This is a genomic window from Nostoc sp. UHCC 0302 (assembly GCF_038096175.1).
Taxonomy (GTDB): Bacteria; Cyanobacteriota; Cyanobacteriia; order Cyanobacteriales; family Nostocaceae; genus UHCC-0302.
The window spans coordinates 3000216-3057175 of the sequence record NZ_CP151099.1 but is presented as its reverse complement, the minus strand read 5'-3'; the positions used below and the strand labels follow the sequence as shown (position 1 = coordinate 3057175).

General features: G+C 40.4%; 61 protein-coding genes and 10 pseudogenes (1 of these 71 only partly in view). 32 read left to right on the top strand and 39 right to left on the bottom strand.

Features of this window, described 5'->3' with window-relative positions; translation table 11 throughout:
- From WKK05_RS13095 to WKK05_RS13075, 5 genes are all read left to right on the top strand, one after another.
- On the top strand, positions 1-51 hold the 3' end of the coding sequence (locus tag WKK05_RS13095; RefSeq protein ID WP_341530108.1) for a hypothetical protein. The gene continues 162 nt to the left of window position 1, outside the view; 51 of the gene's 213 nt are visible here — the last part of the coding sequence; its start codon lies off the left edge, out of view; it ends in the stop codon at positions 49-51.
- A gap of 32 nt (positions 52-83) precedes the next feature.
- Positions 84-680, top strand: a complete 597-nt coding sequence (locus WKK05_RS13090) for a hypothetical protein (protein ID WP_341530107.1) — start codon at positions 84-86, stop codon at positions 678-680.
- Between the two features lie 26 nt (positions 681-706).
- Positions 707-898, top strand: coding sequence for a hypothetical protein (locus tag WKK05_RS13085; protein WP_341530106.1), 192 nt, complete (start codon positions 707-709; stop codon positions 896-898).
- A gap of 289 nt (positions 899-1187) precedes the next feature.
- Positions 1188-3281 carry an AAA family ATPase gene (locus WKK05_RS13080; RefSeq protein WP_341530105.1) on the top strand — a complete coding sequence of 698 codons (2094 nt, stop codon included), beginning with the start codon at positions 1188-1190 and terminating at the stop codon, positions 3279-3281.
- Positions 3282-3647: 366 nt separating this feature from the next.
- Complete coding sequence (locus WKK05_RS13075) at positions 3648-6623, top strand: DUF4157 domain-containing protein (protein WP_341530104.1); 2976 nt, start codon at positions 3648-3650, stop codon at positions 6621-6623.
- Positions 6624-6773: 150 nt separating this feature from the next.
- Here the strand turns inward: WKK05_RS13075 and WKK05_RS13070 are convergent, their stop codons facing one another.
- Entirely contained in the window at positions 6774-6962 is a 189-nt protein-coding gene (locus WKK05_RS13070) for a hypothetical protein (protein WP_341530103.1), read from the bottom strand.
- A gap of 302 nt (positions 6963-7264) precedes the next feature.
- Between WKK05_RS13070 and WKK05_RS13065 the strand changes: the two genes are divergently transcribed.
- The 6 genes and pseudogenes from WKK05_RS13065 to WKK05_RS13040 all read left to right on the top strand — a co-directional run.
- Positions 7265-7531, top strand: coding sequence for an HU family DNA-binding protein (locus WKK05_RS13065; protein ID WP_341531080.1), 267 nt, complete (start codon positions 7265-7267; stop codon positions 7529-7531).
- 262 nt (positions 7532-7793) lie between these two features.
- A pseudogene (locus WKK05_RS13060) lies at positions 7794-9449 on the top strand (IS1634 family transposase).
- 1303 nt (positions 9450-10752) lie between these two features.
- Complete coding sequence (locus WKK05_RS13055) at positions 10753-11952, top strand: hypothetical protein (RefSeq protein ID WP_341530102.1); 1200 nt, start codon at positions 10753-10755, stop codon at positions 11950-11952.
- A gap of 29 nt (positions 11953-11981) precedes the next feature.
- The gene (locus tag WKK05_RS13050; RefSeq protein WP_341530101.1) at positions 11982-13103 is read left to right on the top strand and encodes an IS630 family transposase; all 1122 of its coding nucleotides are present in this window, start codon (positions 11982-11984) and stop codon (positions 13101-13103) included.
- Positions 13104-13123: 20 nt separating this feature from the next.
- Positions 13124-13381 carry a choice-of-anchor Q domain-containing protein gene (locus WKK05_RS13045; protein ID WP_341530100.1) on the top strand — a complete coding sequence of 86 codons (258 nt, stop codon included), beginning with the start codon at positions 13124-13126 and terminating at the stop codon, positions 13379-13381.
- A 34-nt stretch (positions 13382-13415) separates the two neighbouring features.
- Positions 13416-13688, top strand: a pseudogene (locus WKK05_RS13040) (helix-turn-helix domain-containing protein); the annotation flags it as partial.
- 236 nt (positions 13689-13924) lie between these two features.
- On the opposite strand, the gene WKK05_RS13035 reads toward WKK05_RS13040, so the two are convergent.
- The 15 genes from WKK05_RS13035 to WKK05_RS12965 form a co-directional block, all read right to left on the bottom strand.
- Positions 13925-14182 carry a hypothetical protein gene (locus WKK05_RS13035; RefSeq protein ID WP_341530099.1) on the bottom strand — a complete coding sequence of 86 codons (258 nt, stop codon included), beginning with the start codon at positions 14180-14182 and terminating at the stop codon, positions 13925-13927.
- A gap of 219 nt (positions 14183-14401) precedes the next feature.
- Positions 14402-14911, bottom strand: a complete 510-nt coding sequence (locus tag WKK05_RS13030) for an SLOG family protein (RefSeq protein WP_341530098.1) — start codon at positions 14909-14911, stop codon at positions 14402-14404.
- Between the two features lie 273 nt (positions 14912-15184).
- Complete coding sequence (locus tag WKK05_RS13025; RefSeq protein ID WP_341530097.1) at positions 15185-16153, bottom strand: replicative DNA helicase; 969 nt, start codon at positions 16151-16153, stop codon at positions 15185-15187.
- Positions 16138-16491 (bottom strand): DnaB-like helicase N-terminal domain-containing protein, encoded by a 354-nt coding sequence (locus tag WKK05_RS13020; protein WP_341530096.1) that lies wholly within the window; start codon positions 16489-16491, stop codon positions 16138-16140. The genes WKK05_RS13025 and WKK05_RS13020 overlap by 16 nt, the downstream gene beginning before the upstream one ends.
- Entirely contained in the window at positions 16488-16958 is a 471-nt protein-coding gene (locus WKK05_RS13015; protein ID WP_341530095.1) for a hypothetical protein, read from the bottom strand. The genes WKK05_RS13020 and WKK05_RS13015 overlap by 4 nt, the downstream gene beginning before the upstream one ends.
- 5 nt (positions 16959-16963) lie before the next feature.
- A complete protein-coding gene (locus WKK05_RS13010; protein ID WP_341530094.1) occupies positions 16964-17782 on the bottom strand; it encodes a hypothetical protein in 819 nt (272 codons plus the stop codon).
- A gap of 110 nt (positions 17783-17892) precedes the next feature.
- On the bottom strand, positions 17893-18744 hold the full coding sequence (locus WKK05_RS13005) for a DUF5131 family protein (protein ID WP_341530093.1): 852 nt from the start codon (positions 18742-18744) through the stop codon (positions 17893-17895).
- Positions 18745-18776: 32 nt separating this feature from the next.
- The gene (locus WKK05_RS13000) at positions 18777-19460 is read right to left on the bottom strand and encodes a hypothetical protein (RefSeq protein ID WP_341530092.1); all 684 of its coding nucleotides are present in this window, start codon (positions 19458-19460) and stop codon (positions 18777-18779) included.
- Positions 19457-19660, bottom strand: a complete 204-nt coding sequence (locus WKK05_RS12995) for a hypothetical protein (RefSeq protein WP_341530091.1) — start codon at positions 19658-19660, stop codon at positions 19457-19459. Before WKK05_RS12995 ends, WKK05_RS13000 begins: the two co-directional genes overlap by 4 nt.
- A gap of 351 nt (positions 19661-20011) precedes the next feature.
- Positions 20012-20674 carry a hypothetical protein gene (locus WKK05_RS12990; protein ID WP_341530089.1) on the bottom strand — a complete coding sequence of 221 codons (663 nt, stop codon included), beginning with the start codon at positions 20672-20674 and terminating at the stop codon, positions 20012-20014.
- A gap of 139 nt (positions 20675-20813) precedes the next feature.
- Positions 20814-20981 carry a hypothetical protein gene (locus WKK05_RS12985; protein ID WP_341530088.1) on the bottom strand — a complete coding sequence of 56 codons (168 nt, stop codon included), beginning with the start codon at positions 20979-20981 and terminating at the stop codon, positions 20814-20816.
- Positions 20982-21168: 187 nt separating this feature from the next.
- Positions 21169-22062 (bottom strand): transposase family protein, encoded by an 894-nt coding sequence (locus WKK05_RS12980; RefSeq protein WP_341525207.1) that lies wholly within the window; start codon positions 22060-22062, stop codon positions 21169-21171.
- Between the two features lie 56 nt (positions 22063-22118).
- Positions 22119-22856 (bottom strand): hypothetical protein, encoded by a 738-nt coding sequence (locus WKK05_RS12975; RefSeq protein WP_341530087.1) that lies wholly within the window; start codon positions 22854-22856, stop codon positions 22119-22121.
- A 31-nt stretch (positions 22857-22887) separates the two neighbouring features.
- The gene (locus WKK05_RS12970) at positions 22888-23718 is read right to left on the bottom strand and encodes a hypothetical protein (RefSeq protein WP_341530086.1); all 831 of its coding nucleotides are present in this window, start codon (positions 23716-23718) and stop codon (positions 22888-22890) included.
- 109 nt (positions 23719-23827) lie between these two features.
- Positions 23828-24091 carry a helix-turn-helix transcriptional regulator gene (locus WKK05_RS12965; protein ID WP_229494924.1) on the bottom strand — a complete coding sequence of 88 codons (264 nt, stop codon included), beginning with the start codon at positions 24089-24091 and terminating at the stop codon, positions 23828-23830.
- 526 nt (positions 24092-24617) lie between these two features.
- Here WKK05_RS12965 and WKK05_RS12960 point away from each other — a divergent pair.
- The 8 genes and pseudogenes from WKK05_RS12960 to WKK05_RS12925 form a co-directional block, all read left to right on the top strand.
- Positions 24618-24971, top strand: a complete 354-nt coding sequence (locus tag WKK05_RS12960; RefSeq protein WP_341530085.1) for a helix-turn-helix transcriptional regulator — start codon at positions 24618-24620, stop codon at positions 24969-24971.
- Between the two features lie 309 nt (positions 24972-25280).
- On the top strand, positions 25281-25982 hold the full coding sequence (locus WKK05_RS12955) for a hypothetical protein (RefSeq protein WP_341530084.1): 702 nt from the start codon (positions 25281-25283) through the stop codon (positions 25980-25982).
- A gap of 627 nt (positions 25983-26609) precedes the next feature.
- Positions 26610-27164 carry a hypothetical protein gene (locus WKK05_RS12950; protein WP_341530083.1) on the top strand — a complete coding sequence of 185 codons (555 nt, stop codon included), beginning with the start codon at positions 26610-26612 and terminating at the stop codon, positions 27162-27164.
- A gap of 223 nt (positions 27165-27387) precedes the next feature.
- Positions 27388-27660 (top strand): hypothetical protein, encoded by a 273-nt coding sequence (locus tag WKK05_RS12945; protein WP_341530082.1) that lies wholly within the window; start codon positions 27388-27390, stop codon positions 27658-27660.
- A 123-nt stretch (positions 27661-27783) separates the two neighbouring features.
- Positions 27784-28080 (top strand): hypothetical protein, encoded by a 297-nt coding sequence (locus WKK05_RS12940; protein WP_341530081.1) that lies wholly within the window; start codon positions 27784-27786, stop codon positions 28078-28080.
- Positions 28081-28168: 88 nt separating this feature from the next.
- Positions 28169-28438 (top strand): hypothetical protein, encoded by a 270-nt coding sequence (locus WKK05_RS12935; RefSeq protein ID WP_341530080.1) that lies wholly within the window; start codon positions 28169-28171, stop codon positions 28436-28438.
- A 3-nt stretch (positions 28439-28441) separates the two neighbouring features.
- Positions 28442-28630 (top strand): hypothetical protein, encoded by a 189-nt coding sequence (locus WKK05_RS12930; RefSeq protein ID WP_341530079.1) that lies wholly within the window; start codon positions 28442-28444, stop codon positions 28628-28630.
- 67 nt (positions 28631-28697) lie between these two features.
- Positions 28698-29619, top strand: a pseudogene (locus WKK05_RS12925) (hypothetical protein); the annotation flags it as partial.
- A 22-nt stretch (positions 29620-29641) separates the two neighbouring features.
- Here the strand turns inward: WKK05_RS12925 and WKK05_RS12920 are convergent.
- Positions 29642-30809: pseudogene (locus tag WKK05_RS12920) on the bottom strand (IS630 family transposase).
- A gap of 198 nt (positions 30810-31007) precedes the next feature.
- Between WKK05_RS12920 and WKK05_RS12915 the strand changes: the two are divergent.
- A complete protein-coding gene (locus WKK05_RS12915; RefSeq protein ID WP_341531079.1) occupies positions 31008-31685 on the top strand; it encodes a DevA family ABC transporter ATP-binding protein in 678 nt (225 codons plus the stop codon).
- 211 nt (positions 31686-31896) lie between these two features.
- Here WKK05_RS12915 and WKK05_RS12910 read toward each other — a convergent pair whose 3' ends face one another.
- The 17 genes and pseudogenes from WKK05_RS12910 to WKK05_RS12830 all read right to left on the bottom strand — a co-directional run bounded on the left by WKK05_RS12910 (position 31897) and on the right by WKK05_RS12830 (position 44487).
- Positions 31897-32457, bottom strand: a complete 561-nt coding sequence (locus WKK05_RS12910; protein ID WP_341530078.1) for a WGR domain-containing protein — start codon at positions 32455-32457, stop codon at positions 31897-31899.
- 531 nt (positions 32458-32988) lie between these two features.
- A pseudogene (locus WKK05_RS12905) lies at positions 32989-33993 on the bottom strand (AAA family ATPase); the annotation flags it as partial.
- Positions 33994-34023: 30 nt separating this feature from the next.
- A pseudogene (locus tag WKK05_RS12900) lies at positions 34024-35174 on the bottom strand (IS630 family transposase).
- 386 nt (positions 35175-35560) lie between these two features.
- Positions 35561-37143: pseudogene (locus WKK05_RS12895) on the bottom strand (reverse transcriptase domain-containing protein).
- Positions 37144-37233: 90 nt separating this feature from the next.
- Positions 37234-37458, bottom strand: coding sequence for a hypothetical protein (locus WKK05_RS12890; RefSeq protein ID WP_341530045.1), 225 nt, complete (start codon positions 37456-37458; stop codon positions 37234-37236).
- Positions 37459-37692: 234 nt separating this feature from the next.
- Entirely contained in the window at positions 37693-37860 is a 168-nt protein-coding gene (locus tag WKK05_RS12885) for a DUF2997 domain-containing protein (protein WP_341530077.1), read from the bottom strand.
- Between the two features lie 3 nt (positions 37861-37863).
- Positions 37864-38313 (bottom strand): annotated as a pseudogene (locus WKK05_RS12880) (DUF1257 domain-containing protein).
- A gap of 141 nt (positions 38314-38454) precedes the next feature.
- On the bottom strand, positions 38455-39306 hold the full coding sequence (locus WKK05_RS12875) for a hypothetical protein (protein ID WP_341530076.1): 852 nt from the start codon (positions 39304-39306) through the stop codon (positions 38455-38457).
- Entirely contained in the window at positions 39307-40428 is a 1122-nt protein-coding gene (locus WKK05_RS12870) for an IS630 family transposase (RefSeq protein WP_341530075.1), read from the bottom strand. It abuts the gene before it with no gap.
- Positions 40429-40483: 55 nt separating this feature from the next.
- Positions 40484-40720, bottom strand: a pseudogene (locus WKK05_RS12865) (hypothetical protein); the annotation flags it as partial.
- A gap of 101 nt (positions 40721-40821) precedes the next feature.
- A complete protein-coding gene (locus WKK05_RS12860) occupies positions 40822-41010 on the bottom strand; it encodes a hypothetical protein (protein WP_341530074.1) in 189 nt (62 codons plus the stop codon).
- Positions 41011-41014: 4 nt separating this feature from the next.
- Complete coding sequence (locus WKK05_RS12855; protein WP_341530073.1) at positions 41015-41284, bottom strand: hypothetical protein; 270 nt, start codon at positions 41282-41284, stop codon at positions 41015-41017.
- A gap of 68 nt (positions 41285-41352) precedes the next feature.
- Positions 41353-41649, bottom strand: a complete 297-nt coding sequence (locus WKK05_RS12850; protein WP_341530072.1) for a hypothetical protein — start codon at positions 41647-41649, stop codon at positions 41353-41355.
- Between the two features lie 113 nt (positions 41650-41762).
- Positions 41763-42161, bottom strand: coding sequence for a hypothetical protein (locus WKK05_RS12845; protein WP_341530071.1), 399 nt, complete (start codon positions 42159-42161; stop codon positions 41763-41765).
- A gap of 44 nt (positions 42162-42205) precedes the next feature.
- Positions 42206-42478, bottom strand: a complete 273-nt coding sequence (locus tag WKK05_RS12840; RefSeq protein WP_341530070.1) for a hypothetical protein — start codon at positions 42476-42478, stop codon at positions 42206-42208.
- Positions 42479-42703: 225 nt separating this feature from the next.
- Entirely contained in the window at positions 42704-43258 is a 555-nt protein-coding gene (locus tag WKK05_RS12835) for a hypothetical protein (RefSeq protein ID WP_341530069.1), read from the bottom strand.
- Positions 43259-43881: 623 nt separating this feature from the next.
- A complete protein-coding gene (locus tag WKK05_RS12830; protein ID WP_341530068.1) occupies positions 43882-44487 on the bottom strand; it encodes a hypothetical protein in 606 nt (201 codons plus the stop codon).
- Between the two features lie 240 nt (positions 44488-44727).
- Here WKK05_RS12830 and WKK05_RS12825 point away from each other — a divergent pair, with 240 nt between their 5' ends.
- The 7 genes from WKK05_RS12825 to WKK05_RS12795 all read left to right on the top strand — a co-directional run bounded on the left by WKK05_RS12825 (position 44728) and on the right by WKK05_RS12795 (position 49330).
- Positions 44728-44937 (top strand): hypothetical protein, encoded by a 210-nt coding sequence (locus tag WKK05_RS12825; RefSeq protein WP_341530067.1) that lies wholly within the window; start codon positions 44728-44730, stop codon positions 44935-44937.
- 157 nt (positions 44938-45094) lie between these two features.
- Positions 45095-45331, top strand: coding sequence for a helix-turn-helix transcriptional regulator (locus WKK05_RS12820; RefSeq protein WP_341530066.1), 237 nt, complete (start codon positions 45095-45097; stop codon positions 45329-45331).
- Between the two features lie 56 nt (positions 45332-45387).
- Positions 45388-45768 carry a hypothetical protein gene (locus WKK05_RS12815; RefSeq protein ID WP_341530065.1) on the top strand — a complete coding sequence of 127 codons (381 nt, stop codon included), beginning with the start codon at positions 45388-45390 and terminating at the stop codon, positions 45766-45768.
- Positions 45769-45844: 76 nt separating this feature from the next.
- The gene (locus WKK05_RS12810; protein ID WP_341531074.1) at positions 45845-47041 is read left to right on the top strand and encodes an IS4 family transposase; all 1197 of its coding nucleotides are present in this window, start codon (positions 45845-45847) and stop codon (positions 47039-47041) included.
- A gap of 54 nt (positions 47042-47095) precedes the next feature.
- On the top strand, positions 47096-47551 hold the full coding sequence (locus WKK05_RS12805) for a hypothetical protein (protein WP_341530064.1): 456 nt from the start codon (positions 47096-47098) through the stop codon (positions 47549-47551).
- 35 nt (positions 47552-47586) lie between these two features.
- Positions 47587-48522 (top strand): hypothetical protein, encoded by a 936-nt coding sequence (locus WKK05_RS12800; RefSeq protein WP_341530063.1) that lies wholly within the window; start codon positions 47587-47589, stop codon positions 48520-48522.
- Positions 48523-48667: 145 nt separating this feature from the next.
- Complete coding sequence (locus tag WKK05_RS12795) at positions 48668-49330, top strand: hypothetical protein (protein ID WP_341530062.1); 663 nt, start codon at positions 48668-48670, stop codon at positions 49328-49330.
- A 162-nt stretch (positions 49331-49492) separates the two neighbouring features.
- Here WKK05_RS12795 and WKK05_RS12790 read toward each other — a convergent pair.
- The 4 genes and pseudogenes from WKK05_RS12790 to WKK05_RS12775 form a co-directional block, all read right to left on the bottom strand.
- Positions 49493-50974 (bottom strand): annotated as a pseudogene (locus WKK05_RS12790) (IS66 family transposase).
- 431 nt (positions 50975-51405) lie between these two features.
- The gene (locus tag WKK05_RS12785) at positions 51406-52269 is read right to left on the bottom strand and encodes an NmrA family NAD(P)-binding protein (protein WP_341530061.1); all 864 of its coding nucleotides are present in this window, start codon (positions 52267-52269) and stop codon (positions 51406-51408) included.
- A gap of 243 nt (positions 52270-52512) precedes the next feature.
- Entirely contained in the window at positions 52513-52767 is a 255-nt protein-coding gene (locus WKK05_RS12780; RefSeq protein WP_341530060.1) for a hypothetical protein, read from the bottom strand.
- 294 nt (positions 52768-53061) lie between these two features.
- A complete protein-coding gene (locus tag WKK05_RS12775; RefSeq protein ID WP_341530059.1) occupies positions 53062-53220 on the bottom strand; it encodes a CopG family transcriptional regulator in 159 nt (52 codons plus the stop codon).
- Positions 53221-53634: 414 nt separating this feature from the next.
- Here WKK05_RS12775 and WKK05_RS12770 point away from each other — a divergent pair, with 414 nt between their 5' ends.
- The gene (locus tag WKK05_RS12770) at positions 53635-53802 is read left to right on the top strand and encodes a hypothetical protein (protein ID WP_341530058.1); all 168 of its coding nucleotides are present in this window, start codon (positions 53635-53637) and stop codon (positions 53800-53802) included.
- A 130-nt stretch (positions 53803-53932) separates the two neighbouring features.
- Here WKK05_RS12770 and WKK05_RS12765 read toward each other — a convergent pair whose 3' ends face one another.
- Complete coding sequence (locus WKK05_RS12765; RefSeq protein ID WP_341530057.1) at positions 53933-54106, bottom strand: hypothetical protein; 174 nt, start codon at positions 54104-54106, stop codon at positions 53933-53935.
- Positions 54107-54515: 409 nt separating this feature from the next.
- Here WKK05_RS12765 and WKK05_RS12760 point away from each other — a divergent pair, with 409 nt between their 5' ends.
- The 4 genes from WKK05_RS12760 (at position 54516) to WKK05_RS12745 (ending at position 56389) form a co-directional block, all read left to right on the top strand.
- Positions 54516-54827 carry a hypothetical protein gene (locus WKK05_RS12760; protein ID WP_341530056.1) on the top strand — a complete coding sequence of 104 codons (312 nt, stop codon included), beginning with the start codon at positions 54516-54518 and terminating at the stop codon, positions 54825-54827.
- 171 nt (positions 54828-54998) lie between these two features.
- Entirely contained in the window at positions 54999-55385 is a 387-nt protein-coding gene (locus tag WKK05_RS12755; RefSeq protein ID WP_341530055.1) for an IS630 transposase-related protein, read from the top strand.
- 100 nt (positions 55386-55485) lie between these two features.
- Complete coding sequence (locus WKK05_RS12750; RefSeq protein WP_341530054.1) at positions 55486-55947, top strand: transposase; 462 nt, start codon at positions 55486-55488, stop codon at positions 55945-55947.
- Positions 55948-55990: 43 nt separating this feature from the next.
- Complete coding sequence (locus WKK05_RS12745) at positions 55991-56389, top strand: hypothetical protein (RefSeq protein ID WP_341530053.1); 399 nt, start codon at positions 55991-55993, stop codon at positions 56387-56389.
- The last annotated feature ends 571 nt before the right edge of the window (positions 56390-56960 follow it).

Genomic DNA, 56960 nt, shown 5'->3' with positions numbered 1-56960 from the left:
AGCCATCGCTATTACCAAAACCTTTATTTTGCATACAGGTATAGAGTTTAAGCCGTTTAGTTTTCCTTTATCCTATTTTTTGGATGTTTTTGGAACGTAAACTTGGACATCCATTTTTGGAAGGTAAAGCTGGACAACGTGTCCAAAATCTTCTTCAAGTCACACGTTCTAACCTGTGTTTATGGGGCGCACCAACAACATATTCTGGTAGGGGACGACCAAGGAAACATGGTGATAAATTTAAACTTAATGAACCTCTCACATGGAGTGAAGTCACTCAAAGCATAGAAGTAACCCATTCCAAGCTCGGACGAGTCAAAGTGAGCTTATGGTCTAATTTACACTTTCGTAAAACTGCTACACGTCCTATGTCTCTCATCAGGGTTGAGCGTCTTGATGACCTTGGCAATTCACGGGTGTCAAAATCTTTGTGGTTGGCTTGGGTAGGAGAGGAAATGCCTCTACTCGAAGAAGTTTGGCAACTCTACTTGCAACGCTTTACTGTTGACCACTGGTATCGCTTTTTGAAGCAACGCCTACACTGGACATTGCCTAAGTTCAGTAGTCCTAAGCAATGTGAGCGCTGGAGTGACCTCATGCCTCTGATGACTTGGGAGTTGTGGTTGGCTCGTGATATTGTTACTGACAATCCTCTACCTTCTCCCAAAGGGAGAGGCTAGCGCCAAGGCAAAAGTCACTCGATAAATTGACCCCCGGACGAGTCGCTCAAGCTATGGGAGGAATTTTCGCGGCGATTGGTACTCCTGCTCAACCACCCAAACCTCGTGGAAAATCTCCTGGCTGGAAAACCGGACAACCACGAACGCGTAGAATTCGCTATCCCATTGTTAAAAAAACTACAACTCGACCTCGCAAGCAACAACCAGAATCTGCTTAAGTCAGTCAATTTTCATGCCTCATATCTGTTTTTCTTCAACTCAGCCCTGCTGGGTCATTTCTTGCTGCCTAGTCTAAACTCCAGATTGTAAAAAACATGGTTATATTTTTCATTTTATAAAAAAGAGAAAATACAATTAACAAAAAATTAAGAATTTGTTAATAACAATTTAATTTTGTCTTAACGGGCTTTAAAAACATTTATTTAGTAATAAATTCATATTTATTACTAAGTACGAAAAATTATTTGACAAATGCTTAATTTTATGAATTAATAATTTCATTTGTATATGTCTACCTACTTATCAATCCCTACAATAAATGACAAATGGTTAGAAGCTAATCAATCTTATTTGATGAAGGCAATTAGGCACGTAGGGGAAGCCCTACAATATCATATTCATCAAGTGGGAGAGACTGTAAACAATGGGAAAACGGAACGATGGAAAGAAAACAGAGGATTCAAAGCTGATTCCGAAAACTTTGGCGGAGATAGCGAAAATTTTTACTCCCCCACAATTGAGGCCAATAAATCATCATCTGCGTTAGAGCAGGTGTGCAATATTTTCGATTTGTCTTTGTTTGAGCGCAATGTATTACTGTTATGTGCAGGTAGAGAATTGGATCGTAATTGGTCGTCACTGTTTGTTAAGGCTCAAGGTGATCGCCAGCAAGACTATCCTACTTTTAGTTTGGCTTTAGAAGCATTAGCAGAACCGCATTGGAGTGCGCTGATGCCTAACGCCTCGTTACGTCGATGGCGATTGATTGAAGTTGGAGTAGGAAATACTCTCACTACCAATCCATTGCGGATTGATGAACGGATATTGCATCATCTTATGGGAGTGCAGCATTTGGATGAGCGCTTGATGGAGATTGAGTTACCAGTACCAGCCACGGCTTATTTAGTATCCTCCCACCAATATGTAGCACAGCAGTTGGCAGATATTTGGTTGCAGGCAACAAATGAGACAGAAATATTACCAGTCTTACAATTATGTGGAACAGAGGTGGCGAGTAAATCAGCGATTGCCTCCACTGCTTGTACCTTTTTAGGATTAAGTTTATACGCTATTTCCGCAGAAGCGATTCCTACAGATACTAACCAACTAAATCTAATCAAGTGTCTGTGTGAGCGGGAATGGATGTTAAGCGATCGCGTTCTGTTGCTAGATTGTGATGAATTAGAAACAATGGAAGCAAGCCGAGAGAGTGCAATCTCCCGTTTCATCGAAACCATTAATTGTCCTTTAATTATTACTAGTAGCGCTCGCCGCCGTCAAAGGCAGCGTCCTTTAATTACTTTTGACGTGTATCAACCCACCTCAGAGGAACAGCAGGTAATTTGGCAAAATGCTTTGGGGAACATTACACCCAGCTTTCAACAACACATAGAAACTTTGGTATCTCATTTCAGCCTCAGCCCTACAAACATTCAGGCTGCTTCTTTGAAAGTCAAAAGTTTAGTTAAAAAAATAGAAGAACAAAAAGACAGAGAAATAGACGAGAGTGTAGCCTCTAGTTCTGTCCATCTGCACCTCTGGGATATCTGCCGCAACCAAGCACGTGTGCGTTTAGATGAGTTAGCTCAACGAATTGAGCCGTCTGTCAACTGGAATGATTTGGTATTACCAGAGAAAGAGCAGCAAATTCTACATGAAATTGCCGCTCATGTAGCACAACGGACAAAAGTGTATAAAAATTGGGGATTTGGCAGCAAAAGTGGGCGGGGACTAGGGATCAGTACCTTATTTTCGGGAGCTAGCGGTACGGGTAAGACAACAGCAGCAGAGTTATTAGCCAAAGAGTTGCGATTAGACCTTTATCGCATCGATCTAAGTTCAATTGTGAATAAGTATATTGGTGAGACAGAGAAGAATCTGCGACGAGTATTTGATGCAGCAGAAACTGGTGGCGTAATTTTATTATTTGATGAAGCAGATGCTTTATTTGGAAAGCGCTCAGAGGTAAAAGATAGTCATGATCGCTATGCAAATATGGAGGTCAGTTACTTGTTACAACGGATAGAATCTTATCGTGGTTTAGCCATTTTAACTACTAACTTAAAAAGTTCAATCGACCAAGCTTTCTTGCGCCGCCTCAGATTTGTTGTGCAATTCCCATTTCCAGATATGAAGCAAAGAGCAGAGATTTGGCAGCGTGTTTTCCCCAGCCAAACGCCGACTGAAGGGCTAGACTTCACCAAGTTGGCCCAACTGAGTATCACAGGGGGTAATATCCGTAATATCGCTTTGAATGCAGCCTTTATTGCCGCAAACTCTGGTGAGTCATTGGGAATGAAACATATTTTACAGGCTACTAAAAATGAATATATCAAACTGGAGCGCTCGCTCACTGACGCCGAGATCAAAAGTTGGGTGTAAATATTTACTTCAATATTTTATATTTAGAAATAGATAAACCCTAATCGGCTGTGAGTGCTCAAAATCTCAAGCAGATGCTTTGTTGGGTAAATCCTCAGAAGTAGAATCAGTCATGAAATCTATACAAATATAGAGCTTAACTACTTGTAGAAGAGGCTAGAGACTTACCAAGGTTTGAGGATTTTTATTACTAAATTGAAAAGCTCAATTTAACTTCCGTTTACCCACTTTTAATATCTAATTAGCGGAAAACTTTGGACTTTAGTAGAATTTTTCTGTGTAAATTTTGAGACAAAACTCTGATATTATTTATCCTAGCCTTCAGGGATATTAAGTTTGGTAGGCAGCACTTAAGGAGACTTTGAAATGAAAGCTTTACAGACAAAGAAGTTTCTTGGAAAAAAATCCACTTCAGATGCTGCCATACCAGTACAGTCTCAAATTAAGTCGCGTCCTTTTGTAGTGAACTCTGCCCCACAGAGTCAGGAGTTGACCCAGAAACCAGAGGAACCAAAACTACAAGGATTCAACCTTGCCCAGATCCCCATATTTCCAGGAATAAGATCGGCAATGCCTGAGATGCTTCAGCCAAAGCAAACTGAGGAGACACTCAAGGATCTTCCTGAAGTAAACTTAGCTCCCAGTAACGGCGGTCAACCCATGCCGAAACTGGTGCAGCAAAAGATGGAAGCTTCCTTTGGTACAGACTTTTCTGATGTCCGCATTCACCAAGGGTCACAAGCAGAGAAGATAGGAGCACAAGCCTATACTCAGGGAAAAAATATCCACTTTCAACCAGGTAAGTATCAACCTACCACTCAGTCAGGTCAAGAATTACTAGGCCACGAATTAGCTCACATAGAACAACAGCAAACCGGACGAGTGACCGCGCCTCAGTCCAAGGGAGTTGTCATCAATGCCGACCCTCAATTAGAAGCTGAAGCTGATATGCTAGGTGCTAGGGCAGCGCGGGGTGAGTCAGCACAAGTAGCTGGGGCTGCGAATTCTGGAGTACAGTGTATGCCTGCTCAAGGTAATGTTGTACAGCGTGTGCCTGAAGAAAAGCAGCGATCAGATCAACCGTCTGGTAAGGAAGAAGATGATTCAGCTTATCTTGTGGATAGAGCTGCAATAGATGCAGTTCTGGAAGAATATTATACTGATATCTTGGATGAAGAGATAGGTAAAACCAATCCAGAAGACTTAGCCAAAATAGCCGAGGAAAAAGATAGTTTTCTCGCTCCCATAGCTGGACAAATGCTAATATCATATCAAACGCAAGACCAGGCAGGGCTATCCACGAAGACCCCAGGCTCGTCTCAAAGATCCAATAGTGAGCAATATAGTCCAGAAGATTCACTTGCTCAAGATCAACAAAAGGGTACTTCTGAGCAAGCAAGCTCTCAAGATGTGCAGCAGCAAGAAGATAATAGGTCTATTGCGGAAATATACGCGAGTATAGAGCAAATAGTAGCAACGCTTGAGACTGAGCTACCTCCACAGTCAGAACTGGAGAATCTGGCAGCTATGTCTGAGCCAGAGCAACCGCAGCGTCCGTCTACTAGAAGAAGATTTCGGCAACAACAGCCACCAATCCCTCCCCTACCTCTGACACCGCAACAGGAAGCACAACGGTTGCTACCAATGAATTATATGGCAAGACAACAGGTAATTACAGACTTGCGGCAGCAGAGGCGACCTGCTTTCGTAAATTTAGTAATTGAGGAGTTAAATGAACTAGACCGACAGCAAGCCGCAATTAGAGGATTAGAAGGAAAAATTCCGCCACAAGGGACACAGCAAGAACAGCAACCAGCAACACGCTGGGATAAAGCAAAAGAAAGAATTAATAGACCCTTTGACAATACCAAAGAGCCGAGGAAGCAAGTTGCTGATGGGATAAAGCAACACGAGACTTATTCAGATCAAACCAAAATTCTGGGACAGGATTCGAGCAAGTCTAATGTTGATCAAGTTTTGGGACAGAATCTTCCCGCCAATGATCAAGACCCAAACTCTTACTTAAACCTTCCCCCTGGCGAAACTGAAAAATTTGGAAATGATGCAGCCGTAATTGGCATGACTAGGGATGATGTTAAAGCTGTTGGTGGTTTGCTCCTATTTTCAGATTCTCTAAAGAAATTTAAGAGTGCATTTAGGGATAAGACGAAGCCAAAAAGGGAAAGGATTGCAAATGCATCTGACGGTTTAGGCAACATGACTTCCGCTATTACATACACTGGATTAGTTGGAACTCAAGCACGAAAAGGTGCTGAACATCATCAGGCTCTGGGTGGTTCAACCTCTGGATCAGGAGCTTTAGCAGCTGTCAAACAAGGGGGTACGATAGGAGGTACGTCAATACCTTTCGATGTCGGTAAGTCAGCAGCTAGCGTTTTGACAACTGTACCAAAGCTGATCACTTATACCGATGCTGGTCTGAAAGCTGCTCAAAAAGAGAATTTTGGTGGTCACAAATCTATGGGTAGGGGTATTAAAAACGTTGCAGACTTGACAAAATCGGCAGCAGGTGCAGTTAAAGATATTTCTAGTTTAGTAAACAATGCTGGTGCAGCAGGAGGGGCGCAAGGAGCGCAAATAATTGCTGGAGGGGCTGTTGCTCCTATGGGAGCAGCGGTAGTGGGTAGTGCAGAGGTTATCCAAGGAGGCTACAAATTTAAGAAGGCTTACAAGAATAAGAAAAATTTAGCCGAAATAGGAGACTCACCGACACTAGATCAACTTGAGACACTAGATCAACTCAAAGAAATACAGAAAAAGAAAATGAAGCGTGCAGCTATAAATACTGTTCTTGGTAATGTGACACTAGCTGCTGGGGTTGTAGGATTCAGTGCTGGGCCAGCAGGATTAGTGGCTGCTACTGCTATGGGTGCAGGTGTTGGAGCTTTTCAAATTGGTCAATGGGGAACAAGAAAGTTTAAGCAGAAAATGCGGGACAAAGAAGTTAAAGGATTCGATCCTAATAAGACCACAACCAAGAAAAATGAGGCTAGAAAGGAACTTGCTGGAAAGACTTTCACACTCCTAGAAGGAGCAAGTAATGAGGAAAAAGAAACTATATTCTCTAGTATAGGTTTAAATGGTAGCAAGAAAGATAGTGCAGTTCAACAAGTTTATAATGCTGTACTAGCTAAATATTTGGGAGCAGAAGAACTACAGCAGCCCACAACCCCAGTTAATCAAATATTAAAGCTGAAAGGGGACAAGAATAATTTGAAACAGGAAGTGAGTTGGAACAAGTTGAGTGGTAATGATTTTCCACCAGACTTTGTAAAACTAGTGAAGGAAGCAGTGATCAACAAAGCTTTAAAGAACCGTTGACTCTGAAGAAACACTTTATGTAAAGCTTATGTAGCAAGGGTAGGAGAGGATGGAGTGTTTTGCTGCTCTGGAGAAATTGGGACAATTTCAAGACCAAAAGCCTGAGCTTTTTGCCGGAAGTGTTTGAGAATCAGTTCCTAGTATTTTTGTTCATAGTAGTCCATACCAAGATTCAGAATATTCTTCAGTAGTTGTCCAAATTGGGTAAAACAAGCGAGTTAATTTGTGTGCAGTGGCAGTGATGGCTTTAGATGCGCCCAAGTGAGAACGTAAGCGACGATAAAATGCACCTCCTCGAATTACTTTTTCCGGCAGTTTGTGCTGCCATGCGGAAAGCATTTGCGGCGCGGTTGACTACATATGTCGCGAGATTTTTACTCCTTTTCCCCCTTTGATTGAAGAGCTAATGATGCTATGTTTCCCATACTTACTTGCAATGCTAAAGTTAATTTATGAACTCATGTGAGCTAGTGGATACTGTAGCAGCCATAACAATTCGCAATTCGCAGTTAAAAACAATTAGAAATTATGGATTACTAAGAACTTGTCAAGAAACAACCTTCCTTCTTTTTTACTAAAAATACTTGATTTAGCAAGGTTTTAGATAGCAAATTGTAAAAGTTGTTTCTTTACAGGCTCTAATTGGGAATTATTTATATGGATTACAATTGCGAATTGCGAATTGGTCAGTCGTGACCGAAGCTATAGCTAATAGGGAGAAAATAACGCTGGTAGGCTTTGGCTCATTTGAGCGGCAAGAACGCTCCGAACGCGAGGGGCGTAATCCCAAAACCCAAGAGACAATGACTATTCCGGCTACTAGAGTGCCTGGGTTTTCTCCTGGGAAGCTGTTTAACCCACATTCCGCACCTACAACTGTCACACCCCAAAGGAACAGATATATTTAGTACATAAGAACTAATAATTAAAAGAATTGACTAGAATCTATTAGAGCTAAATAGAAATTATTATAATTAACTTAGATATACAGTTGAATATTTACGACTAAGTACAAAATTTTAGTTCTTAGGTTATTTTGATGTCAAAAAGGGTTCAAAATCATTGAAAGCTTTATCCTCAATAACTATAAAAAGATAAAAAAACGTTTTGAATCGGCATAATTAGGAGAAAATTTCAACAGATATTTTAGTGGAATTTCTGTCTGTTGTTATGTTTAGTACCAAAGACCTTGAATTGAAGAAGATTGACCATTTAGGGATAGTAGCAGGAATAGTAGATTCAATTGGGATGGTAGAAATAATTAATAAATGACTAGGGGCAGAGCCAGGAGAAAAAGTCAGTGCAGGTCAGGTGGTAAAGGCGATGATTTTAAACGGATTAAGTATGATGTCACAGCCTTTATATATGTTCCCAAAATTCTTTGAATTAATCGCTTGCGAACACTTAATTGGTGCAGAAGTAAAACCAGAATATCTCAATGATGATAAGCTGGGAAGAATATTAGATAAATTATTTATAAAAGGACTAGATACAGTATTTTTAGCAATCAGTTTAAATGCTGTACAAATATATCAGATCTCACTCTCATCATCACACTTAGATTCAACATCATTTCATGTAGATGGAGAATATGAATATAGTTTACCAGAAGTAATCTTTAATAATCAAAAACAATCAGATTATATAGGAAAAGAAAATGAAGAGAGGAAATCACCTCAAGCGATAAAACTAACCTACGGTTATTCGCGTGACCATCGTCCAGACTTAAAACAATTTATTACAGAATTAGTATGTTCAGGAGATGGAGATATACCAATATATATAAAAACAGTATCAGGAAATGAAGTTGATTCTAAAAAGTTTGGAGAAATTGCAGTTGAATATAAGAAAAGAATAAAAGTTGATAGTTTAATAGTAGCAGATAGCGCATTATATACAGAATCAAATATTAAGTTAATGTCGAGTATCAAATGGTTAACTAGAGTACCATTGACGATAAAATCAGCAAAAAGCTTAGTGATGAGTTTAACAGAATCGGAATTTGTTAAAAGTGATAAATCAGGATACTCATACGCTCAAAAGAAAATAAATTATGGAGATATAGAGCAAAGATGGTTAGTTGTACAAAGTCAAGATAGAAAAAAATCTGACTTAAAGAAATTATCAAAGAAAATAGAAAAAGCTTTGACTAATACTCAAACTAAGTTAAAAAAACTAGCACAAGAGAAATTTGCTTGTGCTACTGATGCGAGAAAAGAATTAATCAAAATAAGTAAAGAATTTAAATATCATCAGATAGAAAATATCGAAATTATCGAAAAATATGCCGACATCAAAGAAGAGAATCAATTGAAATATTATCAAATATCAGCCAGGGTTGCTGAAAATAAAGATGTTATTGAACCAGAAAGGTTAAGTTCTGGAAGGTTTATAATTGCTACAAATGTTTTGTCAGAGAAAGAACTGAGCAACGAGAAGATGCTGTCTGAATATAAAGCACAACAGTCATGTGAGAGAGGATTTAGTTTTCTCAAAAGTCCTTTATTTTTAGCAGATAGTATTTTCCTGAAAAGCCCAGAAAGAATCGAAGCATTAGCAATGATAATGGGGTTATGTTTGCTAGTTTATACTCTGGCACAAAGAGAGATTAGAGCGGCTTTGAAATCCTTAAACTATACTGTAAAAAATCAATTAGGAAAAACCATAAATAATCCGACAATGCGGTGGATATTTTAATGTTTTCAATCAGTTCATCTTGTGACTTTTCAGCAAAAAACAGAATTTTTAAATTTGACATCAGAAATGAAGTACATTCTCCTGTTCCTCCCAGAAGCTTGCCGTAATTACTATAAATATATAAGTTGATTTATGAATATTATTAATATTTTAGTTATCCAATTTTACCCATTAATAAAATTAATGAGCTAAAGTTTTTATGGCGTTTTTAAATTTATTTATAGATAATTATAATTTGCAATGATATATTAAGTCTCTAAGAATAAAATTATATTATTAAATTTTTCTCCCAAATCAACCTCGTTATTTATTGCTGATTATTGAGAATAAATTTGAGAAATTTTTCTATCTCAAATGTACTTTTTCTAGATAAAAGTAATTTTTTACTCTTTCTTACTAAATTTACTTCCGTAATAACCGATTGTGACAGTTAAGGGTGCGGAATGTGAGTTAATTACTGCGCTCTCTAGCATTAAAAGCTGTAACCCTTATTCTGCACACCTTAGAGTTTTTCTTACTGCCATTCAATCATGGTTTTTGATAAAAGTCTTATTCTGTAAGCATTCCGGATTATTCTCTACCGAAAGTGACAAAACAGAGATACCAGAGTTAATACTACTGAAATAGGACACTCTTACGCACTATTAAAATTGACAAGTTAAATAAACTTTTTAAAATCAAAATTACTAAAAAAAAGTTAAATATTCCAACAAATAGTTTATTTCTTTAAGAAGTATATATGGTATTGGGTTGCGAATAATTTTTGCAAACAGTAAAATTTTCGTATTAGTATTGCTTTATCAAGCAAATGGCTGTACTCTTAAAAAAAGAAAGTAAGCAATTAACCTATTTAATTCTGAGACAAAGAAAAACAGTTTTAGTGAAAGGGAAGCTAATAAATTTAGAATACTTTATGTTTGACTAAGAATAATATTTGATAAGTAAGTTTTTAAAGCTTATTACATATCTATTTTTATTTTGCATAATGGGGGAAAATGCACTAGCTATAGATAGTAAAACTGATGTACCGAGGGATGAGTTAAATGTTATGGGAAATAGTAATATTAATACTTATCCTATGTATTTTGACTAACAAGTTTATGTTTATCTTGTCCAGCAAATATTCTGACAGATTTTTTGAACCTCTAAGACAATACAGTTGAGAGCAAATGCCTAGTGTGAGTGATCGCCTGTGGAGAAATATTGCACTGCAATATTTCTATAGCAATGTAGCTTTCAGCAATAATCCTTAACTAAACTATATCTAACTCTGAAAAGCATTTGTGAAAGTAGTCTAGTGTTTTATAAAATTTGACAACACTTACTCTTGAGTTTTGAGTACTTAAGAAAAAAGCTTCATGCTTCTACTGCTAAAAAATTATGTTTTTAGCATCACATCAATATACTTTGTAAAGAGAGGATGACATCATCAATGTCTACATTTAATGTAACTAACACCAACGCCACTGGTATTGGCTCTTTGCAGCAGGCAGTTTTGAATGCTAATGCTCAAACAGGAAGAGACATTATTAGTTTTAATGGAATATTCGGCGATAAGATTGCTGATACTATTACTCTCGGTGGTAGTAGTTTAAGCATTATAGATGATCTTGAGATTAGGGGTAAAGACGCGAACTCGTTAACTATTAGTGGTGATAATGCATCCCTTGTCTTTGAAATTAGTAGTGGTATCACTGTTAAGATAGGAGGATTAACTATTGCTGATGGCTATAATTCTGGGCCCACTGGTGGCGACTATGGTGGCATCTATAATCAAGGCATTCTTAGCATAAGTAATAGTATTATTAAGTATAATGTTGGTTATTACGGCGGTGGCATCTATAACACTGGTAACCTTACATTAAAAGACACTTCTATAACTCGTAACGTAGGATATTTGGGAGGTGGTATTTACAATGAAGGCACGCTAACAGTAAGTAATAGTAGTATCAATAATAACAATACTTTTGCTCTTGGGACTGGCGGTGGCATCTATAATTCTTCTGGCATTGTAACTGTGGACAACAGTACCATTAGTGAGAACGGCGGAGGTACGGATGGAGGCGGCATTTACAATTCTTTTGGGATTTTGACTGTAAACTACAGCACCATCCAAGGTAACGAGGCTTACGACGACGGTGGCGGGGTTTATAATTCTGGCGTTTTTACAGTTGCTAACAGTACTATTAATGATAATCGGATAACAATAGCTAAGAACGGTGGTGGTGGTATTTACAACTCTGGTGCAGCAATCGTGAATAACAGTACTATCAGTGGTAATGAAGCAGAAGCTGGTGGTGGTATATACAACGATAGCACAATTGCCGTCAGAAATAGCACTATCACACTTAATACTGCTTACAACTACTATGGCGGAAGCAGCGCTGGTGGCATTGATAATTCTAGCTTTGGTAATGCCACAATAGAAAACAGCATCGTTGCTGGCAACTATGACAATCCCAATAACGATTCAACTAACACCACTAACCCCGACCTTTTTGGTAATTTTAGTAGCAACGGCTATAACCTCATTGGCAATCTCAATGGCAGTAGAGGCTTCAATAGTAACGAACAGTTAAAAGTTCCTATAGAAAAAGTGCTGGATAAGCTAATCGGCACGCAAGTTGCATAATAATAAGAGGAAGTCGTCTAAAAGCAACTATGCCACCAGCAGCCAAAAACTTTTTAACGCCGGAGCAAGTCAGCAAGCTTCATGTTGCTTTAAAAGAAAGTGAACTACCACACGTTAGAGAAAGAATTTTAATTATTCTGCTCCAGAACGATGGGAAAGCGCAACACGAAATTGCTCAATTTTTAGGTTGTTCACACAGAACAGTAGCATATTGGTGTATGCACGGCGAGCCAGACAATTTAGAAACTTTACATAATAAAAGAGAGTATGAGCATTACAGAAAAGCCACTCCTGAATATATTGAACTGTTATTAAAAACTGTTGACCAGGAACCATCAGAGTTAGGTTACGAATTTGGAAAATGGACAGCAGAAAGATTAGCTACATATTTAACCGAAAAGACGGGCATTGATTTAAGTAGTTCTCAGGTAAGGAGGATATTAAAGAGAAAAAAGTATAGTTATATCTGGTCTAAATATGGTTTAGAAGACAAACAAAACCCTCTAGTTAGAGCCAAGTTTAAAGAAAAGCTTACTCAATATTTATCAATAGCAAGAGAACATCCGGAGCATTTACAGGTATGGTTTTGGGATGAAAGTGGTTTTAGTTTACGTGTGATTCGTCGGAAGGCTTGGGGTAAGAAAGGAAAACGCAAGAACGTTCCAGGACGACGACGTTGTGGTCGAGTCAATGTGATGGGAGCAATTAGAGAATTAGACCGGAAACGCGTATGCTTTTTTGTAAAAAAGGGAAATGCAGATATTTTTTATGAGCAATTGCAACAACTAAATGAAATAATCAAACAAGAATGGGTAAGTAAAGGGAACTGTTCTGAAGATTTTGCGAAATTTGGGACGAAGATTATTTTAATTTTAGATAATGCTAGTTTTCATAAACGCAAAGATGTTCTAGCTAAAATATCTGAAGAATTCCCAAATTTTGTTTTAGAATTCTTGCCTGCTTATAGCCCTGATTACAACATTATCGAATTAGTTTGGCACTCATGTAAGGAATATATTGCTCATCGTCTGTTTAAATCAGTAGATGAATTAAAATCACTGCTAGATAAGCTGTTGAATCAAGGTGAGTTAGTAATTAAGTGGCATCGCAAAATCAAAAATAAAGGCAATCTCAACTATATTGCAGCTTAAATGCCGATTAGCTTACCACCTTGCGAGACAATGGCGGCTCAGTTAAAACCCATGCTCTTGTCTCAGGCAGCCCTGCTATTAACGCGGGGAAAAATGCAGATATACCTTTGGATGTTACAGATGTAGATAAAGATGGCAATACCACAGAACAAGTGCCTTTTGACCAACGAGGTTCTGGCTATCGACGTATCTCTAGGAGGCGGGTAGATATTGGTGCTTATGAAGCAGTAGTTGCTAATGTTATTAATGGGGCTACTGGCATGCCAAGGCTAAAGTAGTGCAATAGGAAAAGCCCAAAATGGGGGTAAGGCAATGGGAAGGGGCCGTAGTGATAAAGTGCTGTTGAATACAGAACAAAGGCAAAAACTGGAAACGATTAGCCATAAAGGATATGCCCCAGCCAAAAAAATATTGCACGCACAAGTGCTATTGATGTGTGATGAAGGTGAGGGTGCAACGAAAAGATGGACAGATGAAGAAATCAGTTTAGCTCTCAACCTGCATCGCAATACAGTAGGAAGAATCAGAAAGAGATTTTTAGAACGGGGAGAAGAACCAGCCCTGAATGGCACTAAGAAAAGCAAAAATGCTTATCAATTACAATACCTTCGCCAATTTACGAGGGTAAGATGATGATACTTTAACTATTGACTCCCATTTCTTTGAGGGTAGGCAAAAACAATCAGTCCGAAAAATTTCTTTAAGGTTTCCCACAAGGATTTTTAACGTATTGATGGCAGGATAAGGGTTCCAGATTCCAAACTACATTTTCATCAAACCGCTTATATATGCTTAGTTTTGCCGTTTTTGCCAAAATTTATCTAGGCTCTTATTTTGGCAAAGGTATTGTGAACATAAGCATCTAAAGCTGCAAGTGCTGGATGTGGATGTGTTTGCGACTTCAAGCCGTTGCAGATTGTGGCGATAGTTCCTTGATCGAAGAAAGTGAAATTGATATTAGTTTGACGGACAGAACAGCGATGTAGAAGTGTCAGATCCTTAAATGCTTTAGCGATAGCGGATTCAATTTGTAAGCCGGAAAAGTTTTTGAGATGTCCTGATTTAGGTTGGTTGTGCATATTGTTGTATTTATTTACTAGTGTTTCTTACTTGTTGGAGAAAATCAGGCAGTAAAGATTTCAAAGAGTTATCTATGACAAGTTCCCTATTCCTGACTTGACGAAAGATAATTTTTGTAACTTCGCAAGCTTCTTCAAATGAACACTTAAGCTGGTCTTGAATCATTAAAGTTAGCTTTGTAGTTTCGTTCAAAAGTTCAATGCTATACTTCATAATCTTCAAAAGCCTCGATACTTAACCCACGACTTCCACACATTCAGCACTGGTTTACCCAAGCTTTCGGCATACTTGATACAGTTACCAGTTCCACCATCTGAACTATCGTAAAGCGCGAGTACCTCATCACAGTGATCGACTATATATTGATTACGCTTGTGCATCTTTTGGGGGTTATATCCTGAATGTTCAGTGGAATATTCTCTAGTTTTGTCAACATAGACGATTGCCTTTGTTTGAAATAGGATGCTCTCGTAGCATTCTTTGTCTTGCTCTGACCAAAGTTCGTCTTGTCCTTTAAATGGTACAGCAGCGATCAGGGGAATTTGTAACTCGATTGCAGCGATTGCAAGCGCTTGATCGAATCCTAAAGCCATGCCACTGATGACTTCTGTAGCTTGCATTTTTAGGAGGGAGGCTTTAGATAACGCTACTAACCTGATAAAGATTTCTTCGTTATAGCCTCCAAGTTTTTTTGTTCGGTGTCCTGTACGAGCAATAATTTTAGTCATGTTTGATTACCGTTTAGAACTTGTGTTAGCGGTTTAACTACAAGTTGAATATTGGATTTTCTAAATTGCAAGAATTCAGGAGTCAGAATAGTAGAAGAATCAGGAATTAAATTGATTTGTGGATGTACTTCTAATATTAAATCTCCTATAACTTCTGTTAGCGTAGCGAGGTGCAGCCCATTCTGAATTCTGATTTCTGAGTCCTGAATTCTTACTCAAAACTTGCTTTTTATTTCATAATTCCAAACGAAGAATATGGGATTTAGCGGGATATTACTCTCGTTTGATTAAGTTTTTAAACTTTGTATACTGGGCATCGAAAAGCAACTTGACTGTACCCGTGGGGCCATTTCTTTGCTTGACAACAATCATTTCTGCAATGCCTCTGTCAGGGCTATCTTGGTTGTAGTACTCATCGCGGTAAAGCATGATTACGACATCAGCATCTTGTTCAATTGCGCCGGATGATCTGAGATCACTCATCATCGGGCGTTTATCAGTGCGTGACTCAACACCACGGCTCAACTGTGACAGCAAAATGATTGGGACATTGCATTCACGGGCGAGAATTTTGAACCTTCTGGTAATCTCACCAAGTTCACGGACTTCATTCTCACCACCTGACATCAGTTGCAAATAATCAACAACGACTAGTGAAATTTGACCGTATTGTGCAATCGCTTGTTTAATTTTTGCACCGATGGAAAGTACACTGTTACTGAAATAATCACTGATATAAAAAGGCACAAGTTCCATGTCTAACATTTGCATTGCAAGAGTCTGCCATTGTGCAGTACCCATTTGACCAGTGCGAAAACAGTTAGCTGGGATGGCGCTTTCAGCGGCTGCAATTCGTCCAACGACTTGTTTTTTACTCATTTCCAAACTAAAGAGCAAAGTTGGAAAATTTTGCTGCTTAGCAATCGAGTATGCAATTTGGTGAGCAGCGGCTGACTTTCCCATAGATGGCCTGCCAGCGAGAATAACCAACTCTTGACGATGCAAACCACCACCAAGAATTGTGTCTAAGTCATAAAAGCCTGTGGGGATAGCAGCGATTTCACTATTGCCATTGTCCAACTGTTCGAGTTGGGTGTAGAGGTCTAGCAGAATTGAGCCGATGGATTCAACGTCTTTTTCTTCTTCTGTGGTGGTAGAGCGAATACTAGCTAATTGTTCTTCAAACAGGGCTAGCTTGTTTTGAATAGATGTCTGCCCAGCACGTTCTAAAATGCCCGGCAAGCTATCAATTCTCCTAGCCGCGATTCGATGATCAGTGCAGCTAGATGGTCAATATTGGCGCTTGTTACCACAGTATCAATCATTCGCCCAACTACACCATGTCCGCCAACCTCAAGGAGTTGCCCATTTATTTTGAGTTGGTGACAAACATTCAGTACATCAGTTGTTCTACCAGAAGAATGTACTGCAAGTATTGCTTGGTAAATTTTTTGATGGCTATGTACCGAAAAATATTCTGCTTTAAGCATATCGATGACGCGAGCGATCGCAGCCTGGTCAAACAACAGCATCCCTAAAACCTGAACTTCGGCTTCGATAACGTAAGCTTCTGCAATCATGATGTTCTCCTTGCTTCGAGTTTAATTTTGCTCAGTCGGCGTTGTTGTTCATCAAGTGATTTGAGTCTGGCGGCATCAAGTTTTTGACGAAGTTCAGGCGGCAGTACAGGTGGTGGAGCCGGAACTTCCTGGGGGAGAGCATTTTGTTGTTCAGCTTCTGGTTGTAGTTCGGCTCTGGCTTCAAGTTGTAAAATTCGAGCTTGTTTGCGCTCAAGGAAAGCATCCCAGAGATCCTCTAGAGAACCTAAATTGAACTGTTCCATGCGGCAGAGCGAGCGCCTTGCATCCCCCTTCATTGGCTCAGTTCCTCGACTGCGCCATTCGCTGCTCTTGGCTAACATACCGCGCCAGTGTTCCACAAACTCGCTGTCAAAATCTTTGGCACTGATTCGCCAAGGCGGTAATGCCTTGGGTGTAAAAAACTCATCGCATTTCTTGGCAGCATTGTATTTTCTTTGTTCAGGCAATGAAGCTAGATTCGGTTGTTCGAGTTTATCGAACTTGCCGGAACCTTTGTGTCTAAATCAGGGTTATCGGTTTGTGGTGAAGATCCAGTTTGATTTGACAGGGAAAAGAGTTTTTGGGGAGTCGGGTCTTGTTTGATTGGTTCTGGTTTGAATTCCACAAATTCAGTTTGAGGGGTAGGGGAGTCTTCTCTCTCTTTCGTAATCTTTGTAGTAATCTCTGGATCAATATAATGATTTTCACCTTTTCGGCAATTTAAACTTAACCTTTTCGGAATTTCACTTTTTCGGAAATTCACCTTTTCGGCATTTCCATTTTCACCTTTTCGGAAATTCACTTTTTCGGCATTTCCATTTTCACTTTTTCGGAAATTCACTTTTTCGTCAGAACCATTCGATACTTGTGTTTTGATATGTTCAGGAGCTAATGGTGGAGTCTGGACTACTTGATTTAGTAGTGCCAGAAAATTCTCCCAGTTGATTCGGATATGTTTGGTTGGACTATTGCCAAATTTGTAAAGTGCAGTCACAATCAAATTTTTAGACTCTAATAACTTAATGGCTGTATCAAATTGCTTGGGTGTAATTCTGCACTCTTTCCACCAATCATCACGTTTTTTAGCCAGCCACTTGTACCCCTCACGTTCAATTCTGAGTCGGGGTTGCCCTTCATGATCCGGTAAATGCCAGTAGATGATCTGACTAAGTAAAATTCCAGCGATTAAGTCACCACCAGCCACGTCTACATAACAACGTTTTACCTCAATTGTGTCTCTGGAACGCGATTCCCAAGCTAGAAAACTGTTTTGGTCACAGAGCCAATTCATATTTCTATACCTCCAAGAATCAGGTTTTCTGCTAGACTCATAGTCAATAATCTCCAATCTCTGAAATTTTGTAGTTCCTCATCCCCTGCAAAGGCAATGCGGGGGTTTATCTATTCGTGCATAGATAAAGGAAATTCTCTGATTTGCAGATGTTCGGGAAACTCCTCAATTTTTCCCCCTTTTAAGTCACAGGTCTTAAATCGCTGTCCCCCAAGGTAAGCATTAGCCCCCAACTGTTTGACGAATACGGGTGTTTTCGACTCTCTGCACTGGTTGACGATAGACTCAATCCATTCGATGTGGCATGGTCTTGACTTCGGGCCAGACTCACCACCGAGAATAAACCACTGGATATCTTCATTGACTAATTCCCGTTGATAATTGTCACTAATTAATCTTTGAAAAACACCTGCTTGTATAAAGTCAATTTCTTCAAGTAACGGTTCACAAGATAAAAACCGGACTACTACGGGTATTTGTAATAGTATGGGAATACGTTTGTCCGCTGTCTGTTGATTCTCTACTGATGTACCAACCCAAATATTTGCAGGTAATTTATCTAATCCATGACTATCAAGCCATTCGTTTATAGATGACAGCATAATTTCTGGACGTTTGGTGAGAATTTGAAATATTTGATTGGGAGCAACGAACATTCCATCGAGCATTTCACGTTGCCAAAAACGCGGAACCCACTCACCAAAAACATCAGTCATTGAAGAAACGAAATGCTTTTTAGGTTTCCTTTGAAATCCCCACTTACGAATAGCTTCTGTATCTAACACTAGCTCTGGTGGTTGCCCAGAGTAAGGTTGCTTGTTTCCACCAAAGAAAGAATTTTGGTTGAGTTTTTCGCTATAGCAATTTTTGCACCCTTCTGAGACTTTTTGACACCACCAACCGCCTTCTTTGACACGGATGATATTATCTGTTAAGTCAGTCCAAGATATGTTTGTTGACATAAATACCTCTTCAATCAATAATACCTCTTCAATCAATAGTTTGTACTAACTTCACCACAAGCTATTGCCCGAACAATTTCTTCTGCCCGTTCTTGCGAAATCGCCTGTTCTGGATTCTTGTAAAAACCCACGATTTGAGATTTGGGGCGAATAATAATGCTTTGTCCTGTTGCGCGTTTATCCCAAACAAAGCACGAGATGGTAATGTTATCAGTAGCCCAGCGAGTACCCCGTTTATCCTTACGAAAGCAGAAGCGGGGCATGATGATGACAAGTGACGGCGGGTGCTGTTGTAAGAAATCAGCACGGTCATCACAGGGTTCGAGAAAGCTGGTCAACAAGAATGCTGCAACACCCACACGGGCTTTACGGTAGGCATTCTTGATAATTGGGGATGCAAACTCTGAATATGGGGGATTAGTGCAGATCCAATCGCACTCTGGAAACTTAGCCCAAGACTCGGATAGTGTTGCATCCAAATGGTAATCAGCCTGTTTGTTCGGGTCAATATCATTTGTCCAGATATTTGTGTTGTGTGGCCACACGGACAGTAAAGAAGCGATCGCCCCATGTCCGACACATGGCTCACCAATTACACCAGACAGCTTCACATGGCGTAGTAGTTCAGTTGTGAACCACGATGGAGACTCGTAGAAGTTCAGAGGATGCCTACCAATAGTTTGTGGTTGTGGTGTCAGCAGTTGTGCAACAGTCATAAATTCTCTGGTGTTTGCTTGACAATTTTGGCGCTGATTGATTCAAAATCTACTTGGAAAATGTTCATATCAGTTAGCATTTCGCCGCTGTTATAGCGGTCTACGATATGCTGCTTGATTGCTGATTCTGAAAGCCCGTCCGGGATATCAATGTGAGCAACACTAGTGATTTTTTCAATGACTGTAACAATGATTCTCATGTTGGTTATGCTGAAGTAAAGGAGTGTCTAACGTGGCGATTGCTACTTGTCTAATAGCGATCGCTTTTATTTTGAACGTCAAAAATATTGTTAACAAACGCTGTGTTGCTGGTTACTAGATTTTTATGCAAGTAATTTTTAGCACTTGCAGGTAAGCTTGAGAGTTTTAAGCTTTTTGGATTGAGATTCAGACGGCAAATCATAGATGATGACCCATACAATTATGAGAAAAGATATGAGGTTTATATGAGGTTGAATGCTTGATTAAACAGTTAAAAGTTGGTAGTTTAACCGTGAATACTTTCTAGGTTTAATGAAGTGATCGTATTACGTGGGTGTATGCGGTCGCTCTTACCTCCAAGGCGCAAAATTATTCCACTGAAACCAACTTGAGCCAGCTTCGGAATAGCTAGCGGTGCGATGGATTGCCAAAGGATTGCCCCAGCAACAGCAGGCATTGATGGCAAAGGTGGGTTTGTCCTGCAATGTTCCATCTGGAAGTAGAATCTGGTAGACTTCATCCTCAACCCAAATCTCCACCCACTCCCCATGCAAGTATTCGGTGTAAAACTGACTCCAGCGAGATGAAAGCCAGCGCGATTCAATAGAGCGATCGTAACGCCACAACTTGAAAGCAATGTTCCAATGTGCGAGAAACTCTAATGCTACAGGCTTGGACCGCATCAATATTTCCTTATCCCCAGGCACAAGTGTCAACTCCTCACACAGCCGGGGAAGCTCTACAGCCATGCCGCCGTAATCGACGGTGTACCACTCGATACCGCTGATGTTTTGGTTTACTTGTTCTGTCCAAAGTGCTTGTCGCTTATCGGCTGTATCTTGCGCTTTTGTAAGGAACATATCGAAACGCAATACTGCTTCTACTGGCGATAATCCGCCTTTTGCTGTGTGGTTTTGTAGTGCTAAGTCACAAGCTCCTTCCCAACCAGTTGCATTGATTTGGTCGATCTGTTGGGCGATCGCTGCGGCTCTTGGGTCTTGGAATCGTGTCATTAATCTCTCCTTATCTGTTCCTTATTCTTCGTTTAACCAATAAGCTTTACAGTTCTTCATGTAGTCCAGTAAATTGCTACAGGTAATAGTTGCGTAGCCAGTAGTTAGTAAGGTTTAGGCAGCTGAAGACTGATGGCTACTAAACTAATACCTGTTCTTTCTTGCTAGCAAAAGCCCCCGCCTGTCTGAGGGCGAAGCTGGGGTGAGGATGGGCGAAGAATTCTTCAATTGCTTTGGTTAAGCCTGCTGCAACTTCTGGGTCATGGCAGGCGTAGACGTAGACATCTTGCTGAGTACCATTAACCAATCGTGTTTCTTGGCGATCGCCTAATAGACTTGTCCGAAAATTCCAAAGCCAGACTGTTCAAAGCTTTGGGGCAAAACTTTGATATCTTCGTAAATACGTAATTATAAGGCTTTGAGATAGTTAGTGATAATTTAGAGGCATAAAAATTAACTCCTAATTTCTAAAAATTTATGATTTTTGCTACTAGCTAAGTTGGCAGAACTAAGCTACCAATTCTTAACCTAACTAATCCGCAAACTGTTAAAATAATCTGCTCATACGTCTCAAGCTTTAAGCGAAATCTTTGTGAGGCTATGCGGAATATTTTAAGTAATCGAATCAAATGTTCAATGAATATCCGATTACTAGATAAAGCCTTATTTTCATCTTTTTGCTGTTGAGTTAATTCTCGTTTTGGTTTCTTTTTATGAGGAGTAGTGATATTCTCACCTCCTTGAAAGCCTTTATCACCTGAAAAGGGTTGAGATTTATCAAATTTATTTTGAGATTGACGAAACAATTTTATATCTGCTGTTGGCCCAGGAACACCTACTTCTACCTCTACAATATCTTTGCCTTCTGGTATGCCAATTATCAGACTTTTTAATGTATGTTGTCTCTTCTTTCCAGAAAAATATTTCTGTTGCTCTTTTTGGTCAGAATCCCTATATATTGGCTGTTCTAAGCTATCGACTAATAGCCTAAAATTTGTTAATACTTCTTGAACAAATAGTAAATCACTTTCATTATTTGATACTTGTTCTAATAAACTAGCAGGTAATATATCACGAAGAATTGGTATCCAGTCGTGAAATGTATCATTAGCTTCGGTTTTGGAAACACCAAATAGCATTCCTAATACTTGGAATGTTGGCATCTGTCTTAGATAAAATAGACATAAACATACTTGTTCTTCGGTTGATAACTTTTCGGGACGACCACCACCAGCCGCATTAATTCTAATTTTATGACTCTCTTGTTTAGCTTTGATGTATCGATTTCGTTTTAAGGCGCAATTTAGCAGTGATTGCAATTGTTCGTAACTAATCCCTAAAATCTGTTTTGTTCGTAGTGGATACTTTTGTATATAATCTAAAATCATAACTAATTGTGGAAAATGGTAGACGCCCAATCTAACGTTTTACCATTTTTCTTTTCCTAAGTTAATATTTCGGACAAGTTTAATTGTGGGTAGAATGTTCTCACCCATATTCCCAAGTGTCCCCGGTAGTGAGTGCCGCTCAGGGGGACTTTTTTACCCAGTTCAATCTCAGCAAAATTCACAACGCCTAACCACTTTTCTTGTGTGCCGCTTAGAGTTTGTCTGTTGTAGTCAGCTATAAGATTAGCGGCGAAGTCTTTGCAATGCTGCTCGATGTAGGGGTTGAGTCTGCCACCTGTGAGTTCAGCTAAAGTCTTCATCGCTTGTACGAAAGTTTGCAAACGCTGTTCGACTGGGGGAAGGGCAGGTGTGGTCGGCTGAACTGGTTGAGAGCTATTATTTTGGTGTATTGGCTTTGTCCAGCCTAAAGCATCCTGTATCCAGGCACGAACACCAATAGTTCCAAACGCTTCACAGACTAACCTCGCTTGTTGTGTACAGTATCTACCAGCAAGGTAAGCATAGTAATTTAAGATAATCCCAACTGCAATATCTGGGATACCTTCTGTTCTCCAACTATTTAGGTCTGCCCCAGCAAAGCCTTTATCCATAAGCATTTGAGTCAATTTCGATGGCTTGAGGTCTGCGCTTGCTAGAACCTTCAGAATTGCTCTATCGCTGACTCCTGCCAACCTTGCAGTTGCTTTCATACTGGCTTTACCATGCCCGTTTGAGTCTATCTGAATTTCTGACTTAATTTGCTCAATTACCTGGGCGATTTCGAGGAGTGACATATTCTCTGCTCTAGTTAGAGTAAATGATGTTTTATTGAACGGTGTCGGTTATCCAAGGGAATCGGTTCAAGTCCTGGTAGAGGGCTTCAAAAAAAATGAACTCGTTTTCTGACCAATCCAGATGAAGGGTAAGACGGATTTCATCAGGGTCTACTCTTTCAACAATTTTGCCCTGCCAACAGTTAGCGCTTGTTAGTTCCCAGTCTATTGACTCTGTATAAATCTCTGCTATTACTGCTCTCAATGCCGCATTTTTAACTGCGCTGACTGAGGCAGGAGTTTTCTGCTCTTTCTTGTCAACTAAAAATAATCTGTATGCAGGCTGAATCTGCACAAGGCTAATGAAGTAATTGATGACGAATGGCACAGCTTGTTGAAGGATGACACGATCTTCGTCCAGCGTAATTAAATGATCCTCTACTGTCGGGTACGAGAACAAGCAATCGCGTACAGAAATACTTCTTGATCTCACCCCAGAGATACCTAAGCTTTTCTGAAGCTCTTGGATGTTGTCTCTGATACTGTGGTAAAGAAAAAGGTCAGTTCCAAAACGAGGGCCAAACATTTTACCCATGTTGTCATAAAATTTAGCCCCTTCTTTTACGTCTGCTGGGGCATTAATGCACCAGCCTTTAGGATCTGTAAGAATGCGGCGAATGATTTCTTCGGCTTCACTGCTACCGTCACCAACGTTAGCAAGGGACAAGTAAACCTGTTGGTTTAGCAGGGAGGGGTAAGTGAATTTGTGGCGTTCGGGGTATCTCAGGCAGATGCAGTCGTGCAGCAGCGAGGATAACCCCTCTGTTGTGAACAAGCTGGGATTGTCTTGGAGGAGTAGTTGGAAAACTGGTAGGGTAGACATAGCTATTCCTATTGAGGGATTAGTGCAAGCGATCGTACTTCTTGGCGGAGGGGCGATCGCTTTTAGCTGTTCATTAATAAAAGGTCAACTTTCTCTAAATAAAACTTGTTCATCCTTCAATTCCCAGGTCTACGGCTAATGCCCTTTCTATACCCCTTAATGTTTCCAATGGCAATTCTTGAATTTTTTCATTTTCAATTCTGTGCCAGTGGGATGTGCTAATTCCTGCCTCTGCTGCTAACTCAGTAACAGTTTTCTCTGACAATTTCCGAACTTCTCTGATTTTTGCCCCCAATCCAGGAACTTCCCTTGTGATCACAATCCGCATTAATGTCGCTTCCAGATGAATACCTCCTTTAGTATCTTTCTTCAAAATATTTTTTTCACACTTCTAGTGTCTCATAATAAGAGAAGCTTGACAAGTGTCTCTCAATAAGAGATACTAAAAATGTAGAAGAGGAAACGAGCGCTAGCCTCTCAGTTAAATATAGAGACGCTCAAAATTAACCATTACAAACTAAATCGAGTTAACGTTCCAAGTCGAAACATAGTCTAGAGACATGATCACCGGGGCATAGCACAAGGTCTATTGACTGGGTAAAGAAGCCTGGAGAAGCAATCAACGGACATCACAAACTTTTCATCAACGCTCCTTGCACTCAGATAAAGGCATTGCCCCGCTCAGCAATCGTGTACAAGTGTATGCGATTGCTCTGGCATTGCTTAAGAGCGCAAGCGTTTGCTGTAGGTTATTCCTTTTCTTTAGTTGTATTCCTTCAATTGACGCAAATAGAAATCATCGCATTGCACATGGGCAAGCGATCGCTTTTACTTTTGCCGTGCTTCAAACTAAGTTAGTGAAAGGGATTACTCTTTATCACTAACTTAGTTATTGTATTATGGCTGAGAAGTCAAGTGGCGATAATAGAAAAGATTACATAGAAGAAGAACTATTAATTATGTCAAAAACTCTTATCGCTAGCGTCTGGTGGACTAAAGAGATGGGAGAGCGATTAAAAATACTTAGAGGTGAAGAGTCAATGGCTTCGCTGGCTAAACGGGCCGGGTGTTCTTACCAGTCGATACAGCATTTAGAGCGCGGAGAATATACAGTTGAAGAACGCAAGGGACTAAAACCTACTGTTTCTTGGGAAAAACTGGAAGCAATATGCAAAGCTCTCAATATATCTGTAGAAGATTTTTTACAAGTTCAGTTGGTTAAAAATCCTAGAAAAGTGATTCAAAGTAGTTGACAATCACTAACGTGGTAAGTGACAATAAGAGTATGAAACGGGCGCTCCTCCTAAAAACATAAAAGCGCTTCTATTGAACCTTGAAAAAAACTGAACAGAACAATATCCCCAGGTAACAGATGCAGTGGATAGTCAAAGCTGCTGAAGGTAGATAAGGATTGCGGGAGTTCTTAATAAAAATTATCGGCAGGACGGTGGCCAACTTTTAAAGCTCATCTGTAGCCTGACACGCTGTTTATCCTGCTTGGTAGCTCCAGCCACTAGTTGGAGCAAAAAATATTAGGCTTCGCCAATAAGAGAGTGAGCGTTGTGCTTGCACAACGTTATTCATGTAAATCAAAAGGCGATCGCTCCGTCTACCAAACTACGCGATCGCCTTTATCAACCAATGAAGGTTTTAAAATTATGCCACAAGTTGCAACAACTGTAACCCCTTGCGTCAAAGTTGAAGAATTGAGAGTAGTAGAAGTCTGCTTTGGCTGCCACGAATATTACGCTGATGACAAACTCATAGCCAGCATCACCTATGACCACGACCACTTAACGCAACGCTGGGTAGTCATGGTCAATGATGAAGAACTCCATCGTGCTGCTACCCCAATGCTTTGCCATCGCTACATCTGCTGGGAGTATAAAGCCGGCTCACTACCAGTGCAAGAGCAAGAAGCTCCAAGCGCGACAACTGGGAATGAAGTTATGGTTCAGATTGCTGACGAGTGTGAAAAGTACGGTTTTGAAATCCTGGACGATGGTATTTACTACCAAGACCAGAAGCTTGGTCAAGTAGGCTGTACTAACGGCAGATGGTGGGTCACAATAACTTCGTCAGAACATCAGCAGAAAGTCCCGTGTGACTCTGCTCTTGATGCGGTGTGGTCTTTGTCGATGGCTCAATCAACCTGTTGCGAAGACTTGTTAGATAGACCATTCGAGACACTAACGGTTGAAGAATGGCGAAGGCTAGTGGAATATCAGCCAGAGTTAGAAAGTCGGAAGCCAGTAGCGGCGTAATTGCTCATTAGCAGCAAAAAGCTCTTTGTCTTACTAAAGGGTTTGGCTAAAGTAGTTAGGAAGACTGCGAAAACTAAAAAGCCAAACGCCTATCTGGCTTTTTAGTATGAACACAAGTTATTAACGCTTGAATAGTATCAGATGAATATCTTTGCAGATACTGATATGCATCATATATACAACGGCATTTCACACATTCAATCTAGATACTAGTAAAAGCCTCATCTACAGGGTGAGATGGGGCTTTAGCAAATTTGATCCACTGTTACTATAGAGCAATCATGCAGTTAATAAATATCCTGCTAGATAGAAGAAACTGCAATGTAGCACTTTTAAAGGTAATAAATAATACAGCTTTTTCTAAGCCAAAGATAGTTCGTATTTAACGTTTGCGAGACAAAGCTTTTGAGAATTAAGTAGCGGCAAATGGCAGGCTCGCTGATCCTACCCCTAATTAGTGTTCATAAAGAAAGCGGTGGGTTTTTATACCCACCGACTGATAAACATCTTATAAACAGCAATTATAAGGTCAAATAGAAAAATATAAGTAATCAATTTTACTGCTGCTATTCCTTAGAGATAAGGGCTTCGCCACGGTGAGAGTGAAAATGTATTGGTATTAAACACATGACTCCTCAAGAAACATCAGAATTATTTGCCCTCTTGATGCGCCAAGAAGAATTACTCAAGCAGTTGGTCGCTTCAATCAATAAACCGAAACTGGGATTGCACTCTGATGCTAGCAGTTGCAAAATCTATTGCAATCGCCATAATAAATCGTTGTGGTACACATTATCAAATGATGAACCGGTTGCGATTAGCCAAACTGCTTTAACTGGATATCTGCGAGAACTAAAATTTGAAAAGAGCGAGAGGAATGGGGAAGAGAAATGTAAATTGTTGATTTCAATTCAAGCAGACCGACTATACATTTTAGAAACTGGTTATGATACGCACTTTTCAAAAAGCATATTAGCAGCCGTTGCCCTGTTGACTCCACAACAGCTTTATTCCCCAGTGACAATTCAACCGCAGGCAGGGGATAAGGGAACTGTGCTGTTCTGTCGCGTGTGGGCTGGGTCTGAGCTAATCATGGCTAATTATAACGAGCAAACAAATTGGCGAGAGATAAGTAAACAGGCTTTAGCTGTTACGAAAGCTGCGAATGAAATGGTGTTTTAAGCAGAAAATCTTGATAAAAATAGGCGGAAAAAATCCGCCTACTCTGTAAAAAGCTGGTTAAGAACCAATTATTGCAGATGACGTAACAACCTATTTAAAGTTATGTCTTAAGTATGAATTTATCAGTGAGTTATAAATAGGGTTTGTAACAAACTTTACTATCAATTGTTCCAACCTTATCTACAGCTTACTGTGCTGTAAATTCACTACTCCAAATAATCTGATGACAACAACAATCGTTCATCCAACTATCGAAAACCTACAGCAGTTTTCTGACTCATTCGACTTGTCCAAGCTGTTGAAATCTGAGGGAGTTCTGCCGTGGCTTTTGGCTAACGGATGGGATTATGACGACAAGACGCGATTAATTGCAGACATTGTTGACGAATCCACGAGTCTTGATGATGTTTGGGATTCATCAGAGTTCGATTTTAACGCTCTGCCAGATGAAGAGAAAGAAAAATTAAACCTAATCTTCGAGCATTTCTATCTGTAATATTCTGCCACTGGAGCATCAGACTATGCATGAAAAACTCTATAGCCAGACTTAATCAGTATGGCTGTAGAGAAAAATCGATTCAACAAAGGATTATGACACAAAGAAACCAGAAAGTAAAAAATGAGTAAAGTTCAACAACACGAATCAGCTTGGAATGCACTGATGGGGTTAGATAAGCGGCATTACATAGCTACAGGATTTTATGCACTCGGCGACGCTTATTTGATAAGTGGTAAAGACCCAAAATATAAAGGTTTAATTGTTCTTGTAGAACATCGGCAGAAAACGCAGCTTAATCATTGGCAATACCAGTGCAAGAGATCCGAATGTTCTCAACAGCCAACAATCACAACTAACGGTGACGATGGTAACGGGAATTTGAAACGGAAAGCTCCATCGCTTAAAGTTTACAGCTAGACAAGAGAGCGCAATTTTTGAAAGCATTTCTAGGCAATCGCTACGCTGCTTAGAAATTGAAAGTATTTACTAAATCAGGAGAACGAAAATGGAACTTAATCCTATTTACGATCCAAGGCTATTAAATCCATCAAAAGTCTACCAAATTGATGGAGGGTTATATCAGTATTTGCGCCAATCAGGTACTAGTACTAATCCTCGATATGTCTTTGGTCATTTACCTACCCCAGGACACAAAAAGAAATCAGACATAGTTTTAAATCGGACTAAATTAGCAATCCGTTGTCAAGAAGTAGTAGGGATGTCTGCCTCGACTTCTGCGCCTGAAGATAACTCTGAACAACTTCAATTATTTTGACCTATGTCAATTTATAAGCCACCTGTTGTTAAAAGACCCATTAAGCTACAAAAAAATGGTTCTACGAAAATAGTTTACCGAACTATCAAAAACATTCATCGGCTAAAAGATAGTCAAGAGTTAGGAACTGCAACTATCAATCGTACATCCTATATGGTTCGGAAATCAGGAACTTATTGGGTTGTGGTCTAGTATATGCCTTTGCAAGAGAGCTTCGCTACACAAGAAGTGAAAAGTAATAATTCGGGAATTGACAGAAATGGTACAAGCAATTGATAACACTGCTACTGCAACCTTTCTAACTGATGCAGTGGTTGAACGTCATAATTTCTCACAGTTGAATAAAACCCGTATTCGGTTTCGGATTCAGTTAAAGAAAAGTACAAAATCTGCTGCACCTAAATGGGCAGATGTGCTAAAAGCTGAAGTCTCTGAAATTGAATCAGACCTCGTGAAAGTAACGAATTCCGAAGTTGGGCTCAGAGGTATTCAAGAAGTTGGACGAAGCCGCCGCCCAACTCAGACAAGAGATTGCTACTGTGCAGGAGTGGATGTCATCTGATACTGGTGATTGGGTTTGTCCGATTGATTTAGCTCCCCTGGTGTGGAGTCAACTTCTCAATATCAGAGATAATATCGCTCCTGGACTGCGTAATCAATTAAAAGTTGATTATGAAACAGGACTGATTGATTATCAAGAGCGGATTGACCAGTTTCTCTCACTTAACACCTGGGAATTAGCCCAGGACAAGCAAGAATCAGTAAAAGCCAACTTGCTTCGAGCCTTCCCTACTCTGACTGACCTTGAAGACTACTTACAAGTAATCATAGGTCGTCCAGTGATTATCCCTGCGCTATCTGAACAACTCAACCAGCAGCAAGCCGAATGTCTAGACCAAATTACCAAGTTCATCCAACAGTATGACAAAAATCTGGAGCAACGGTTACGCGAATCTGCACTCGCTGGTGGTGAACAACTCGCTGCTCAGTTGCTAGAAGAGTTAGCCGATTGGGAGCCAGGACGCAAGCCAGTCTTGTTCAAGAAGAAAATGCAACGACATCTGATGAAGGTTCAGGTGCTACTGGCAAATGCTGACCCGGAAGCAGGCAGCAGCTTGGAGGCGATGATGGCGCACTTGGATTCAATTGTGAATGATCCAGCAATTGAGTCCAAGAATCTAGTAGTCTGCCAAGGGAAATTTGCTAAGTTAAATCTGGATATAAACGTTGCATTTTTTTACGTGCATCCTTGGTTTTAAAGCTCCAATGGACACTTGTTTGTTGTTGATTACGCTGTGACTCCCAAGCAGCAATTTCAGAAGTTAATGTTTCTATATTAGGAATACGTCGTTCTAAACATTGACGTGATAAAACGGATAATTCAATTTCCACTTGATTCAACCCTTCGGGTTCGCCAGTTGCTTCAAGTCGGGGAACCCGCCCAACGCACTGGCTCACCAAGAAGCGTGTTTAGGAGTATAATGAAACTCTAATTTTTGGATAATTCTACGTGCTTCTTGTGGCGTGAAAGCCTCATATAATGTACTTGGAGTATGAATATTTAGATTATCAACTACTAAACGAATTACCTCAGCATCGCGGTAATGGACATCTACCAGTTCTTTCAATTGTTTAGCAAAGTCAACCTTGGTACGACGTTGTGTAACTTCAATATGCCTCCATCCAGCTAAAGGTTCAAAAAGGGCAAATAAATTGACTACCCCATTACGTTTATATTCATAATCATAACGTTCAGGCTGATCCGGTTCTGGTGGCAAAGGTTTTTTAACTTCTTCTACTAATTGATATGGGCGTTCATCCAAACAGAGTACAGGTTTTTTCGGATTGTATGGCTCATTATATAAATCCAATACATCTTCCATTCGGCACACAAATTCTGCGTTTACTTCGGGAATACACCACTGTTCTTTCAACCACGGTTTAATTTCATTTTTTTTAGAGTCTGGCGTACTGTTTCGTCGGAAATTGAATCTATGATACCAACGTTCACTAAATGATCTGCTAATAATTGCATTGTCCAACGTACTCTCCCTTCTGGTGGGTTAGAGCAAGCAGTTGCTATCAAAAATGCTTCTTGCTTTTCATCTAATTTTTTCGGTTTTGGGGGATATTTTTCATCCTCTAATGCAAAATTCAACCCACCAATGACAAATTTTTCTCTTATCCTTTGTACTGTGGCTGAATGAACTCTAACTCTGTCTGCGATCGCTGAGTCTGTTTCATCTTCAGCAGCCATCAAAAGAATGTTTGCACGGGTTATAGTTCTTGCCTTGTGCTTACCTTTTTTAATAATTGATTGCAGTTGAAAAACTTCATCTTCACTCAAGTCAACAATGTACTTTTTCGCCATGTTATACCTCGTTTTTGACTAGTTTATCAAAACGAAGTATTACTTAGCAAACTTCCCTTGGCATACTACTAGTAGAGAGTGAGGAATAGGGAGGCAAGGAGGCAAGGGGGGCAAATATAATTCTTTACTCCTGACTTAGCACTCAGCACTCCTGACTCAGCACTTCCCATGACCAATGACAAATTACAAATGACAAATATGCAGCCAGTTATTTCTATTCAACATCTTAATCACTATTTTGGCAAACGCTTATTACGTCAGCAAGTTTTATTTGATATCAATTTGACAGTTAAGCCAGGTGAGATTGTGATTTTAACCGGACCTTCTGGTTCGGGAAAAACAACTTTATTAACTTTAATTGCTGGCTTACGAGCAATTCAAAACGGAAGTGCTAGGGTTTTAAATTGTGAACTCTACAAAGCAAGTGATAAGCAACTTCTGCAATTACGTCGTCAAATTGGCTACATTTTTCAGAAGCATAATTTAGTTCCATTTTTAACTGCCTCACAAAACGTTCAGATGTCTCTTAATTTGTGCCATGCTTATTCAAAGCAGCAACTTTGCCGGAGAGCAGAGTCAATATTAGAGGTAGTTAAGTTAAAGCACCGTATAGATTATTACCCTGAACACCTTTCTGAAGGACAAAAACAAAGAGTAGCAATTGCTCGCGCTTTAGTAACTCAACCGAAGATAGTTCTTGCTGATGAACCTACTGCATCTTTAGATAAAAATAGTGGTCGTGATGTTGTCGAACTTATGCAGCAACTTGCAAAAAAACAAGATTGTTCAATCTTACTAGTTACACATGATGACCGTATCCTTGATATTGCAGATCGCCTTGTTCAGATGGAAGATGGTCGTTTGCTTAACGTCTAGAATAAGAACAGCACGCTCGCTAACGATGAACCTGTATTCATAAAGATGGAAGGGCATGGGTGTCGAGTTTAGTAATCAAAAAGTATCGTGGCAATTTTCATTCCTCACCATCAAGGAAGCTGTTATTCCTAAAAATCCAATGGACAGTTGGAATGCATTTGCAGAAAAATTAAGAGTGTGACTAGCTTTTTCCCAGTCACGCTCTTTAAGCCTAAAGATGCCGCCAGAAGTTCCTACTGATAGTCTTGAGACTGACAACCTTGGGTTCTTCAGTTACTTCTTTTGTAATAACAACAGCCACCACATCAACTTGTGGTGCAGGTGTCGTTAACAGTGAGTTGAGTAATCCCATTTGATAATCAACATCTTCTACTGAGCGATATACCCTGTATGGTTCAATTTGCATACCCAAGGGTGTTGGGACAATTTTCAGATATTGATTTAGGATTTGAATGTAATGCTCATCGAAGTTTTTGTTAACAACATAAGAGCGCAAACCATTGAGTAAATTTATTGCTCTCTCTATTTCGTAATTATCACAGCTATTATCCATTTGTGGCTGACTCTCACGATAGCCCTTAGATTTCTTTTCTAGTACCAAATTGTTGAATTTGCTAATGGCTCTCTGATGATTGCCTAATGCGTGAACTTTGGTTTGTGCTTGATAACCCACTCTGCCCCATTGAACTGTCAAATTACCATCTTCGACTTTGGCAGACCAGAATTTATTGCTGTTCTGGATAGCATCAACAAAAACTAAATAGATTTCCATGTTTCTTACCCAATTAACTCATTAACTTCTGGGCATTGCCCTATTGAATTTAGTATTAGCGAACACCTAAGAAATCACTAAAGGCTCTTCAACACCTGTCAACTACCATTTAGTAGATTTAAAAATGTTTCTTATGATAGTTGCAATGAAGAATGCACCTAGCTTAATAATTAAAATATAGGTAAAAAAGGATAAAATATTGGACTTGTCCTGGTATCTTCCACTACTGTCTAAAGAGTACGCAATGAGACGGGTAACTGTTTATTATTATGATGATAGATGGGTTCCCATCAAACATTGTTATCTGGAAAAAGCGATTCTTTTACATTATCAAGCCAAGATAGAAGGACGAGAAATTCTTTTATTTCCTGAAAATCTAAATCCTAATAACTTTGATTACCCTACTCTAAGTAATACTTATTCAAGAGTTCAAGTCTAGCGGTAAGAAAATTACATTGATAATTGCGATCACTTATGACACGCAAGAGCGGGTAATTGCCCCCATAGAATCAGGAGGCAATCGCTTTCTCGTCAGTTCATGTTTCTGAACTTGGCAGCACGCAAAGATTGAGTTTTCGCCGTCATTTCAACAGGAATACTTGCCCGTCGTGCGGTAGATGCCCAACCCTGCATCCGTTCCACCGCCGCAGCATCCTGAATGGCAAGCGGGGTAATGGTTTGACGGCAGGCTTCCAAATCACTAAGCGTGACCTGCTGTGGTCTACCTTCGTCAAACGCCAACAGTGCGGCTTCAGCAGCTAGCGTTTCGAGTTCGGCTCCGGAAAACTTTGCGGTATTGGCTGCGATCACTTCCAAATACTCCGATTCGACGGTGATGCCAAAGCGTTGCAGATGAATCCCTAGAATCTGTACCCGTTCTGGTTCTGTGGGAAGATCAACAAAAAACATTTCATCAAACCTACCCTTTCGCTTGAGTTCAGGAGGTAGCGCAGAGGGGTCATTACAGGTGGCCACAACGAATACACCAGTTGTACATTCAGACATGAACGTGAGGATGTTCCCCAGGATTCGCTGTGAAACGCCGCTGGTATCGCCACTTCCAGACAAAGCCTTTTCAAGCTCGTCCATCCAAATTATGCAAGGTGCAATCGCTTCGGCTGTTTTGAGTGCGCGGCGAACATTCCCCTCAGATTCACCAACTAAAGAACCCAGGAGTGACGCTATATCTAGCTGGAGTAGTGGTAGATTCAGGATATTAGCAATATTCTTGGCAACCATTGACTTACCTGTACCTGGAACTCCAGCCAATAGAACACCTTTGGGTTGCGGCAGATGCAGCTCACGCGCCTCGGTTGTGAACAGCCGCCGCCGTTTTTGTAACCACTCGCGCAGTAAATCCAAACCGCCGAAAGGTATGCTGGCTGGCTTGCCTAACTCGATACCCATCTGAGCCAGTAGCCGAGTTTTGTACTCGACAGCCTTGGGTATGAAATCGGCATCAACAACAATACCATCTGAGGTTAGCTTTTCTTTTACCGTCAGACGCAAGAAATCACTAATCTCTTCTAATGTCATTATTGTTAGCTTCAGTAAGCTAATCAGCATTTAAGCTGCAACATAGCTGAAATTAGTTTTATGTTTGATTTTCCGATGCCACTTAATCACTAACTCGCCTTGATTCAACAACTTATCTAGCAGTGTTTGTAATTCATCTACTGATTTAAATAAGCGATGAGCAATATATTCTTTACATGAATGCCAAACTAATTCGATAATGTTATAGTCAGGGCTATAAGCAGGCAAGAACTCTAAAATAAAATTCGGGAACTCTTGGGATATTTTAGCTAGAATATCTTTGCGTTTATGAAAACTAGCATTGTCTAAAATTAAAATTATCTTTGGCCCATACTTCGAGAAATCTTTACCCACATTTCCTTTACTTACCCACTCTTGTTTTATTAGTTCATTTAATTGTTGTAATTGCTCATAAAAAATATCTGCATTTCCCTTTTTTACAAAAAAGCATACGCGTTTCCGGTCTAATTCTCGAATTGCTCCCATGACGTTTACTCGACCACAACGTCGTTGTCCTGGAATATTCTTGCGTTTTCCTTTTTTACCCCAACCCTTGCGACGAATCACGCGTAAACTAAAACCACTCGTCGCGCGGGTACGCGCGCCCGCTACGCTAACGTCCAAAACCATACCTGCAAACGCTCTGGCTGTTCTCGCGCTATTGATAAATATTGAGCAAGTTTTTCTTTAAACTTCGCTCTCTCTATTGGGTTTTGTTTATCTTCCAGGTTATACTTAGCCCAGATATAGCTATACTTTTTTCGCTTTAATATCCTCCTTACTTGAGAGCTACTTAAATCAATTCCTGTTTTTTCGGTTAAATATGTAGCTAGTCGCTCTGCTGTCCATTTTCCAAATTCATACCCTAAATCTGAGGGTTCTTGGTCAACAGTTTTTAATAACAGTTCAATATATTCAGGCGTAGCTTTTCGGTAATATTCGTCCTCTCTTTTATTATGTAGAGTTTCCAAATTATCAGGATCACCGTGCATACACCAATATGCTACTGTTCTATGCGAACAACCTAAAAATTTAGCAATCTCGTATTGTGGTTTCCCATCATTCTGTAGCAGAATAATGAGAATTCTTTCCCTGACGTGTGGCTGCTCGCTCTCTTTCAGAGCTTGTTGTAGCTTACTAACTTGTGACGGCGTTAAAAAGTTCTTGGCTGGTGGTGGCATCTTTGCTTTGAAACGTCTTCATCTTTCTATTATGCAACTTACGTGCCGATTAGCTTAGTTAGCCACTGAATAATCGTTGCTTCGTCGGGCGACAGCACATCAAGCGCTGCGATGGGGATTTGTGAATCGAGTGTAGAGAGCAGATTTGAGAGTTTCATGTCGATTATTCAAATATTTCACTTATGAAATGGCGAAGCCTTTATGATCAGCAGTTACCAGTCTTAACTTGACTGGTAACTGATTACTGACGCAGGCGTGTTTGACTGCTGTTTGTAGTGCGAAGCTGTTGGGTTTGGGCTTGGTTGAGTCGATGGGGGATATTATTCCCCGCACCTCTCATTTAGATCCGTGCGTACCCGTTTCCGTGTACACGGCTCCCGATGTTCTTAGCTTGCGCTTTTGCTCATGTGTTTATAATCGTGGCAACTCTCATGAATTGCTTCCAGATTGTTTTTCTTCCAGTTGGCGTGATTTCCATCGATGTGATGCAGATGAATCCGTTCTTCATCGATGAATTTTAAACCGCAGGAAGCACATCTATGGTTTTGCTTTTTAAGAGCTTTAGAGGTTTCGCCGTCGTAGAGCTTGCTTTTGCGTTCGCTCCAGTAGGCTGTATCTCCGTCGTAAGGTGATTTAGTCCCCTTGACAGGAATGTGTTTGTTTTCGGAGTAAGGAACCTTTGGGAATGCTTTGTCTAGTAATTTCTTACTGGAGTAGCGGTTTTGATTAGTTTCCTTGTTGAATACCGTGTAAGCTCTTTTTTGGATGTGGTATAACGAGTTTCTAGACCCGTCCATCTTGCAGTACTTATGGTAATTTCTCCAACCTCTTACTACCGGGGCTAATTTCTCAGCCTTTGTAGTAGCACCATAATTCGAGTTGTTGACGATGTGTTTTACTTTCTTACGGAATGCTTTGAAGTTGTCTACTGAAGGAGTACTTTTGAACTTTCCGTTTTTCTGGACTTTGAAGTGCCAGCCGAGAAAATCAAACCCATCTGTCGCGGCGGTAACTTTGGTTTTCTTTTGGCTTACATTCATTCCGCGTTTGCGGAGGAACTCGCTGATTCTTTCGAGTATCTCTATCGCGTTATCTTCGGGGCGTAGTATTATGACCATATCATCCGCGTATCGGATTGATGGTTCGGCAATATGCTTTTCTGACGTATTGCCTGTGATTTTCCTTCCCCGTTTATAGTCTCGATGATATTTGTGAATATCTTCGATTCCGTTGAGCGCGATATTTGCTAATAGTGGGCTAACTACTCCCCCTTGAGGTGTACCCTGTTCGGGGAATTCTGGATTAACCCCCGCCTTGAGGCATCGGAATATTCCGAGTTTTAAGCCTTTGGGGGATATGAGTTCATCCATTATTGCTGAGTGGTTAATCCTGTCGAAGCACTTTTCAATATCGAGTTCAATTACTCGTTTTTCTATTCCATTGGACTGGGATCTCAGGTTTCCAAAGATGTGCTTTTGTGCATCATGGGCAGAGCGCCCGGTTCTAAACCCGTAACTCCTAGCATGGAAAGTGGCAACGCGCAAGCTGGTTCGAGTGCGTATTTTGCTAGGCATTGCCAAGACCTATCCGCAATTGTTGGTATCTTAAGCATTCTGGTTGTCCCGTCCTTTTTGGGGATGGGGATTTCCCGTAATCCTTGATGCTTCCAATTTCCGCTATTCATTCTCAATAGTTCTTCAAGGTTGAAGCGTTCTTCAAATGAGAGGGATTTCTTCCCATCAATACCAGCCGTCTTTTTACCAGCATTTAGCTGAGATACTTGTCTTATTGCAAGAAATCGAGCCGAGGTTGATTTTAGAATCAGCTTTTGGAGTAACCTAGCTTTCCGCTTGTCTCCAACTTGAATAGCTTTATACACACGCTTTTGAAGGCGGAAAAGATTTCGGCGGAATTTCTTCCACGGTAAAGCTCTCCAAGATTCACTAGTATGTCTACTGTGTCTAATCATTTTCTCTTCTGGAGTTTGTATATTCTGAACACCTCGCAACAATTACGTTGCGTCCTACCCGACTTGTGAGAGTTCCGTATCCCGTCTTACCTACCTGGGGTTCGACTGCCCCAAGACTCGCAAATCGTTTTTATTCGTTCCCTCGGTTGGATTGATTGTTCCGTTAGATGTAGCCAATTCAACTACTGGATTCCCTAGACTCTTACCGATATTAAGACGATGGATTCGGCGGGAATTGTCTCCAGTGAGGTCAGGGGTTATGGCTGTTGCGCCCTGCTTCATACTGAGTTGCTTTTCTAGGCTCTGTTTCATCATGGGAACTCCCTGTTAGCGCCAGTGCCAACCCGCAACGGCTGTCTGATTGCGCCCTGTTCCCAGTTTCACTCTACAAGAAACGAGCTTGTTCGGTGTGGGCAGGTAAGGAGTCAATTCTGAGTCTGAATGGTAGGGCTTTCACCTACATCTAACCGAGAGTTCAGCCTTTTAATGACAGTAATCTGCTGTCAGGCTGGATTAGTTATTTACGGACTGATTACCGTGATTCACTAATCAACGAATCGCACCGTCCTTGTAAGCGCGATCGCTCTCACTTACAACTCCCAATGCGGATTCAAATGGCTGGGTTGCTGACAAACAAGTTAGCCCCTCAAAACCTTCTGCTTCTACTCGAACTTCACCTGTAGCATTGTCGAAATGAATCAAAATTGAACGTTCCATGCGTTATCTCCTTGTATATTGCTGTTGTTGCTGATGCCCGGCGAAAGTCAGGCGTAGGGTTTGCACTTGCCCCGCAGTTTCTTCGGTGATCGCGCACTCTCCAAATCGCTCTTGAAGCTCGGCAGCCTTGGCACGAACCATCCGTTGTCCATAAGCCAGCATTAACTTGTTACTAAAGAAGTCTTGCCCCAATCGCGGGTCTGTCTCGTAGGCGTCGTGTATCACATCATACACCTCATTATCTTGATTCCACTTGAATCAGATGTCTGCACGGGCTTTAATCGTGCGACCAGACACGATAATTTGTGCGCTCCTTCCCTGGGAGCTACCGTAATAACCTCGTAGTGGTTGTGCTGTTTCATATACTTGCGGATTCAGTTTCAAACCTTGTAAAGCTTGTACCAGACATTCACGGCTTGTGAGTTTGGTTTTTACTATTGAGAAATGCGACATAATTTATCTCCTATGGAGTTGAAATTGAAGAAATGTGATCAACGTACAAATGCAATGCCATATGTGAGCTATCGTGAACATCGCACTTTTAACTTCGGTGTTTAAGTCAAGAGCGATAGCATACTCGCCCTTGACCATTTCTTACCGGAACTTGAACGACATGACAGTAGCTTTAGACAAGCCCACGTCGCCAGTCGCAAGTTGTTGCAGATTGCGTTGTTCATCTAATAACTTGGTACAGATAGAATCCATCTTCTGCTGTAGTTGGGAGCGCGTATCTGACCCCAGGTTCTTGGACTCGATAGCCGGATCATTAACGATAGAATCCAAATGCGCCATCATCGCCTCTAAGCTGCTGCCTGCTTCCGGGTCAGCATTTGCCAGTAGCACTTGAACCTTCATCAGATGTCGTTGCATTTTCTTCTTGAACAGCACGGGTTTGCGTCCTGGCTCCCAATCAGCCAGCTCCTCCAACAACTGCGCGGCGAGTTGTTCACCACCTGCCAGGGCTGATTCCCTTAGTCTCTGCTCCAGATTTTTGTCATACTGTTGGATGAACTTCGTAATCTGGTCTAGACATTCGGCTTGCTGCTGATTCAGTTGCTCGGACAGCGCAGGGATAATCACCGGACGACCTATAATTACTTGTAAATAATCCTCCAAATCAGTCAGAGTAGGGAAGGCTCGAAGCAAGTTGGCTTTTACTGATTTTTGCTTGTCCTGGGATAATTCCCAAGTGTTGAGCGAGAGGAACTGCTCAATCCGCTCTTGATAATCTTCGAGTCCGGCTTCGTAATCAACTTTTAATTGATTACGCAGTCCAGGAGCGATCGCATCTCTAATGTTGAGCAACTGACTCCAAACCAGGGGAGCTAAATCAATCGGACAAACCCAATCACCAGTATCAGATGACATCCATTCCTGCACAGAAGCAATCTCTTGTCTGAGTTGAGCGGCGGCTTCATCTAGCTTCTTGAATAAGCTAATCGGCATTTAAGCTGCAATATAGTTGAGATTGCCTTTATTTTTGATTTTGCGATGCCACTTAATTACTAACTCACCTTGATTCAACAGCTTATCTAGCAGTGATTTTAATTCATCTACTGATTTAAACAGACGATGAGCAATATATTCCTTACATGAGTGCCAAACTAATTCGATAATGTTGTAATCAGGGCTATAAGCAGGCAAGAATTCTAAAACAAAATTTGGGAATTCTTCAGATATTTTAGCTAGAACATCTTTGCGTTTATGAAAACTAGCATTATCTAAAATTAAAATAATCTTCGTCCCAAATTTCGCAAAATCTTCAGAACAGTTCCCTTTACTTACCCATTCTTGTTTGATTATTTCATTTAGTTGTTGCAATTGCTCATAAAAAATATCTGCATTTCCCTTTTTTACAAAAAAGCATACGCGTTTCCGGTCTAATTCTCTAATTGCTCCCATCACATTGACTCGACCACAACGTCGTTGTCCTGGAACGTTCTTGCGTTTTCCTTTCTTACCCCAAGCCTTCCGACGAATCACACGTAAACTAAAACCACTTTCATCCCAAAACCATACCTGTAAATGCTCCGGATGTTCTCTTGCTATTGATAAATATTGAGTAAGCTTTTCTTTAAACTTGGCTCTAACTAGAGGGTTTTGTTTGTCTTCTAAACCATATTTAGACCAGATATAACTATACTTTTTTCTCTTTAATATCCTCCTTACCTGAGAACTACTTAAATCAATGCCCGTCTTTTCGGTTAAATATGTAGCTAATCTTTCTGCTGTCCATTTTCCAAATTCGTAACCTAACTCTGATGGTTCCTGGTCAACAGTTTTTAATAACAGTTCAATATATTCAGGAGTGGCTTTTCTGTAATGCTCATACTCTCTTTTATTATGTAAAGTTTCTAAATTGTCTGGCTCGCCGTGCATACACCAATATGCTACTGTTCTGTGTGAACAACCTAAAAATTGAGCAATTTCGTGTTGCGCTTTCCCATCGTTCTGGAGCAGAATAATTAAAATTCTTTCTCTAACGTGTGGTAGTTCACTTTCTTTTAAAGCAACATGAAGCTTGCTGACTTGCTCCGGCGTTAAAAAGTTTTTGGCTGCTGGTGGCATAGTTGCTTTTAGACGACTTCCTCTTATTATTATGCAACTTGCGTGCCGATTAGCTTACCTTGATTCCTCTCAGCCCAACTTCGGAATTTGTAACTTTAACAAGGTCTGATTCGATTTCAGAGACTTCAGCTTTTAAGACATCTGCCCATTTAGGAGCAGCAGATTTTGTACTTTTCTTCAACTGAATACGAAACCGAATACGAGTTTTATTCAACTGTGAGAAATTATGACGTTCAACCACTGCATCAGTTAAGAAAGTTGCACTAGCAGCGTGATCAATTGCTTGTACCATTTCTGTCAATTCCTGAATTATTACTTTTCACTTCTTGTGTAGCGAAGCTCTCTTACAGAGGCATATATTGGAAAGCTTCATACTCAATCAAAAACTGAAAATTAGACCACAACCCAGTAAATACCTTCTTTACGAACCATATAGGATGTACTATTAATAGTTGCAGTTCCTAACTCGTGGCTATCTTTTAACCGATGAATGTTTTTGATAGTTCGGTAAACTATCTTTGTAGACCCATTGTTTTGTAATTTGATGGGTCGTTTAACAACTGGTGGTTTATAGATTGACATGACTTTAAAATAATTGAAGTTGTTCAGGGGTTTCTTCAGTTGTAGATATCGAAGAGGTCATTCCTACTACTTCTTGACAACGGATTGCTAATTTAGTTCGGTTCAAAACTATGTCTGATTTCTTTTTATGCCCTGGGGTAGGTAAATGACCGAAGACATATCGGGGATTAGTACTAGTACCTGATTGACGCAAATACTGATATAATCCTCCATCAATTTGGTAAACTTTTGATGGATTCAATAGTCTTGGATCGTAAACAGGATTAAGCTCCATTTCTGTTCTCCTTGCTTGAAAGCAATAGTTTCATTTTTGGCAATGCGTAGCGCTTCTTATCTATTGAATTAGCTGTAAACTTTAAGTGATGGGGCTTTCCGTTTCAAATTCCCGTTGCCATCGTCACCGTTAGTTGTAATTGTTGGCTGCTGACGGCATTCAAAACTTTTGCATACATAATCCCAATGATTAATCTGCGTTTTCTGTCGATGTTCTACAAGAACAATAGTGTTTCTGTACTTGGGGTCTTTTCCACTAATTAAATAAGCGTCGCCAAGTGCATAAAATCCTGTAGCTACATAATGCCGCTTATCTAACCCCATCAGTGCATTCCAAGCTTCTATGTGTTGCTGAGCTTTACTCATCTGCGGCAATTGTTGTAGAGTGTGGCATAGTCTATTGTTCTCATCCGGTAATTATGCGGGAACTTTATAGGGATTTCAGTTCCCGCTTTTTCAGCAAATATGAGCAACTCTTATTAAGCAGTAAGTTTCTTCTTCCGTGGCTCGGATAATCTGGATGTACCGTTAGGTGAGCGAGGCGTTTGAGAAATAGGCGCAGGAATTGTACCAAACGGAGTACGAATTTCTAAATTTGTATTTAACTCTTCTTGAAGAACCGCTAACCGCTTCAAATGTGAGTCGATTTCGGCTAGGATTTGCGCTTCTTTTTCTTGCTCTTCTAAGAGACGAATTTGTGTTTCTGGTAAACTTAGTGCCTGACTGGAAGTTTCATTGATTAATACTGTATAGTACCAACCTTCGCGATTCTTTTGAACCGAGTAATTGATACCAATAATTTTTCCCTGTTGGATACGCTGACCTATAGTAAAAAGAGGTTGGGATAAAGAGCGTGGAAGAGTTATTGTCGCTTGCATTTTCGTTACCTTTTGATTAATTAATGGTTGAAAGTGACAGAGGATTACAGATAGAAATGCTCGAAGATTAGGTTTAGTTTTTCCTTTTCTTCATCAGGCAATGCGTTAAAATCGAACTCTGATGAATCCCAAACTTCATCAAGACTTGTGGACTCGTCAACAATGTCTGCAATTAATCGCGTCTTGTCGTCATAGTCCCATCCGTTAGCCAAAAGCCACGGCAGAACTCCTTCAGATTTCAACAGCTTGGACAAGTCGAATGAGTCAGAAAACTGCTGTAAGTTTTCGACGCTGGGGTGAACAATTATTGTTGTCATCAGATTATTTTGGGTAATGAATGTACAGCACAGTAAGCTGTAGATAAGGCTTGAGTAACTGATAGTAACGCTCGTTACAAGCCCTGTTTACAACTAACTAATGCATTCATACTTAAGACATAACTTTAAATAGGTTTGTCACATCATCTGCAATAATCGGTTCTTAAGAAGTTTTTTAGCTAAGTAGGCGGATTTTTCCGCCTTTTCTTCGTCAGGCTTTTCTACTTAAAACACCATTTCATTCGCAGCTTTGACTATATCTAAAGCTTGGCGAGCGGTTGCTTTCCAGTCGGTTTGTTCGTTGTAGTTAGCCATGATTAGCTCAGACCCAGCCCATACACGACAGAACAGCACAGTTCCCTTATCCCCTGCCTGCTGTTGAATTGTTACTGGGGAGTAAAGCTGCTGTGGAGTCAACAAGGCAACGGCTGCTAATATGCTTTTTGAAAAGTGCGTATCATAGCCGCTTTCTAAGATGTAGAGTTTGTCTGCTTGAATTGAAATCAACAATTTACACTTTTCTTCCTTATTCCTCTCGCTCTTTTCAAATTTCAGTTCTCGCAGATATCCAGTCAGAGCAGTTTGAGCGATCGCAACTGGTTCATCATTTGATAGCGTGTACCACAAAGACTTGTTGTGGCGATTGCAATAGATTTTGCAATTGCCAGCTTCCGAGTGCAATCCCAGCTTTGGCTTATTAATTGAAGCGACCAATTGCTTGAGTAATTCTTCTTGGCGCATCAACAGGGCAAATAATTCTGATGTTTGTTCAGGATTCATTTCTTTATACCAACATTTTCACTCTCACCGTGGCGAAGCCCTTATCTCTAAGGAATAGCAGCAGTAAAACTGATTACTTGTATTTTTCTGTGTGACCTTATAATTGCTGCATATAAGATGTTCATCAGCCGGTGGGTATCAAAACCCACCATTTTCTCTACGAACAGTAATTAGGGGTGGGATCAGCGAGTCTGTCATTTGCCGCCACTTAATTCTCAAAAGCTTTGCCTCGTAAACGTTAAATACGAACTATCTTTGGCTTAGAAAAAGCTGTATTATTTGTTACCTTTAAAAGTGCTACATTGCAGTTTATTCTGTCTAACAAAATATTTATTAACTGCACAGTTGCTTTACAGTAACAGTGCAACCGAGCTAATCAAGCCCCATCTCGCCTTGTAGATGAGGCTTTTACTAGTATCTAGATTGAATGCGTGAAATGGCATTGTATATATGATGCATATCAGTGTCTGCAAAGATATTCATCTGATATTATTCAAGCATTAGAACTTGTGTTCATGCTGAAAAGCCAGATGTCTATCTGGCTTTTCAGTTTTCGCAGTCTTCCTAACTACTTTAACCAAACCCTTTAGTAAGATAGAGGGCTTTTTGCTGCTGATGAACAATTACACCGCTATTAACTTCTGGCTTTCTAGCTCTGGCTGATATTCCACTAGCCTTCGCCATTCTTCAACCGTTAGCGTCTCAAATGGTCTATCTAACAAGTCTTCGCAACAAGTTAGTTGAGCCATCGACAACGACCACACTGCATCAAGAGCAGAATCACACGCGACTTTCTGCTGATGCACCGATGAACCTCGCACGACCCACCACTTGCCTTCTGTGTAAACGATTTCACCGAGTTTTTGTTCATCCTTGTAGATCCCGTCATCTAACAACTCAAAACCATACTTTTCACACTCGTCAGCAATCTGAACCATGATTTCATTCCCAGTTGTCGCGGCATTGGCTTCTTGCTCTTGCACTGGTAATGAGCCGGCTTTATACTCCCAGCAGATGTAGCGATGGCAAAGCATTGGGGTAGCAGCACGATGGAGCTCTTCATCATTGACCATGACTACCCAGCGTTGCGTTAAGTGGTCGAGGTCATAGGTTATGCTGGCTATGAGTTTGTCATCAGCGTAATATTCGTGGCAGCCAAAGCAGACTTCTACTACTCTCAATTCTTCAACTTTTACGCAAGGGGTTACAGTTATTGCAACTTGTGGCATAATTTTAAAACCTTCATTGGTTGATAAAGGCGATCGCAACGTTTCTCAGGCAGAGCGATCGCTTTTTGATTTACATGAATAACGTTGTGCTTGCACAACGCTCACTCTCTTATTGGCAAAGCCTCATAAAGCAATTCCAAGGCAAAGCGTATCAGCTGATGTCAAAACACCAGACAGCACTAAGCTGTAGAGAAGATATTGGGATATTACCGTGTCCTCTGTACAGCCACGTGATAACAATTGAAAAGGCGATTGCGTACTGAGGAGTTCACAATCACCTTTGTTCTGCAAAGCTTGAAGTTTTTACAACCAGTTTTCAGACTTGGTAGGTCATCGGAATCATCTCACGGTGGCTTGGCCATTACAAGTTTACGGCTGCGGCTGCTCATCCCGCTGGCTACTGGTTTTGTTGGTTTCGTAATTAGCTTGATTTGGTTAGTTTTATTCTGAGCGTCCCTATATTTAGCTAAGAGGCTAGCGCTTATTTCCTCTATTCTCAAACTATAACCTTTAAACCGTCGGTTGTCAACCGTCATCTTATGCTTTATAGTTAAGAGGTGAAAGGTGAGATTAAATATAAGGAGGTAGTTAAGTGAGATCGTGTTTGATGCAAGTTGAGAGGCCGTTACGAAAAGATGTTCCAGGTTTGGGTGAAAAAATTAAACAGGCGAGAAAAGCAGACGGTCGCCCGCTCACAAAGTTAGCTGCACTTGCTGATATGAGCGTTCAGAACTGGTACTCCGTTGAAAATGAAGATATTAAAGTATTACCAGAATCAACCCTTAGAAAAATAGAAGCAGCTTTAGGCGTTGATTTTGACGTTAGTTTTGACGAAGGAAATTAGAAGCGATCACCCCCGGCCAAGAGTGCGATCGCTTAACTACCCTGTAAAGGACAGTCATGTCTACCCTACCAGTTTTCCAGCTACTCCTCCAAGACAATCCCAGCTTGTTCACCACAGAGGGCTTATCCTCGCTGCTACACGACTGCATCTGCCTGAGATACCCCGAACGCCACAAATTCACTTACCCCTCTCTACTAAACCAACAGGTTTATTTGTCGCTTGCAAACCTTGGTAACAGTAGCAGTGAGGACGAAGAAATCATCCGCCGCATTCTTTCAGACCCCAAAGGCTGGTGCATTGATGCCCCAGCAGATGTACAGCAGGGAGCTAAATTTTATGACAGTATGGGTAAAATGTTTGGCCCTCGTTTTGGAACTGACCTTTTCCTTTACCACAGTATCAGAGACCTTGAGGGGATACAAAATACCCTGAAATAGATACATGGCAAGTAGTGTAGCAATTTATGGTAAAACAAAAAGAGCATTCATTCGCAATAAGCTCTATTTAATGATAATGTTACCAGAATTCTACGAGACAAATCTCAAGCGAGAATTGGGACGTGCGGAATATTTATTACTAAAAATCCTGATAAATTTACTACAATCTATTAAAACTGTTAGCATCGAAGCACTGGCTACTGCTTTACCTATCCCCATCTTTTTTGAAAGTAGAAGAAAGAAAATCCAAAGATTTTTGTCTTTAAATTACATCAACGTTGAAGAAATTTGGTTCCCAATTATTAAAAGCTGGTTAGAAATATATTTCCCCTTAAATGAAGTTATTTATTTAGTAATTGACCGGACTAACTGGGGGTGTATTAATCTGTTAATGATTAGTGTGGTTTGGGATAAAAGGTCTATCCCAATATATTTTAATCTATTAGACAAATTGGGTTCAAGCAATTTTGATGAACAAGAAGCAGTATTCAAAAAAGCATTGCCGCTTTTTAATAATTATAAAACTGTCGTGTTAGGAGACCGCGAATTTTGTTCGATAAAGCTGGCTAACTGGCTGACAGAGCAGAAAGTATATTTCTGTTTGCGCTTAAAAAAAGATGCATTTATAGAAATAGAACCGGAAATTTGGCTGCAATTAAGAGATTCAGGTTTAGCACCTGGACTTTCTTTCTTTTATCAAGGTGTTAAATATACAAAGTCTACAGGATTTATTAGCTTTAATCTTGCTAGTAAATGGAAACGTAAACGTTTTGGAGTTGCGCCGGAGGAAGGCTGGTTTATCCTAACTAATTTAGATAGCTTAGATTCGGCTATTAAGGCTTATAAACAACGTTTTGATATTGAAGAGATGTTTAGAGATTTTAAGAGCGGTGGGTATAACTTGGAAGATACTAATGTATTAGGTCAACGCTTAATTTCTCTAATACTATTAATCTCACTTGCATATACGGCTGCAACTATATCTGGTCAAAAAATTAAACGTATGGGTGTTCAAAAATATGTCGGTCGAATTAAAGAATCAGGGCGGACAATTCGCCGTCATAGCAGTTTTTATGTTGGATTATATGGTGAGACAGCGCTGCGGGAGGGTTTCCCTCCGCAGGCGACTGCGAACCCGAAGGGGTCTAACTGGGTCGATTTCATGGAAAATTCTTATGAATTGGTGGTTGAGTTAATGACACTAGCTCCTAATAAGCGTAAGTATTATCAACAAGGAGAAAGGGCTATGAGGCTTATTTTATCTGCATCCTAGCCCTTTTTGTCCCCCCTCAAGATCAGAGACAACATCCAAGAGCTTCAGAAAAGCATGGGTATCTCTGGGGTAAGAACAAGAAATATATCGGTGCGTGATCGCTTGTTCTCGTACCCGACAGTAGAGGATCAGTTAATCACGCTGGATGAAGACCGCGTGACTCTTCAACAAGCTGTGCCAGAAGTCGTCAATTACTTCATCAGCCTTGTGCAGATGCAGCCTGCATACAGATTTTTTTTAGTTGACAAGAAAGAGCAGAAAACTCCTGCCTCAGTCAGCGCAGTTAAAAATGCGGCATCGAGAGCAGTAATAGCAGAGATTTATACAGAGTCAATAGACTGGGAACTAACAGGCGCTAACTGTTGGCGGGGCAAAAGTGTTGAGAGAGTAGACCCTGATGAAATCCGTCTTACCCTTCATCTCGATTGGTCAGAAAACGAGTTCATTTTTTTTAAAGCTCTCCACCAGGACTTCAACCGATTCCCTTGGACAACTGACACCGTTCAATAAAACAGTCATTTACCCTGTCTCTTCAAGGAGATAACATGAATTTACTGTTAAATCAGTCCGTGTTGCTGGAGTCGAGAACATTAAGGACTTCAGCTTTAAGAAATTTTGAGAGTGACAAAGCCCTATCCATTCTTTCAAAGGCGAAGGCAATAGTTTTCGCTGTCTGGGGTGGCAGTGGTTGGGCTACTACTGCACAGATTGCAGAATACTTTGAGGTGACGGAATCGGCTATCAAAGAATTGTACAGAAGCAATCAAGAAGAATTTAGCGTCCAAGAAAGCGAAACCCTCGCAGGACAAGCACTTCGGGATGTTAGACAGACATTCTGTCTAAGTCCGAGAACACCAAAAGCGAGAATTTTTAGTCCTTTAGGCGCTCTTAGAACTGCAATGCTGCTACAACAATCAGAGGTGGCTGCACAGATCCGAACGATACTTATTGAAATCGTTGCAGCCATACCCAACACAATTGCATCTCAAAACCAAATTCATGTACCAGCCCTCCCTCCAGTCGAGCAGCGGTTAAAAACACTGGTTGATGCAATGAAAACTCTCACCCAACTCACAGGTGGCAAACTCAACCCTTATATGGAACAGCAGATGACGGATTATGCTGTTAACCTCTTTGCTGAACACAACAGACAAACTCTAACCGGCACACAAGAAAAGTGGTTAGGCGTTGTGAATTTTGCTGAGATTGAACTCGGTAAGAAAGTCCCTCTCAAAGGCACTCACTACCGTGGTCATCTCGGCACATGGGTGAGAACATTCTACCCACATTTAGGCTCACGCCAAGAAACACGACTGGTCAATGGTACTCAACAAGATGTCTATGTCTACGCCTGCCATGACCCAGAAGTTGCAGCAGGTCTAACCAAAGCTGTAGAAGAATTCTTCGCCCATCCTCACCCCAGCTTCGCCCTTAGACAGGCGGGGGCTTTCGCTAGTAAGAAAGAACGGGTATCAGTTTAATAGCCATTAGTCTTCAGCTATTAGTTTTCTGAATCTTGTTTACTACTGACTACGCAACTATTACCCGTAGGGTTTAATTGGTTGTATGAAAAACTGTAAAGCTTATTGATTAAACAAAGAATAAGTAACAGATAAGGAGAGGTTAATGACACGATTTCAAGACCCAAGAGCCGCTGCACTTGCCCAACAGATAGACCAAATCAATGCAACCGGTTGGGAGTCGGCGTGTGACCTTGCCCTACAAAACCACACAGCAAAAGGCGGTTTGTCCCCCGTAGAAGCAGTGTTGCGTTTCGATATATTCTCCAAAAAAGCGCAAGACACAGCTGATAAGCGACAAGCACTTTGGACAGAGCAGGTAAACCAAAATATCAGCGGTATCGAGTGGTACACCGTCGAGTACGGCGGTATGGCTGTGGAGCTTCCCCGGCTGTGTGAGGAGTTGACACTTGTGCCGGGGGATAAGGAAATATTGATGCAGTCCAAGCCTGTAGCGCTAGAGTTTCTCGCACACTGGAACATCTCTTTCAAGCTGTGGCGTTACGATCGCTCTGTTGAATCGCGTTGGCTAGAATCTCGCTGGAGTCAGTTTTACGCCGAATACTTGCATGGGGAGTGGGTGGAGCTGTGGGTTGAGGATGAAGTCTACCAGATTCTCTTACCAGATGGAACATTGCAGGACAAACCCACCTTTGCCATCAATGCCTGCTGCTACTGGAGTAATCCTTTGGCAATCCATCGGACTGCTAGCTATTTGGAGGCTGGCTCAAGTTGGTTTGTGTGGAATAATTTTACCCCGTGGAGGTAATACCCTAGAACACAACTAGTAAAAAGTGAGAAAGCTTATGAACTTTGGAAACATCAAATTACCTTCTGACAAGTATGATTGCAAAATTTATGCCTATCAAAACTTTCGGATTGAAATCAATTTCTATCGAGAAGTAGATTCAGAAATTGTAAGGATTCAGGTCTAATATTGAGGAAGTAAAGAAGGGCGAGATAGAGAATTACTAGAATCAGCAATTAGAGCTTGTGTAAAAAAATCAATGACAGACCTACCTTGACGGCGACAAGTCTGCACCACTGTCAGCAAATTAGCAGTATGTTGAAACCGCTCCATCGAACGGGAACCACCACTAACTTTACGTTTGGTGACAGCTAAACGCAGCGTTCGCGAAGCGTGTCCGAAGGACTCTCGTTCAGCCTGATTGTTATCAGGAGGCACTTCAGGGTTATCTAAGAAATACCACCATTGATGAGCTTTATCGCGCAAAGAACGTAAAAGCTGCCCGGCTTTTGCTCCGGCTAAGTTAATCCATTGATCAATAGAGGATTGCAACTTGAATTTGAATTCATTGACCCAATCGTTGTAAAGGCTGGGATTAAGAGTTTCAAACCCGAAGAGCGTAATTTCTAAAAGCTTCATCAATTAAATTAACGAATGCTTTACCAATAACTTGGTTGTGAAGACCTGGAAGTTGAATTAATTTCTTGAAGTGACGGCGTAGATGTGCTAAACATTTCTGTTGAGCAACAGCTTGATAGCCGTTGTAAACGCTAAAATCATCGCTGCTGAGTACGCCTGTATATTTAGTGCCTAAAATTGTTTCTAACTCGGATCGTGAACGAGTATCAGCCGCAGTAAATAGGCAGAATTCAGAATTGGCAACTACCCACAGCCACTCTTTAACTCCCTTGACTGACCAAGCAAGGTGTTTCATCCACATGAATGTTAGGCTGCGTCTGTTTTAACCAACTACTTAACTCAGTGATGCTCGGTTCAATTGCCCCAGTTATTCGTTCATTGGTTGCAACTAACGTCCCCAGCCCAATATCGATTTGCCCCAGTTCCCACAACATTTCCTGCTGTTTTTCATAGGGCATATGTGCATAGTTATTTGCCCATCCTAAAAACGCCTGTAATTTCACCCCTAAATCTTGTCCTGGAATGATATCTTCTGGCCACTGGGCAGCTTGTACATTGCCACAACTCTCACACACGCAGGTTTGGCGTTGGTACTCAACTATTTCTATGGGATGTTCCACTAATTGCGCTACTGACTGTTTTTCTACTTTTAATGCAAGAGGAGCAAATGCTTTGTGACCACAACAGACACAGTTGCCAGGGCGTAAAATTTCATAACGAGCTACTCTGCCAAATCCCTTACGGGTTTTGCCTTGATGTCCTGGTTGCCCACCCGGTTTCTTCTTCGGCTGATTTGATTCCTCTTGTGGGGGTGCTTTTTTGTTTTCACTCTTCTTGTGGATGTCCCCTGATGGCGGTTTGGACGAATTAGAACTGCTCTATTTCTCTACTGACTTTTAAACGCTCTATTTCTTGCTGTAATTCACGTATTACCTTGCTCTGCTCAATGATCATGTTTACCAGTTCTTCTTTCGATAACTGGCCCAAACTTTCTCTCTCTACTTCTTGAGGCAGGTTTTGGTTCATATTTGTGATACTCCACCTCAACTGTCCCCTTTGTCAATACTCTGTTACCTGAATCCTTACAATAAAATTATATTATTAAATTTTTCTCCCAAATCAACCTCGTTATTTATTGCTGATTATTGAGAATAAATTTGAGAAATTTTTCTATCTCAAATGTACTTTTTCTAGATAAAAGTAATTTTTTACTCTTTCTTACTAAATTTACTTCCGTAATAACCGATTGTGACAGTTAAGGGTGCGGAATGTGAGTTCTAGACGTTGACGCTGTTTCGACCAAGAGTTGCAAGCCTCTGTTCCCAAGCGTATTTCTTCTGCTGTCAATAGCTCCTGGCGATTTACCAGAAGCTATAACTTTGGCTGCTGTTGCTGCTAAATCATAATTGACGCCGTGTTTGATCAATTATGTATGGAAATATCTTTCTTCAAATGAGTTAAACAACAGAATGCGCTAGTTCTGCGATGTAACTATCTAATGAAACTACTCCTCGTGTAACAAGCTCACGGGGTGGCATCTGTGCCGAGAGCGCAAGGGTTGTCATGTTGGAGAAGGATGCTGCTGCTGAGTTTGAAAATCCCATATTCCGCATTGTCTTTATCCACTGGTCAGGCGGAGTTTCCACTACCTTGACTGGTTTTTGTAAAACTTTGGCAAATGCTTGTGCAACGTTGAGCGAAGAATATCTTTCTGGGCCTTCGATGTTGTGTAGCCCTGTATTCTCTATTGGCTGTGTCATCAAACGCGCTGCCAACTGACCAATATCGCGTGGGGCAACCATCGGCAATGCGAAATCAGTTGGAAAGAAAGTATAGATTACGCCATCCACTTTAGCAGATTGTAGAGAGAAGTCCCAATTGCTCATATAGTAGGCAGCGCGGATGATACTAAATGGTATGGGCTGAGCGGCGAGTTGTTGCTCCATTTCATAAAGGACTCCTAAATCGCCAATTTGAGAACCGGGCTGCGCTCCATAAGTGGATTGGGCAACGATTTTCTCTAAGCCAGAGTCTGTTATTGCTTCGAGAATGGAGAAGAAAGTTTTTCTTTCTTCAACATCTGTATCTGTCGCCGGATTAGCAGGTGGATTAAGCAAGAAAAGACGTTTACCCTTTGCAAACACGCGGCGTAGTTCTACGGTATTATTTACGTCTACAACCTCAACCATCGCGCCGCGCTTGTGCCATTCAGGAATAGACGTAGAACTGCGTGAGACAATGGTTACTGGCTCACCTTGCGATAACAGCGTTTGTGCTACAGCAGAACCAACATGACCATTGCCACCAAGAATGATGTGCATGGGAAAAATCAACTTCGATAGGTAGGGAAGAAGTATAGGAAAAGTGCAGTGTTGCACTCAATCAAGTAACCCAACTATTTATTATATTGAGCCAAAACGTGTAATTCTGGCTATATATGAGGAAAAGGAATAATTATTTAATCCTAGAAGCGACATAACGGGATTGCAATCATACTCCCCTGAGTTCGATGTTATGCTCAAAATTTATGCAACGAACTGGCTTTGTGCTAAATCTTGTCGGAATTAGCTTTGTAAAGCAAGAGTAATTTCAGCTTTTGGCTCCGAGTCTGTAAAGTCTCCTTGCAAAAGAACCCAGTGAGTAACTTTAGTAACTGTGAACTTTTCTGTTTGAGAATAGACGTTCTGATTTGCATAAATCTCTACAGATTCACCAATATTGGGTAATCTGCTCATTTGAACAACTGTCACCAATTCGCTGTTAAGCTCAGGTCTAATATCTAAAATAGAATCATCAAACATTAACGCAACTGAAATCATTGTAATCACCTTAAAATATTAAAGATAGGAAGAAAAATAGAGAATTTAGTACAAAGCGTAAATAAAATACTGATACTTTTGGTTGCTCACTCAAGGAGCAAGATGAGAGCAACACGTTCTCTTAGTAGATATATGCGTTGCTTTCGGCTCTTGCAGCATCGATAACACAATAAAGACTTAGCGCGCACACGCCTTATATAAGCTGAAGTATTTAAACATCGGACGTTTAAGTTAATAACGAGCAGCTAAAAAATGGTTGTGTGTAATAGAGTTAGCCTTCATTGTGTAGGCTATTCAGGCGCTGATAATGTCTGTTATTGGCAGAGAGCGAATTAACTCCCGAATCACATCAGTTGCTGGTCTACCTGTACTTACACAATATTTTTCAAGTTTTTCGCTTTCACTAGAAGTGAGATTTAGTGTCATTCGTTTGACAGCCCATTTTTTATTCATGACTTGCCCTAATAACCAAATTTAATAAATTATTTAGACTGACGACGCCAGATGTTAACTACAGCATACTTGCCGTCAAACCATTTTTAGCACAACATATTCAGGGTATTTACTTGTAATCCAAAACTTCACTGATAAATCATTTATATAAACTTTAGAACATTTGAAAGGAGCTTGTATTGTTTGTAAATATTGTTAAGCAAAGCGCGATCTGAGTTAGCCTTGCAAGAGGCGTAGAATTAGCAACCCTTGCTAATTTAATTTACTAAACCTTGTCTTCATACGATTGCATCTAATATTCATTTGCTCTTTACCCAAAGGTGAAATTGGTTAACTACTCTGGATATAGATATCAATTCAATCACTATATTTAACTCTATAACTTAACGAAACCTTAAGCAAGTGCTTGTGAGCATGAATGCTAAACATGGCGTAATGGGTGTTGAGGAAATGCCCAGTAAGCAACCATCCGTAATATCCAAATTGGTCACTCATAAGGGTCAACAAGTGAAGGCTCCAGCTGCGCCAAAGCAAAAAGTTACTGCCTCGAAACAGAAACTTGCTCACTTTGTCTTGACTTGAGTATCGAATGGCACGCTTGAAAAGCTAAAAATAAGTCTAGATAAGCATTGCAGACCAGTAGGCAGTAAGGGATGGTGCTTTTCGCCCGCCGTTGGCGATAAGCTATCGATTAAGCCAACGGCTATCGCTACTATTGTTGAGAAACTTGACCTGTTCCATCACATACTGGACAGGGTTCCCACTTATAACCAGAGTAATCAATCTGGGGAACGATTAAGCGCCAGTCGCTCCAGCAGTAAGGACAAGGGATATAACAGGTGTTTTTCGTCTGGTTTTTATCTGTCGGCTTGTTCATGGTCGGCATAAAAAGCGGCCCTCAATTGTAGCGTTGCTAGAATAATGTCTCTAAAGAAAGTATCTGTATAAAGCGGACGAAGCAGCGCCATCGCTCTGTTTTTTGCACAAGGGAGGAACTTTTCTAGGAGCAAAGGTAGAAAAAGACATAAGCTCAACAATTACGTCTAATATTTTCATCTAATCTGATTACTTTCTCCAGCTTAATTACTAAGATAGGTAGAAAAATTCACAAAGATTTAGTACTTTTGTAACTTCAATAACTTTCAGAATTATAATAACATTTCAACAGAGAGCATAATAAAATCATTTATGTCTAAGTTTTTAGTTTGATATTTAAGCTTTTTAAATTAATTTGAAATCATAGCTAATCATAGCCCACCTGAAAAACTAGCTATTAAAATAAAGGATTATTTGAGATGTTTGATGCAAATTCTGCCAAATTAGTTGAAATCCTTGACCAATTTGGGTTTACGAATGGAAGTTTTACAGATGAATTAGAACGTATACTTTATCTACTACCAGGATATGAAAATTATCGTTTAGGCTTTAGATGGATTAAAGATGATAATTTTTGTTCAGATGCAATTGAAGTTACTTTAAGTAAATGTTGGGGCGGATTAATCATGGTGCAGTGGCGTGTGGATTTATTTTTATTCGGGCTGGTTTTAAGGCAAGCTCAGATGTTTGCTTCTGAATTGGAATCACTTGATCAAGTGGAAAATAATTAAGCGCAAAAAGAAGTTTATTGTTCCGGTTTCAAAGAATGCGATGGCGTACCCGCCCTTTCCGGTGGCATTGCACCCCTAAAGCAGTTAACAGGTTTACTCAGTTCAGTTTTGGGGGATACAGCACTTGCGTCTATTATGAGGTACACTAGATAAAAATATAAATACTTTTAAATGAAGTCCTACTCTGTCGATCTACGAGAAAAAATAGTTGCAGCACATCTTGAGAAAAACATTTCAATCAGGAAAGTGGCTGACATTTTTTCAGTCTCAAAGAGTTTAGTACAAAAGCTTGTAAAACAACAAAAACTTGAAGGAAATTTGCAATCCAAGCCGCGAGGAAAGCCCCAATTTAGTCATTTAACAAATGCTGACACAGAGTTGAGAGAATTAGTTGAATCATATCCAGATGCAACATTGATAGAGTTGTGTGAATTATTTGCAGACAAGACTGGTAATTGGGTAGGTCAAAGTGCAATGTGTCGTGCGTTACAGAAATTAGGATTAAATCGGAAAAAAAAACAAAGCGGAGTACCCAAGCAGGGACGGAGAGAGTCCTAAATTTAAGACTAAATTTTTGGGATAAGGTCAAACATAATAGAGCCAGAAAACTTAGTATTTTTGGATGAAACTGTTGCTCTACTTGGGTTAACTAGGACTCATGCGCGTTCACAAATGGGAACAAGAGCTTACTCTATTAACCCCTTCTACAGAGGCTCACTCATTTACGATAATTGGAGCAATTAGTATTAAAGAAGTAGTTGCATTAATGACAATAAATGGTTCAATGGATGGCATTGCATTTGAATTATTTATTGAAAAGTTTTTAGTGCCAAATTTATGGTCAGGAGCAGTGGTAGTAAGGGATAATTTATCCGCGCATAAACTAGATTCAATTGTGCCAATGATTGAAGCTGTCGGTGCAAAAGTTATATGTTTATCACCATACTCCCCCGATTTTAATCCAATTGAATTATGGTGGTCACAACTTAAATCTTTTTTACGTACTTTTGCTCCAACTACAACAGAAATGGTTGATCAACTAATCTCAGTTGCACTCGATTTAATAAATCCTCAACATTTAAGAAACTGGTTTGCTAGTTGCTGCTACTGTACCTCATAACAGCCGTAAATGCTGTAATCTATTGGGAAAGTGACTTCCAGTGATGACCTTGGAACCCAATCAGCTAGACCTCTTCTCAGATTTACCCCTGACATCAGTACGTCGAACAGAGACGCTGGTTATGAGTGCTGATGCCCTGCTGAAGTGGAAAGGGCAAATTTTGGAGTATCAGCAGAAGGTAAGAGAGAACAAACCACCACAGCAAACGGTATTATTTGACATTGCAGCTAAGCACTGTGACCCAGAAAGGATTGATCCGCTCTTGCTGCGGCTTGCGCCATTATCTTTTTGGAGAATGCCATCAGATAGCCCAGGGGAAGCGTGTTTCTATTTCATAATTGACTCGGCTGCTTGTGTTGTACTGTATGTGGGGGAAACTTGCAAAAGTAATAAGTGCTGGAAGGGCATACACGCCTGCAAAGACTATATCGGCAGCTACTAAGATTTACACTATCGCTATGGGATTGAGACTGCGGTCAATGCAGCATTTTGGTGGGATGCTCCCGTTGACCGAGGCGCACGACAAGAGTTGGAATTGAGCTTGATTTGGAAGTGGGGCTCACCTTTCAACAAAGAGAACTGGTAACGATGGGGGCAGCCATTTGGGTAGAAAAAGTAAAGTTTAGTGTCAAAGTAAATCTCCTGTTTAAAAAGAGTGATAACTTATTAATTGAAGCTCTATAGCTTCATAGGCAGATTTAACAGCCCAAGTTCAATTAGTTAAGAGGTAAAAACGCTGTTGTATTTCAATCTGTCTCGTCAACTAACAACACCCAACTCGAACGCTGATATTTCCTCCTAGTGGTAAACAGAGGGCGCTGTAACTGATTACTCAGTGGAGTTTAATTAGTACAACCCTGAACGAATGATGGATGTGAGGAAACAACTAAGTGACTAGAGTTTGGGTGTTGTTGTTTTGAGAATATAAGCAACGCCTGACTGCATTATCTCCTTTCAATAGCAGATTTATTAGTTGACTATTATTAGACTTATACAGAATATTAATCTAGAAA

Excerpts from the sequence above, each read along its gene's own strand:
- WKK05_RS13090 (WP_341530107.1), top strand. The coding sequence starts at position 84 with ATGTTTTTGGAACGTAAACTTGGACATCCATTTTTGGAAGGTAAAGCT.
- WKK05_RS13080 (WP_341530105.1), top strand. The coding sequence starts at position 1,188 with ATGTCTACCTACTTATCAATCCCTACAATAAATGACAAATGGTTAGAA.
- WKK05_RS13075 (WP_341530104.1), top strand. The coding sequence starts at position 3,648 with ATGAAAGCTTTACAGACAAAGAAGTTTCTTGGAAAAAAATCCACTTCA.
- WKK05_RS13070 (WP_341530103.1), bottom strand. The coding sequence starts at position 6,962 with ATGCTTTCCGCATGGCAGCACAAACTGCCGGAAAAAGTAATTCGAGGA.
- WKK05_RS13055 (WP_341530102.1), top strand. The coding sequence starts at position 10,753 with ATGTCTACATTTAATGTAACTAACACCAACGCCACTGGTATTGGCTCT.
- WKK05_RS13050 (WP_341530101.1), top strand. The coding sequence starts at position 11,982 with ATGCCACCAGCAGCCAAAAACTTTTTAACGCCGGAGCAAGTCAGCAAG.
- WKK05_RS13035 (WP_341530099.1), bottom strand. The coding sequence starts at position 14,182 with ATGCACAACCAACCTAAATCAGGACATCTCAAAAACTTTTCCGGCTTA.
- WKK05_RS13030 (WP_341530098.1), bottom strand. The coding sequence starts at position 14,911 with ATGACTAAAATTATTGCTCGTACAGGACACCGAACAAAAAAACTTGGA.
- WKK05_RS13020 (WP_341530096.1), bottom strand. The coding sequence starts at position 16,491 with ATGATTGCAGAAGCTTACGTTATCGAAGCCGAAGTTCAGGTTTTAGGG.
- WKK05_RS13010 (WP_341530094.1), bottom strand. The coding sequence starts at position 17,782 with ATGAATTGGCTCTGTGACCAAAACAGTTTTCTAGCTTGGGAATCGCGT.
- WKK05_RS13005 (WP_341530093.1), bottom strand. The coding sequence starts at position 18,744 with ATGTCAACAAACATATCTTGGACTGACTTAACAGATAATATCATCCGT.
- WKK05_RS13000 (WP_341530092.1), bottom strand. The coding sequence starts at position 19,460 with ATGACTGTTGCACAACTGCTGACACCACAACCACAAACTATTGGTAGG.
- WKK05_RS12995 (WP_341530091.1), bottom strand. The coding sequence starts at position 19,660 with ATGAGAATCATTGTTACAGTCATTGAAAAAATCACTAGTGTTGCTCAC.
- WKK05_RS12990 (WP_341530089.1), bottom strand. The coding sequence starts at position 20,674 with ATGACACGATTCCAAGACCCAAGAGCCGCAGCGATCGCCCAACAGATC.
- WKK05_RS12980 (WP_341525207.1), bottom strand. The coding sequence starts at position 22,062 with ATGATTTTAGATTATATACAAAAGTATCCACTACGAACAAAACAGATT.
- WKK05_RS12975 (WP_341530087.1), bottom strand. The coding sequence starts at position 22,856 with ATGTCACTCCTCGAAATCGCCCAGGTAATTGAGCAAATTAAGTCAGAA.
- WKK05_RS12970 (WP_341530086.1), bottom strand. The coding sequence starts at position 23,718 with ATGTCTACCCTACCAGTTTTCCAACTACTCCTCCAAGACAATCCCAGC.
- WKK05_RS12960 (WP_341530085.1), top strand. The coding sequence starts at position 24,618 with ATGGCTGAGAAGTCAAGTGGCGATAATAGAAAAGATTACATAGAAGAA.
- WKK05_RS12950 (WP_341530083.1), top strand. The coding sequence starts at position 26,610 with ATGACTCCTCAAGAAACATCAGAATTATTTGCCCTCTTGATGCGCCAA.
- WKK05_RS12945 (WP_341530082.1), top strand. The coding sequence starts at position 27,388 with ATGACAACAACAATCGTTCATCCAACTATCGAAAACCTACAGCAGTTT.
- WKK05_RS12940 (WP_341530081.1), top strand. The coding sequence starts at position 27,784 with ATGAGTAAAGTTCAACAACACGAATCAGCTTGGAATGCACTGATGGGG.
- WKK05_RS12935 (WP_341530080.1), top strand. The coding sequence starts at position 28,169 with ATGGAACTTAATCCTATTTACGATCCAAGGCTATTAAATCCATCAAAA.
- WKK05_RS12930 (WP_341530079.1), top strand. The coding sequence starts at position 28,442 with ATGTCAATTTATAAGCCACCTGTTGTTAAAAGACCCATTAAGCTACAA.
- WKK05_RS12915 (WP_341531079.1), top strand. The coding sequence starts at position 31,008 with ATGCAGCCAGTTATTTCTATTCAACATCTTAATCACTATTTTGGCAAA.
- WKK05_RS12910 (WP_341530078.1), bottom strand. The coding sequence starts at position 32,457 with ATGGAAATCTATTTAGTTTTTGTTGATGCTATCCAGAACAGCAATAAA.
- WKK05_RS12890 (WP_341530045.1), bottom strand. The coding sequence starts at position 37,458 with ATGATGAAACAGAGCCTAGAAAAGCAACTCAGTATGAAGCAGGGCGCA.
- WKK05_RS12885 (WP_341530077.1), bottom strand. The coding sequence starts at position 37,860 with ATGGAACGTTCAATTTTGATTCATTTCGACAATGCTACAGGTGAAGTT.
- WKK05_RS12875 (WP_341530076.1), bottom strand. The coding sequence starts at position 39,306 with ATGCCGATTAGCTTATTCAAGAAGCTAGATGAAGCCGCCGCTCAACTC.
- WKK05_RS12870 (WP_341530075.1), bottom strand. The coding sequence starts at position 40,428 with ATGCCACCAGCAGCCAAAAACTTTTTAACGCCGGAGCAAGTCAGCAAG.
- WKK05_RS12860 (WP_341530074.1), bottom strand. The coding sequence starts at position 41,010 with ATGTCAATCTATAAACCACCAGTTGTTAAACGACCCATCAAATTACAA.
- WKK05_RS12855 (WP_341530073.1), bottom strand. The coding sequence starts at position 41,284 with ATGGAGCTTAATCCTGTTTACGATCCAAGACTATTGAATCCATCAAAA.
- WKK05_RS12850 (WP_341530072.1), bottom strand. The coding sequence starts at position 41,649 with ATGAGTAAAGCTCAGCAACACATAGAAGCTTGGAATGCACTGATGGGG.
- WKK05_RS12845 (WP_341530071.1), bottom strand. The coding sequence starts at position 42,161 with ATGCAAGCGACAATAACTCTTCCACGCTCTTTATCCCAACCTCTTTTT.
- WKK05_RS12840 (WP_341530070.1), bottom strand. The coding sequence starts at position 42,478 with ATGACAACAATAATTGTTCACCCCAGCGTCGAAAACTTACAGCAGTTT.
- WKK05_RS12835 (WP_341530069.1), bottom strand. The coding sequence starts at position 43,258 with ATGAATCCTGAACAAACATCAGAATTATTTGCCCTGTTGATGCGCCAA.
- WKK05_RS12830 (WP_341530068.1), bottom strand. The coding sequence starts at position 44,487 with ATGCCACAAGTTGCAATAACTGTAACCCCTTGCGTAAAAGTTGAAGAA.
- WKK05_RS12820 (WP_341530066.1), top strand. The coding sequence starts at position 45,095 with ATGCAAGTTGAGAGGCCGTTACGAAAAGATGTTCCAGGTTTGGGTGAA.
- WKK05_RS12815 (WP_341530065.1), top strand. The coding sequence starts at position 45,388 with ATGTCTACCCTACCAGTTTTCCAGCTACTCCTCCAAGACAATCCCAGC.
- WKK05_RS12810 (WP_341531074.1), top strand. The coding sequence starts at position 45,845 with ATGTTACCAGAATTCTACGAGACAAATCTCAAGCGAGAATTGGGACGT.
- WKK05_RS12805 (WP_341530064.1), top strand. The coding sequence starts at position 47,096 with ATGGGTATCTCTGGGGTAAGAACAAGAAATATATCGGTGCGTGATCGC.
- WKK05_RS12800 (WP_341530063.1), top strand. The coding sequence starts at position 47,587 with ATGAATTTACTGTTAAATCAGTCCGTGTTGCTGGAGTCGAGAACATTA.
- WKK05_RS12795 (WP_341530062.1), top strand. The coding sequence starts at position 48,668 with ATGACACGATTTCAAGACCCAAGAGCCGCTGCACTTGCCCAACAGATA.
- WKK05_RS12785 (WP_341530061.1), bottom strand. The coding sequence starts at position 52,269 with ATGCACATCATTCTTGGTGGCAATGGTCATGTTGGTTCTGCTGTAGCA.
- WKK05_RS12780 (WP_341530060.1), bottom strand. The coding sequence starts at position 52,767 with ATGATTTCAGTTGCGTTAATGTTTGATGATTCTATTTTAGATATTAGA.
- WKK05_RS12775 (WP_341530059.1), bottom strand. The coding sequence starts at position 53,220 with ATGAATAAAAAATGGGCTGTCAAACGAATGACACTAAATCTCACTTCT.
- WKK05_RS12770 (WP_341530058.1), top strand. The coding sequence starts at position 53,635 with ATGAATGCTAAACATGGCGTAATGGGTGTTGAGGAAATGCCCAGTAAG.
- WKK05_RS12765 (WP_341530057.1), bottom strand. The coding sequence starts at position 54,106 with ATGCCGACCATGAACAAGCCGACAGATAAAAACCAGACGAAAAACACC.
- WKK05_RS12760 (WP_341530056.1), top strand. The coding sequence starts at position 54,516 with ATGTTTGATGCAAATTCTGCCAAATTAGTTGAAATCCTTGACCAATTT.
- WKK05_RS12755 (WP_341530055.1), top strand. The coding sequence starts at position 54,999 with ATGAAGTCCTACTCTGTCGATCTACGAGAAAAAATAGTTGCAGCACAT.
- WKK05_RS12750 (WP_341530054.1), top strand. The coding sequence starts at position 55,486 with ATGCGCGTTCACAAATGGGAACAAGAGCTTACTCTATTAACCCCTTCT.
- WKK05_RS12745 (WP_341530053.1), top strand. The coding sequence starts at position 55,991 with ATGACCTTGGAACCCAATCAGCTAGACCTCTTCTCAGATTTACCCCTG.